Below are 41253 nucleotides of genomic sequence, written 5' to 3' on the forward strand. Positions count from 1 at the left end.
ATGATGCTTTCCGGCGTCTTCAGACGGGATTTCGTATGTTCGATTGGATTATAGTCGTGAAGAAAATGGAATTCTTCCTTGAGAATCTCGATTTTCGTCTCCAAGGAGTCAAGCGCGAATTTGTACATCATCATGAACCGGGTGATTTCATCCTTGAAACGTTTGAATTGCTCCATCGGCAGCGGTAGATTTGTCAGATTAACTCACCCTCTAGATTAGGCTGGATTATTTGCCCAGTAGTATGCGAGTGTACGGCGAATCGATCGGCATCATAATGACCGGATCGTTGTCCATTGTCGTCACGTAGCTTTGCAATGTCCGGTAGAATCGATAGAATTCGGGATCTTTCCCGTAAGCATCGTTATAGATTCTCGCGGCTTCCTGCTCGCCTTGCGCAACGATCTTCTTGGCGTCGGCTTCCGCCTGGGCGATCAGCTCCGTAGCCGTACGGTCGGCCTTGGACGTAACCTTACGGGATTCTTCGTCGCCCTCGGACAAGTAACGGGCAGCGATCGACTCCCGGTCCGAGATCATCCGGTTGTATACGCTCTGCTTGTTCCCTTCCGGAAGGTCGGTCCTCTTGATCCGGACGTCGACGATCTCGATGCCGTAGTTGTCGCGCACGAACGCGGACGCCACATCGTTCGTAATGTCGTCGTTAATGTTGCCGCGCGCCGTATTCTCACTAATAATATTATCATAATTGACTTCGGAAAGCTTGCGCCGGACGGAATTGAATACGGCCTCGTCGATCCGCTGGATGCCGCCGGACACCGTCTGAACGGTTCTCAAGAATCTCTGCGGATTATCGATTCTCCATACGGTATAGTTATCGACGATGATCGGCTTCTTGTCCTTCGTCAAAATCTGCGTCGGATTGCTTTCGTAGGTCATCTGATATTTCGGAAGCGCGGAGACGCTCTCGATAAAAGGAATTTTGAAGTTCAAACCCGGACTTTCCACCACTCGGACCGCTTCGCCGAATTTCAGCACGACTTTGTACTCGCCTTCTTTCACGACGAATAGCGAACCGGAAACGAGTATCAAACCTACGACGATCGCCCCTAGCCATAAGCCTAACTTTTTGCTCATTGTCCAGCCCCTCCTTGAGATGTCCCTGCCGGAGACGATGCGGAACCCGTACTGCGCATCAACTCGTTAATCGGCAAATATTTCACTGTGTCTCCGCTCGAATCGGTAATGAAGATTTTTGCTTTCGGCAATATTTTCTCCAGCGTCTCCATAATGAGCCGGCTTTCCGTGACGCCTTTGTTCTTCGCGTATTCCGCGTAGATGGCGTTGAATTGCGCCACGTCCCCTTCGGCGTTCAGAATACGGGATTTCTTCGCGGCTTCCGCGTTCTCGATGAGCGCCTGGGCTTCCCCGCGCGCTTTCGGAATTTTGTCGTTCTCGTATTTGGCGGCGTTGTTGATTTTCGTGTTTTTCTCTTCCCGGGCGTTCGTCACTTTCTGGAACGCCTCTTCGACTTGCCCACTCGGAGGCTCGATGTCCTGGAACTTGATGTCGATGATCTGAATGCCGGTCTGGTATTTCGCTTGAAGATCGATCAACTGCTTCCGAACCTTTTCTTGGATTTCCGTTTTCCCATCCGTAATCGCGTAATCGAGCTTCTCCGAGCCGATGACGGAACGAATGGATGAGCTAGCGGCGTTGCGCAAAAATTGCTCCGGATTATCGATGTTATATAAGTACTCGTGGATATTGCTTATTTTCCACTGGACGACCGCGTCCGCGGACACGATATTCTCGTCGCCCGTAATCATCATCGATTCTTCTTCGACCGGCGTAACGATATCACCGTTTTGGCGGTAACCGATATGTATCCGTTGGGTCAGTTCCGCCGGCACGATGATGACCTGCTGGATCGGATACGGCCATTTGAAATGCAAGCCCGCCGTCGAATCGCCCGAATATTTGCCGAAGGTCAGAATAGCTGCTCTTTCCTGTTCCTGCACCGTATAGAAGGAAGAGTACGCGATCAGAGCCGCGAATAAGACGGCGACGCCGATGCCGATTTTCTTCAGTAAACCCGGCGGCAAATCGAGCTGACTTTTGTGTTGGTTCGATGTGTTCATTGGTTCCATTTCGTTTAGAGCCTCCCTTGAATTCATGTCTCTATTAATACTCTTACGTTACGGACTTGAAAATCGTTTCATAATAAATGGAAAGCAGGTATCCTCTCGCAAAAAGGAGCCATCCCGCTGTCCGCGAAATCGCTCCTTATGACCTATCCATATCAACTTAAAATGCTCCCGGAATATGCGCGATCTCCGCTCCGGCGACCACGCCTCCGAAAGTAACCGCGATCACGTCGAACCGAACGGGACATTGCGGTTCCGAAACCTGTTTCAAATATACGGAGGCAACTGCGCGTACTTGACGGCACTTGCGCGGTGTAACGGCTTCAATGGCCGAACCGAAACGGGTCGGATTGGTGCGGGAACGCACCTCGACGAAAACGAGCGTCGAGCCGTCCCGAGCGATCAAATCGATCTCACCGAGACGGCAGCGCCAATTGCGCTCCGCCACGACATAACCCGCTTTTCGCAAATATTCGACCGCAGCGTCCTCTCCCGCTCGGCCCGTGGCGATCTTGCCGTTTCCGGCACCTGGCGCCCCTTTTTCCGGAAGTTTATCACGTTCATCCATTGGCGTAGACCACCTTATAACGGTGATTTGGAATTGGATTTGGCATGCAGCCCCGCGCGCCGGTCCGAACGGTACACGAAGCTCAGCACTTCCGCGACGAGCTTGTAAAGCTCCGGCGGGATTTCCTGGTTCAAATCGAGCTTGGAGAGCACTTCCACCAAAGACGAGTCTTCCTGCAGCGGCACGCCATTCTCCTGCGCGCGCCGCATTATCTCATCCGCGATAACGCCTTGCCCTTTGGCGACAACGATCGGCGCCGAGCCTTGCTCGGAGTCGTATTTCAGCGCAACCGCTTTTTTCGGCACGTTTTTCTTGTCCGGTCCCGCTTGATTCATGCTCTGTAGTCGACTCCCTTGTACGGTTTGGCGGCATAGGCGCTGGCCATAGCCGCTCTATTCGCACCTTCGGCCGAAAGAGCCGAAGCAGCCGATCCGTTCTTCCAATCGGGAAGCGGAGCTGCAGAGAGCGATAACAGCTGAAACCCGGAAGACGACATCCCCTCGACCAATTCCTCGCGAGCGTTATCGAGCAGTTCGGTCATGCCGGGAAAATCGCTAAGCAACTTCAAGGAAACAATGCGGTCCACTACTTGCACGTCCACGATCGTATCGCCGAGATGACGCATCCGCAAATCAAACAGCAGATGGCAGTTGTTAACGTCCCATTCGCCCTTGCGGCCGCGCCTTGTCTGTACATGGACGGTAGCCGTCGTATCGCCGTCCGCGCCTTTCATCGGCACGAACAGCGTCATATGGCTGAATGGAGCCGCCATGCCGCGATCCGAAGACAGCAGCAGTTGCTGACCCGTCACTTGACCCGCGAGCGTCTGCGCGGCTTCGCGCAGCGCGGGCGGCACGTCGTCGCGCGACGCAAGGGCGAGCAGCGCACCCTTGAGCGTCTCCGCGGATGGCCGCGCCTCCTGCCCGGAGGCTTCCGCCCCTCCAGGCGTATGGGCAGCGCCCGCGCCCGGACCGGCGTCACCGCCGCCGGGCAAACGCGCCTCGGCGGCGTGCAGGAGCTGACGCTCATGCCCGACGCCGAGCCATTGGAGGAAGCGGCCGATCCACGCCGCTTCCGGTTTTGGCGCCGACGCCGGCGAAGCCGTCGCGTCGGCACGGCCTTCGGAGCGGCGGCCGTCCGCGGCCGCGCCATCCGCAGCAGCGGGGCGATTCGCCGCCGCTGCCCGCTCTTCGGCCACCGGAGCCGGGGCGGCCGGCACTGAAGCAGCCGGTCGCGAAGCTTCCGGCTGCGCCGCATTTGCCGGCGTCGCGGACGTTTGCGCCGGCGTCTGGGCCGCTTGCCCCGCCAGCGACTGCGCTTGCGGGACCGCGGCTCTTGCCGCACCGCTCTCGCCACCGGCCTGCGGCGACGCGTTCGCGGCTGTTCTCGCCGCTTCGCCACCCGTCTGCGGCGGCGCCGTCGTGCCTGCCTGAGGCGTAATGGCCGCCTCGGGCTTTGCCGTGCTCGCGCGCGGATCTCCCGTCAGCATCGCCTCTCCTTCAGAGAGAATGGACGCGCCTTGCGCGAGCAAAGCTTGTAATCGTTGCCCCAGCGCCGCCGTCTCTGGAGAAGGCGGCTTGGCGCCGCCTAACCAGCTGTCGAGCGCCGACCGCAAGTTCGCCAATTCCTCGTGAACAGGCTGTCCGTACAAGGCCTGCCGCAGCGAGGACAGCGTCGTCTCGGTCGGCTTCAGCCCTCTTCGGAAAGCGACGTCCGCCGCGTTCAGCCACGATTCGGCTTCTACTCCGGGCGGCTTCATTGCCATAGCGGTGTTAAAGTGCGCGGCCGTTTCTTTTCCGATCGGATAGCCGTCCCGCTTCAGGCCTCGCAACAATTCCATTGCCCACTTCTGCTCCGGCATCCCGAACGTCTTCAGAACGTCCTTCAGCCCTTCCTCCGGCATGCCCTCCAGCAAATCCGCCAGCGGTTTTAATGCAATCAATCCGCCCGCGCCGCCTGGTTGGACTTGCAGAAGCGTGCTTCTTCCGAGAGGCATGTCCGCCGCAAGCTTTGCCCGCACGTGTACCCCGTTAATATTGACGAGCGCCTCCTGATTGTCCATCAGTTCTAGAAGCACGCCCCTAACGATTTGACCGATGCGCAGTTCCAGCGACTTCGCATCCGCCGGCTGCGCGTCGCCCATCATGGCCCTGATCATTGGGCCGATATTCATGCTCATCCGGCATCCTCCTTGCGAAACCTATATCCCTTATATCGGTCGTTTAACCGCTCGGATTGAATGTTTTTCTCACCATTCCGCCGTTAAAACAGCATCTGTTGCTCGACGTTCATACCTTTCAGGAAGCTGCGGCGATGAAGCGGAGTGGGACCGAGCTCCTGCAATGCCTCGCGATGAACTTTCGTGGCATAACCTTTATGTACCGCAATCCCGTAACCGGGATAAAGCGCATCCCACACATCCGCGCACAGCCGGTCTCTCGTGACCTTGGCGATAATCGAGGCAGCGGCGATCGATTGGCTTAAGCTGTCGCCCTTGATGATTGCCGTCTGACTGATGTCCAGATCCACGTTTTCCGCGTCGACGAGAAGATGCTCTGGCGCTAGGCCAAGCCCCTGTATCGCTTGTTTCATCGCTAGCCTGGACGCTTGCCGGATATTGATCGCGTCAATCACGGACGGCTCGACTCTCCCTACCGACCACGCAACGGCTTCTTCTATGATTTTTTCATATAGTTTGTCTCGTTTTTTCTCGCTAAGCTGCTTCGAGTCGTTCACTTCCTCAAGCACGAGCCCGACCGGCAAAATGACCGCGGCCGCCACGACATCGCCGAACAAGCATCCCCGCCCGACCTCGTCGACGCCGGCGATCGCCGTCAAACCTTGCGCCCACAGCCCGCTTTCGTACTGCAATCGATTGATTTCTTCCATATCCGATAAGCCTCCTGCATCTGTTCCTCCTCCATTGTCCAATATCGCCGCCGTAATGCCAAGTATTATTTTGGGCTCATTCCCTTCGTTCTTCCCGCAGCGGTTTTACGTCGAGAGGCAGTGTCGCCACATCCCGCCGCTCGAAGCGCGCTTGAAACCGCCCATTGTAGCGGAAAACAGGGCCAAGAAGCGGATTCGTAACGTTAACGGAAATTTTGAACGTTTCTTCCTCGTCGTCGTACCATTCGCACACATCGGCGATTCCCGTCAGCCGTTTTGGAAACCGGAATCCGACGGGGCCTTCGTAGAAGCGCTGCTCTCCCGATCGGATTTGAATGCCGCCGTTGGCCTTCGCCTTCATTTGCAGATCCACCGCCAGATGCTGTTTCGTTCCGAGGTAATCGACGATTCCCTGCCTCCGATCGCTGTAGATCATGGTCGCGTCGAAGCTTCGGACCGCATTCCGGAACTTGAATTTGCGGCACCAAGTAACTGTCTCCCTGCCAAATGAATCCACATAAGCATAGTTGCCGATCGTAAAAGGGACATCCACGCCGCCTTGCGGGAACATAATATGGCGCAGCGTCCCGGCATATAGCGGAATCGCCGCCCACTTCGAATACCAGATCCGCTCCATCACACCGTGTCCGACCGATGAGATGCCGTCCTTGCTGCTGAAGCCGAAACGTTCTTGAATTCGCGGATGCAGCTTGCGAAAATCGTTGCCTAATGCTTGTTCATATATCGATGTCATGATTTCCCTTTTCCTCTCTTCACGTCGTTGGATTGGCCGACGGGTTTGCGACGGCAACGCGCGGCGTTCGGCAGTTCATCCGCCGTTCGGGCGGCTGCGGCTCCAAGACCCGCCATCGCGAGGCCAAGCGTGAGCGGATTAAACGGGTCCTTCAACATATTCGGCATTCCCGTCAGTGCCGCGACCCCGAGCGCGAGCAACGCTACAGCCTGAAGCTTGTACGCCCACTTTTTCCGGTGGTTCGCGACAAGCACGAAAGCCAGGCCGATTTCTCCGATGCCGACCAGCGGCAGCACGATTTCCTCCAAGCCGGAAAACCACCCCGTCTGCCTAAGGAGCGCCAGCTCTCCGCTTTCCGGGTACAGCAGCTTGGGCACGATTCCTTGGTACAACCATAAAAAAGCAAGCAATAATAGCGAAGAATAATGCACGATCGCCTTTTCCGCGCTGACAGCAGGATAGATTCCTTTTTCCAGCCAAAGCCTCAGCCTGTCGAAGCTCCAAGCTGTCGCGTACCCGAACAGCGGCCGAAACAGCAAGCGATCCAGCCATTTCCCCCCGATTCCAAACCGGGTATCGTAATCGTATCTCGTCTTAAAAACTATCCCTTTACCGGTCTCTCCAGGTTCGTATTTCCAGTAACCCCCGCCTTTGCGGATCAACGAAATGCGTTGCTTGGACCCGAAACTGAGCGTAGAAAGGCGGCTTCCTATCCCAACGTCGATCGTCGCCTTTGTCTCCCCCGTCCCGGCGATATCCAATCCGAACCCGATTCGCGTGCGATACAGGAACGCCTGCCGTTCCTCATCATCCGGCTTGGGTAAGTAAGTAATGTCGGAAAACCGCAGATCCCACTGCCGATGTAGCTCGGGCTCCTGCGTATGCTTCCACAGCGTCTCCATATCTGCATCTACGTCGATTTCGACATAAATCGGTTTAGATTTCATCCCGCCATTCCTCCGTTCCATCTTCCACAAACCGCCCGCGCACATCCGGCGTCGGAACGAGGCAGCGATCATGACGGCCGAACCAACCGTAACGCCGTGCGGCAATCCAATCGTAGACCTTGTCCCTCAGCGCGCGAGGGACCGCCATGCCCGCATAAGTCAACGCCCACGGCATCCCTAGGCGGCGGCACGTTCGCAGAGCGGCCGTAGACTTCGTATAGAAACTTCCGTCCTCGATCATGACGAACGTATCCAGATCGTCCGCTCGCAATCCGCCTTCGCTCAGCAGCCGCTGCCCCAGACTCGACTGAAGAGACGCGAACCGGAATACCGCTTTGTGATCCCTCCGGATCACGAATCGCGCGATTCCGTGGCACAGATTGCACTGCCCGTCGATCAGCAATAGAATCGGCTTGCCCGTCGCTTTACTGCGTCCGTTCATTGTTCGACCTCCTTCACTGTCACCATTGTACCTGCAAAACCCTGTATCGCTTAAGTTCCAACTTTTCAGGTACAAAAGCCGATGGGGTACTACAAAACGTAGTCAGCAAGATAGACCGGTTTCCCGCATATCTCCTCCGTAGCGGAACGAATGGATATTATGCTCTCTGTATCGCCACAAAAAAGGACATCCGTAGCCGGACGTCCTTCTTCTCTATTGCCTGACTGTTACAGCCCTTTCCGGCGCACTTTCTCTACCGCTTCCTTGCTGCTCCTGGCCCCTAGTTTTTTGAGCATCTTGTTGATCTGGTTTTTGAGCGTGCTTTCGGCCTTGAACAGCTTCCGTTCGATCTGCGGCTGCGTATATCCTTCCTCCAAGAGTTCGAACACTTCCCGCTCCGCGGAAGTGAGCTCTTTCAGCTGCTCCTCCCGCTTGAGCCGGGTGAATTCCTTAAGCAAAGCCTCCATCGCCGCGGGGTGATGATAAGCGCTGCGAATCGCTTGCGGAATTTCTCGGAATCGGGTTTTCTCGATATAGTTGATCGCTCCGGCTGTAAATGCTTGGGTCATTGCGCTTTCGTCCTCGACCGAAGTGAGCATGATCATCTTCGCGGAAGTTCTCTCATGAATCTCCGCCGCAATTTGGATGCCTTCCATGCCGCCGTCGGTCAGTTGGATATCGAGAAGAGCCACGTCGAACGCCATCGTCCCAGACAGCCGAACCGCTTCCTCGTAACTCATCGCGGCGCCAACGACAAGCATGTCCGCCTCATCGTTAAGGAACGCCGTCATCGCTTTAATCCAATCCGGATCGTCCTCTACCAGCAGCACCTTGATTTGTTCGCCTGTTGCCATCTCTTCCCTCCGCTCAGAGCTAAACCGTACTCGCTTTTTTTTCAGCTATTCGACTTCATATCCCTTAATTTCTGATTGATATCGTCCAACGATCTTTGAATGGACTCCATCCTTCTCAGACCGGAATACTGATTGCCGATCATTCCGGCAAAACCGATGATGATTACGATAATTAGAAATAATAGCAAAATAATCTTCCTTTCCACGCATGATGATCTACCTGATTATACCATTGCGGAAAACCAACTCGAACCGCGTTCCTTCGCCGAGTCGGCTCGATACGCTGACAGATCCGCCGCTCTTGCGCATGACGTTGTAAACGTAGGATAAGCCTAACCCGAAATTCCGGCTGCTTTTTTTCGTGCTGTAGAAAGGCTCGAACAGATGCGGAAGCGCGTCTTTGGATATACCCGTTCCGTTATCCTCGACCGATAGGACGATTCGTTTGGCCAAATACGCTAGCACGATACGCACGGTTCCTCCGTCCTTCATCGCTTCGGCTGCATTTGCTAACAAGTTGCCGATCGCTTCCTTTACGTGCGTCGGATCGCACGATAGCGTCGGCCTCGTCTGGAAATCCATTAGGACGACGATTCCCAAGCGATCGAACAGCGGCCGGTTCCGCTCCACGCATAGTTCAACGAGCTCGTCCAATCTACATGATTCGGCAACGAGGACGATATCCTTCGTGCGGCTATGAATTTTCTCGACCATCGCAAGCATGTGATCGGCGGAATCCGCGATGATCCGTAAGCTTTGCCGTGACCTTTCGTCGTCCGGAGACAGCGCCCTGCTTAAGTTTTCCGAACTGAGCGAGATTTTGCCGATTTCATTCTTGAGCGTATGATTCAGCATTCGCGTCCCCGAACTGACCGCTTTCATCGCATCATCGAGCGGATCGCGTTCGATCTTCAAGCGGAATCCGAGAACGCCATACACGAATACACATAGCAGCCCGACAACGAAAGAGTAAATCAGGAAATAGGACACGTATTCGAAAAATTCGAAATCCGGATACACCGCTTTGGCGATATAAATAAAAGTCAGAACGCTCAGCAAAGTCGGAACAAAAATAATCGTTGTGATCAGCCTGTTCCTGCGGTTTCTAGGGTCCGGCTCGCGAAAAAGCGAAACGACCAACAATACGCATCCTCCGATGTAGTAGGGAGCAGCCCAAGCGAGCAACCAGCCGTAATCGATTCGCATCTCGGGAACGTACGACGTCAAGAGAGCAGTCATTCCGACCGGGATCAGCAGCGCACCTTTGAGCAGGGCGATCTTCCGGCGATCGGTGATCAGCTTCGAATAGACTAGGCAAAATATAGCGACCGCGTAGGGCGTAACCGTCAGATTAAGCACCTGGATCGCATTCGCCGAGATACTGTATCCGTATGTCCTCGCCTCGTCGGTTAATCCTCCGATCGCCGCGAATACGAGGAAAATCGAAGCCCATCTGTTCACTTCGCTCTTAGGATGGCTAAACAATAGAATGACGGATGCCGCCAGCAGCGCCGTGAAGTAATAGAGCATTAAGTTTTCCCCTCTCGCCTACGCCGTCGTTCGCATTTCCGTTCGCGTTTCTTGACTTGAATTTGATCATATACTAACATTAAAACAGTATGAATACTATGGCGGCTATTCTATCCGCTGCCTGAGGTTCATCAGCTGACCTATAAATCGGTCCAAAGGAGGTGCTTAAGTGACCAATACCAAACATCTTAGTTTCGGCAGCCGTTGTTTTCGTTATCTTGTCTTCATGTTCTTGCTAGTCGGTTTTTCATCGTTTTCCCCGTATCAGATCGAAGCGCGATCCGTCACGACGGAAACGTCCCAAACCGAACTGGAAGTTCAGACAAAACCTTTCGTTAAACCCCGTCCCGCGGCATCGTCTTCCAGAATCAATTGGACTTCCGATTTGGCCGCGTTCGTTATTTTTATGCTGCTGCATATGGCAGTCCCAAAGCTTACTCCCACGATTTATAAACGATTCTCCGCGATTTCACTACGCATGAGACGTTTATTCCTCATGCCAATTAAGCTCACCTCCACCTCAAGTTTTGCCTGATCGAACACTCTCATCTTTTAATCGCCCATTTTAAAATCGCAGCGCAACCGCGTTTGTTTCGTCATGCACTTTTTTTACCGAGGGATCCATTCCTTCTGTTTGCTGTCCCTAATTTACCTGTTGAGTCGACCTGATGGGCGAAGTCTACCCTTTTTAACGGTCTGCGAGACCGTTACAGACACCAATTGGCCGATCTATGCCGGTCCAACGGTCTGCGAGACCGTTACAGACACCAATTGAGCGAAATTTGCCCGTTTAACGGTCTGCGGGACCGTTACAGACACCAACTGAGCGAAATTTTCCCGTTTAACGGTCTGCGGGACCGTTACAGCTCTACAATTTTGCGCACGCCAAAAATCATTATACGATCGCGGAGGTTATCCAATTGAATATTAGAGAATCGGATTTGCCCGGAATCGGCCGAAAGTATTTGCTTGAAGCCCGCAGCGGAGACAAGATCGTTGTCATTATTCATGACGACGGGCGCAGGGAAGTATACCACTTCCATCACAGCGATCCGGAAGAAAGCTTGTCCATGGTCACACTTGAAGACGATGAATCCAGGCAGGTCGCGGCCATAATCGGCGGCATGAATTATACCCCTCGCGCGCTGGAATCAATAGACGTTGCTTTGGACGATCTGACGATCGAATGGCTTAGAGTGCAAGCCGGCGCCTCCTATATCGGGCGAAATATCGGGGAATTGAACATCCGCCAGAAGACTGGCGCCACCATCATTGCCGTCGTGGAGAACAACCATAACAAACAAATGAATCCCGGACCGGATTACATCCTTCGGGAAGGTTCAACGCTGGTCGTGGCAGGGGAAAGAGCTCAGCTCAGAATGTTCAAGCATTTTCTAAGTGGAACGTTATCGAACTAAAACATAATTTAGGGGGTTACCAATGGTAGATACGCTCGTTTTCGAAGTCGGTTTGGCCATCGCGCTGCTCGCGGTCGTCGGAGTTATCGCCAGTAAATTGCGCTTTTCCGTCATTCCGTTCTATATTCTGATCGGAATGGCCGTCGGGCCTCATGCGCCCCATTTCGGTATGATTGATCTCCGTTTCATCGAAAGCTCGGTGTTCATCGATTTTCTTGGTCGGCTGGGCATCTTGTTCTTGCTCTTTTATCTGGGTTTGGAGTTTTCCGTTACCCGGCTCGTCAAGTCCGGCAGATCAATTGTCGTTGGCGGACTCGTCTATATTGTGATCAATTTCGTCTCCGGCCTGCTTCTGGGCTGGTTCCTGGAGCTTCCGATCAAGGAAACGCTCGTCGTCTGCGGCGTCATGACCAGTTCGTCGACCGCGATCGTCGCCAAAGTGCTCGTCGATCTGAAGCGGTCGGCGAATCCTGAGACGGAAATCATCATGGGCATGATCATGTTCGACGATTTGTTTATCGCGATCCATATGTCAATCTTGTCCGGATTGCTGTTAAGCGGCGCGGCCTCGCTCTCCGGAATTCTAATAACGACGTTCTCAGCCCTTATCTTCATCCTTCTCTTTATCATTTTCGGAAGAAGAATCATCAAGTACGTGGACAAAAAAATCAACTTTCAGTCCTCGGAATTGTTCCTGTTGGTCATTCTGGCCGCTTTGTTCCTGACGGCTGGCTTCTCGGAAACGCTGCACGTGGCGGAAGCGATCGGAGCGCTCTTGATCGGGCTTGTCTTTGCGGATTCTGCGCATGTCAAACGGATCGAGCATTTGGTTTTGCCGTTCCGCGACATCTTCGGCGCGATCTTCTTCTTCAGCTTCGGGCTGACGATCGATCCCCTATCGCTCGGCGGCGCGGTGTGGATGGCGGTGATCGCCGTCGTTCTGACGCTCTTGGGGAACGTAGCCTCCGGAATGGTCGCGGGAAAAATGGCCGGCATATCTGCTCGATCATCGCTGAATATTGGATTTACACTCGTATCAAGGGGAGAATTCTCGATCATTATGGCCAGCATCGGCAAAGCCGCCGGATTGCTTCCCGCCATACAATCCTTTGCCGTCCTATACGTCCTCATTCTTTCTGTTCTAGGACCCCTTTTAACGAAGGAATCCAAGAAAATCTACAACTTTTTTCATAAGATTGCAGGCCTTACAGGAAGTAAAAAGCAAACGGGGTAAGCGCGAGCGTTATTTTCTTGCGCCTGATCATTCCATTATCAATTGAGAAGGAGTTGACTGGGATGCCACGCATGACGATAAACGGAACTTCATTGTATTACGTCGTACACGGAGAAGGAATTCCTATCATTTTCGTTCATCCTCTTGGTTTGTCGCATCAAACGTTCTTCCCTCAGCTTCGGTATTTCCGCGACTTTTGCAAGGTCGTGCTCGTGGATCTGAGAGGAAATGGGAAGTCCGGAAAGCTGGATGTGGCCGTTGACGATGTCTTGCAGACGCAATCCGAAGACCTCAAGAGGCTGCTGGACGAACTGGATATTCCGAAGGCGGTATTTGTCGGAGTTTCCGACGGGGGAGTGTTGGTTCAGAAATTCTCGTTCTTATATCCGGAAAGGGTCATCGCGATGATTCTGTCCGATAGCTACTGCAACAATACGACGAAAGGCTTGTCCGGCAAGCTTCGCTTTGCCGTCCAAGCCGCTTCTTGGCTCACTTACTATTTACCTGGAGAGTTGTTCCTGCGATCTTTAAAGCTCACGTATTACAGGTGGAATATCGCATATAACGTTCTAAGATACGAAACGCTGAAAAAGAGACCTACGGATTGGATCAAGCAAAGATTAGCGGTCGAAAATATCGATTATCGGTTAAAGATCCGAAAGATCGAAGCGCCGGTCTTGTGTTTGACCGGGGATTTTGCGGCTTCAAGCGTTCGGCGCATGCAAGAAGTCGCCGGGCTGATTCCGGGCGCGATCTTCACCGTCATTCCGGATTCCCATGATCCGAGTAATTTGTGCCAACCTCAGCAATTCAACGAAAAGATTGAACGTTTCATTGAATCGTTACCGGAAAGCCTACTCCGTTAGATCCGGGCCTTCCAGCGTCATCCGTCCGAGCTTGCCGGAACGAAGATCCCGCAGGAGTAAAGTCGCCGCCTTCTCGTAATCGACGTGTCCGCCGCTGACGATACATCCTCTGCGTCTGCCGATTTTCTCGAGCACGTCGACGGCCGCCTGCATGTCAGGCAGCTCCTGCGGCAGATCTTCAAGTCCGTATCGTTCGCCTAGAGCTGAACCGTACTGCTCAACCAGCACCTTTAGAACAAAACAGGCGACTTCGTCGATATGGATCACATCTTCCTTGATCGCTCCCGTTGCGGCCAGTCGGAATCCGGCGACCGGATCGTCGAACTTCGGCCACAAAATTCCCGGCGTATCCAGCAGTTCCAACTCTCCTCCGAACCGGATCCACTGCTGGCCCTTGGTTACGCCCGGGCGGTCGCCCGTAAGCGCGATGTTTCGTCCCGCGAGTCGATTGATCAAAGTGGATTTACCGACGTTCGGAATGCCGACGATTAATGCGCGAATCGGCCGGGGTTTCATGCCTTTATTGATCTGACGCTCGATTTTCTCTTTGAGCAGCTCTTTCGCTTTGCCCGCGATCTCTTTCACTCCGGTGCCCGCGTTCGCGTCGAGTGCATGCGTCGCCAGACCTTTCGAGCGAAAATACCGACTCCATTCCGCAGTCGCGTCGGGATCGGCCAAATCCGCTTTATTCAGCAGCACAAGCCGGGGTTTCGTACCCGTGATCTCATCCACCATCGGATTACGGCTCGATTGCGGAATTCTTGCGTCAAGCAACTCGAATACGACGTCGATCAGCTTCAGCTTCTCTTCGATCTGCCTTCTTGCCCGGGTCATGTGGCCGGGAAACCATTGAATCGACATTATGTTCACCTCTATTACCTATGAAAACGCGAGGGGATTCTCCCCTCGCTTTTTTATTATTTTACCAATTTGAATTCCTTGATCGGCCAGAAGATCAAATCCGCGCGCCCGACGATCCGGTCTACTGGGATGTAACCGATCATCCGGCTGTCTTCGCTGTTCGAACGATTGTCGCCCATGACGAACACGGTGCCTTCCGGAACGACTCCGTCCGGGAACGAGCCGTTCGGGAAGTTGGAACGATCCTCGTTGTAGCGATTATATAGGACGCCTTGGGAGTGGGCTTTCTCGTAAGCCCCCTTCAAGTAAGTCTCGTCTAACGGTTGCCCGTTTATGTACACTTGGTCGCCATCTACTTTAACCGTCTCGCCCGGCAAAGCGATCACCCTCTTGATGAAATCCCGGCCTTCTTCCGGAACGTGGAAGACGATGACTTCTCCGCGCTTCGGCTTGCGGATATCGTAGATGATTTTGTTGACGATAATGCGTTCGCGGTTCCAGAAATTCGGCTCCATCGACGGGCCGTCGACGATGAACGGGCTGACCAGGAACCACCGGATGACAAGCACGAGAATTCCGGCAATCGCCAGCGCCTTGATCCATTCCGTCAATTCGTTTTTCGAACCTGACCGATTACGCTTGTTCGACCTGCTGGCTACGGATTCGTATTCGTTTACTTCAGCCGACGCCGGGTTCTGTTCGCTAACCGAATGTTGATCTAGTTCGGCTGATTCGTTTGGTTTGGAATTGTGGTTTTGGTCCATTCGCAATCGCCTCTAGCTTTCTATTGGAAAATGCAAAAAGGAGGACTTGAACGTTGCCAAGCCCTCCTCTGTCGTCCATTATCGAATTTCTTTGATACGGGCTGCTTTACCCCGCAGGTTGCGAAGGTAGTACAGTTTCGCGCGGCGAACTTTACCGCGGCGTGCCACTTCGATTTTCTCGATGCGTGGGGAATGTACCGGGAAGGCACGTTCTACGCCGACGCCGTACGAGATTTTACGAACCGTGAAAGTTTCGCTGATTCCGCCGCCGCGACGTTTGATAACAACGCCTTCGAACAGCTGAACGCGCTCACGGGATCCCTCGACGACTTTCACGTAAACTTTCAGCGTATCGCCAGGACGGAAACTAGGAACATCCTTGCGCAATAGCTCTTGCGTGATCGCTTGAATAAGATTGCTCATTTGCGTGTTCACTCCTTCCATAACAGACGTTCGTACCCCGCTCCCCGAATGTTCGCACCCGGATCATGACGTGTAGAGGACCGTCCTACTCTTGCCGTTCTTTGTGACGTTCCGTCGCCGGAACACAAAGACAGAACAACATTTGAAATTTTAACATATCCGCGCCTAAATTACAACAGTTATGATGGTGGATTTTCCGGATTTTCCCGTTCGGCTTTCACACGCTCCAGCCACTTCCGTTCTTCCGGCGCCAAACTCGCGTTCTCAAGCAGCTCCGGCCGCCGCGTCAGCGTTCGTTCCAGCGACTGCCTCCTCCGCCATTTATCAATCTCCGCATGGTGTCCTGACAACAGTTCGTCGGGTACTTTCCAGCCTCGGAACTCCGCGGGGCGCGTATAATGCGGGTATTCCAACAGACCGTCGCTGAAGGAGTCCGTTACCGCTGACTGCTCGTTGCCAAGCACGCCGGGAAGCAACCGGACGACCGCATCCACGACAACCATCGCGGGAAGTTCTCCGCCCGTCAGCACGTAATCGCCGACGGACAGTTCATCCGTTACCAGGTATTCCCGTATGCGTTCGTCGTACCCTTCGTAATGCCCGCAAATAAAGATGAGGTGCGATTCCTCGGACAGCTCCCGGGCGATCTCCTGCGAGAACGGTTTGCCTTGGGGACACATCAGAATGATTCGTGGCTTCTTCGCTTCGCCAAGGCCCGCTTGTTCCCTCTGCTCCATTAGATGCTCGACCGCCCCGAAGATCGGCTCGGCCTTGAGCACCATGCCTCCTCCGCCGCCGTACGGCGTGTCGTCGACTGTATTGTGCTTATTATTCGCAAAATCGCGGAAATTAACGGTATTCAGCGATACGATGCCTTTTTCCCCTGCTTTGCCCAATATGCTCGAACCGAACACGCCGGTGAACATTTCCGGGAACAAAGTGAGTACGTCAACGCGCATGTTACAGCAATCCTTCCATCAGATGCACTTTGATTTTGCGGGCGGCAACATCGACATCGAGAACGACTTCGTCGATGACCGGCAACAGCAGCTCTTTGCCCTTGGGCATTCTCACGACCCAAACGTCGTTCGCCCCTGGAGACAAAATGTCGGTCACCTCGCCGAGCGGCTCGCCTTCCTCCGTTACGACCGCGCAGCCAATAATATCGCGGTAATAAAATTCCCCTTCGGATAACGGCACGCGATCTTCTTCGGTGACTTTAAGCTCCCAGCCTTTATATTTTTCCACTTGGTTAATGTTGTCGAAGCCTTTGAGCCGTACGACGAACATCTTTTTCTGTTCCCGCGCCCCGGTGATTTCCACGGTGATCGGCTCGCCAGCATCCGGAGGAACCATAATCAGCTTGTTGCCCGGTTTGAACCGCACTTCGGGAAAATCCGTCTGTGGCCATATTTTAAGCTCGCCTCGGATACCGTGCGTGTTGACGACTTTGCCGATATTGAGCAAGCGCTCGTCCGACATGGAATGAACTCCCTTCGATTCTTATGTAAGAGACATCTTGTTATGCAATGTTGCGCCTTACGTCAGTACCTATCATATAGCACCGGGGGCAACAAGCGCAAATATGGCGCAAAGGGCCGTACCATGTAGATTACACGGTACGGCCCCTACGCCTATTATTCCGAAACAATATCCACGATGACGCGCTTCCGCTCCTTAACCGCAGCGGAAGAGACAACCGTACGTAACGCTTTCGCGATACGTCCCTGCTTGCCGATTACTTTGCCGACATCGTCGGGATGAACGGAAAGCTCGTACACCAGGCCTCTCGCGTCTTCCTTGACCTGAATCTGCACGTCTTCCGGATGATCCACGAGCGCTCGGGCAATGACCTGAATCAATTGTTCCATGGCTCAGCCCTCCGGTCAGTGGCGATTACTTCTGGAGTTTGGATTCGTGGAATTTTTTCAAAACGCCGGCTTTGCTAAGAAGATTGCGAACGGTATCGGAAGCTTGCGCGCCGTTTTGCAGCCACTTCAAAGCTTTCTCCTCGTCGATTTGTACTTGAGCCGGTTGAGCAACCGGATTGTACACGCCGATTTCTTCAATAAAACGGCCATCGCGCGGGGAACGGGAATCCGAAACAACTACACGATAGAACGGAGCTTTGTGAGCACCGATCCGTTTCAAACGAATACGTACTGCCATTAACTTTCACCTCCTTGCAAAGAGTCGGGAACTCGTTTTCCTTCTAGAAAGGAAACTTCATATTTTTGCCGCCCTTGCCTCCGAACATGCCTTTCAGAGCTTTCATTCCGCCCTTCGGCCCTTTCGGACCCATCATGCCGGAGAACTGCTTCATCATCTTCTTCATATCCTCGAACTGCCTCAGCAGCCGATTTACGTCGGCCAGTGTCGTGCCGCTGCCCGCGGCAATTCTTTTGCGACGGCTGTAGTTGATAATGTCGGGCTTTTTCTTCTCCGCCTTCGTCATCGACTTGGCGATCGCTTCGGTACGGGCGATCTGCTTCTCGTCGATCTTGAAGTTCGGATTATTCTTGACTTTGTTCATGCCAGGCAGCATGTCGAGCAGTTGATCGAGCGGCCCCATTCGGCGAACTTGCTCCATCTGTTCGAGGAAGTCGTCGAAGGTGAAGTCCGCGTTGCGCATTTTGCGCTCCATCTCAGCCGCTTTCTCCGCGTCCATATTGGTTTGCGCCTTCTCGATCAGCGAGAGCATATCGCCCATCCCGAGAATCCGCGATGCCATCCGGTCCGGATGGAACGGTTCAAGCTGGTCGATCTTCTCGCCCGTTGACGCGAACTTGATTGGACAGCCGGTCACGGCTTTGACCGACAACGCCGCGCCGCCGCGCGTATCGCCGTCGAGCTTCGTCAGCACGACACCGGTCAGCGCTAGCTGCTCGTGGAAGCTCTTCGCGACGTTTACGGCTTCTTGCCCCGTCATCGCGTCGACGACAAGCAGCACTTCGTCGGGCTTAACCGCGGCATGAATGTCCTTGATTTCCTGCATGAGCTCTTCGTCGATCTGCAGGCGGCCCGCCGTATCGATCAGAACGTAATCATTGCCTTGATCTTTCGCCAATTGGACGCCTTGCTTCGCGATCTCGACGGGACTGATCTTATCGCCAAGCGTGAACACTTGAGCACCGATCTGTTCGCCGAGCACTTGCAATTGCTTGATCGCGGCGGGGCGATAAATATCGCCCGCGACGAGTAGCGGCTTATGATTCTGGGATTGAAGCAGCTTGGCCAACTTGCCGGTCAAGGTCGTCTTACCGGCCCCTTGCAGACCGGCCATCAGAATGACGGTCGGCGGTTTGTTCGCCTTGGCAAGCTTCTCCTGCGTTCCGCCCATCAACTCGGTTAATTCCTTGTTGACGATGTCGATAATCACCATCGCGGGCGTAAAGCTCTTCTGCACTTCGATGCCGGTGGCTTGTTCTTTCACCTTCGCGATAAAATCTTTGACGACTTTGAAGTTGACGTCCGCTTCCAGCAGAGCCAGTCGAACTTCCCGCATCGCTTCGTTAACGTCGTCCTCCGAAACTTTGCCTCGGCCCTTCAGCTTTCCAAACACGTTCTGCAGCCGGGTCGTTAATCCTTCGAATGCCATATTCCCATCCCCCCTTCGGAACGGTTACTTCATATTCATAATGGTTACCGATGCGGCCTCGATCCGTCATTCCGCGTTTCGCAGCAGGGCGGCCGTATCCGCCAGCGGCTTGCGCCATTGTTCCGGCAAGCCGGCGATCTGCGCTTCCAGCAATTCGATGCCCGCGTTCAGCCGATTGTGCCGATCCGCAAGACGGAGCTTGGACTCGTAATCTTCCAGCACCTGCTCCGCCCGCTTCAAATGCTCGTATACCGCTTGTCTGCTAATCTGGAAGTCGGCGGCGATTTCGCCCAATGTATAGTCATCGTGAAAATAACATTTCAAGAACGTCTGCTGCTTGTCGGTTAACAATGGTCCGTAAAAGTCAAACAGCACATTGATTCGGTTCGTCTTCTCGAGCGCGTTCTCCCCGTGCACAATGGCTGCTCCTTTCCTAACGTGTCAAGGATGATCCCTTTACAACCAATCATATTGCCTATCATACCGAAAAGAAAATAAGATGTCAAGGCAAATACCTTAACATCTTAAAGTCACGATCAAGTATTTTCCGGCTCATCCGCCTGTTCCTCGGTTCCGGCCATGCCCGCGAACAACGCGTGGACGAACTGATCGGCATCGAACTGCTGCAAATCGTCCATTTGCTCTCCCAAGCCGACGAACTTCACGGGCAAACTCAGCTCATTGCGGATCGCGATGACGATTCCGCCTTTGGCCGTGCCGTCCAGCTTCGTCAGGACAAGACCCGTCACGCCGCTTTTCTCGCCGAACAGCTTCGCTTGCTGAAGCGCGTTCTGACCCGTTGTCGCATCGAGGACAAGCAGCGTCTCATGCGGAGCGCTCGGAATTTCGCGTTGAATGACGCGATGGATTTTGGCGAGCTCCTCCATCAGATTGTGCTTGTTCTGCAGACGACCGGCGGTGTCGCAGATCAGCACGTCGACGTTGCGTCTCTTGGCTTCCTGAACGGCGTCAAACATAACCGCAGCCGGATCCGATCCGGACTCCTGCTTGATCACGTCGACTCCGACGCGCTGCCCCCATACTTCAAGCTGCTCGATCGCACCAGCCCGGAACGTATCTCCCGCCGCGAGCAGTACGTTCTTCCCTTGCTGCTTATAACGCCAAGCCAGCTTGCCAATTGTCGTTGTCTTTCCGACGCCGTTGACGCCGACGAACAGAATGACGGTAATCCCGTTCGGATTTTCCTTCATGCCGACTTCGTCGTCCGATCCGCGCAGCATCTCGACGAGCTTCTCCGACAAGATCGGCTGGAGCTCCGCAGGCTCTTCGATTTTCCGCTTTTTCACTTCTGCGCGCAGTTCGTCGATCAGCTCCATGACCGTATTTACGCCCACGTCCGCGCCGATCAGAATTTCTTCGAGTTCTTCGAAAAATTCCTCGTCGATCTTCTTACGCCGGCTGAACAGCTCTCCCACTTTGCCGACCAGCGCGTCGCGCGTCTTCGTCAAGCCTTCGCGGAATTTGCTTGTCACCGCCTCCGTCTTGGAAGCGATGCTTTCCTTTAATCTCTTGAAAAAACTCATATTCGTTCCTCCAACTTCTCTTTATGCCGTCGCCGTCATCTCTTCCGTTTCCTCCAGACGGACGGAGACGAGCTTCGAGACGCCGCCTTCTTCCATCGTTACCCCATACAGCACGTCGGCTTCCTCCATCGTGCCTTTACGGTGCGTGACGACGATGAATTGGGTGGAATCCGAGAACTCGCGCATGTACTGGGCATACCGGGCCACGTTCGCCTCGTCGAGCGCCGCTTCGACCTCGTCAAGGACGCAGAACGGAACGGGCTTGACGTGCAAAATCGCGAACAGCAGCGCGATCGCGGTCAATGCCCGCTCGCCGCCCGATAACAATTGCAGATTCGTCAGCTTTTTGCCTGGAGGCTGAGCGACGATATCGATGCCGGTATCAAGCGGTTTGTCCGGTTCGACGAGAACCAGATCCGCTCGTCCTCCGCCGAACATCCGGGAGAACACGACGACGAAATGCTTGCGAATCTCTTCGAACGTCGTGCGGAAACGTTTGGACATCTCCTCGTCCATCTCACGGATGATGCCGTGCAGTTTCGTCTTCGCTTCGATCAGATCGTTTTCTTGCGCCGACAGGAAATCGAATCTTTCCGATACCCGTTTATATTCCTCGATCGCGCCTAAGTTGACGTCGCCGAGAGAAGAAATTTTGCGTTTCATATCGCGAACTTCGTTCTGCGTGCCGACGATATCCTCCGGCATCGGGTAACGTTCCTTCGCAAGCTCGAACCCGATCTCGTATTCTTCGCTCAGCTTGCGCAGCAGGTTGTCCAATTCAACATCCATCCGGTTTACGGATATTTCCGCTTGCCGCATGTTTTCTTCGACGTTCCTGAGTTTACCGCGCTGATCCTTCGTCTCGCCTTCCTTGCGCTCCAACTCGCGCTGCTTCTCTGCGCGATCCGCTCTCTTGAACTCGATGTTCTCGGTAAACTGCTTCTTTTGAATCCGCAGTTCGTTCAGACGCTCCTTGTGCTCGACGGATTCCTGCAGCGTGCGCGCAGACTCAGCTTCGTTATGCTCGAGCGACTCTCGGTACTGCTTGCGATCGGCGGTCAAGCGAACCAGATCCGACCGATAACGGGCCAGTTGTTCGTTTAACGCGGCGCGATCCTGCTCCATCCGCGCGATCGACACCTTCAGTTCGGTCAACGCTGCTTGCAGCTCTTCTTTCGCCGAAGCGCTCTTGCGGCGAAGCTCCTCCGCTTCCCGGATTCGCTCCTGAATGCGTTGTTCCTCTTCCGTAAGATGGGCCAGCCGAGCTTCGGCCTCTTCCTTGCTGGAATTCAGGCCGCCGGCTTCCGCCTCGAAAGCCGCTTTCTCCGCTTGCATCGCGGCGCTTTGCTCTTCAAGCAGCTTCTCTTCTTGCTCGAACTGCGCGCTCTCGCCGGACACTTGCTGCTCTCTCAGGCGCTCCTGCTCCCCCTGGTTCCGCAATTGCTCGATATTCTGATGGACCTGCGCAAGCTCCTTTTTCAGATCTTCGACTTCGGACCGAGTGGCTTCTCTCATCTTCTCCGCGTCTGCGATCTCGCGCTCTAGCTCTTCAAGCTGTCTTTGGCGTCCGAGCAGATTGGACGATTTCTTCTGCAAGCTTCCGCCCGTCATCGAACCGCCCGCGTTTACGATATCCCCATCGCGCGTCACGACGCGGAACCGGTATTGCAGCCTGGACGCGATCCGGTTGGCAAGTTCAAGCGACTCCGCGATCAATACGTTGCCCAGCATACTGCTGACGATCGCCGCGTATTTCGGCTCGTAACCGACAAGCTCGGCGGCGATGCCGATAAATCCTTCCGCTTGTTCGAGCGAGCGGCGATCGCTATCCGAAATGTTCCGAGGACGGATGACGTCCAGCGGCAAGAAAGTTGCCCGCCCGGATTGACGCTGCTTCAAGTACGCGATCGCGTTGCGCGAGCATTTCTCGTCCTCCATGACGATATGCTGCAGCGCGGCTCCAAGCGCGGTTTCGACCGCCACTTCCAAGTGGCCCGGAACGCTGACCAATTCGGCCACCGCTCCGTGCACACCATGGAGGGATCCGCGTTTTGAAGCTTTGAGCACTTCCCGTACGCCATGCTGGAACCCGTCGTAATCGTTTTGCAGTTCTTTAATCGTATCCCGGCGTGACACTAACGCTTCTTTTTTCTGTTCGATTCTGCGTACGTTCGCTTGAGTTTCCTCCAGCTTCCGTTGCAGCTCGGATGAACGCGCGCCTTCCGAGACATACCGGTCGCGCACTTCGTTCAGCGTTTTTGTGACTTCAGAGATTTTCTCTTCCAGAAGCTCGCGCTTCGTCCGCAGCGTTGCGACCTGTTCACGCCATTTCGTTTCCTCTTCAGCGATCCGCGCCATGCGCCTCTCGAGCACTTCTCGCTGCCCTTCGCCATAACGAATGTCATTGCGTGCCTGGGCCATCGCGTTAAGCGTATCGAACAGCTCTGCCTTCAAGCGTTCTTCCACTTCGGTGCTGCCGTCCGCCAGAGCGAGTTTTTCTTCCTCGTCGGCGAGTCTCGCCGTCATCGACGCCAGCTCCGACTCCAACTGCTCTCTCTTGACCTGCAGCGCTTGTTCTTCTTCCGTCGCCTGGGCGAACCGCTCCTCGGCAGAAGCCAAAGATTGCTTCAATCCGTCTCGCGTCCGCTCCAAGTGCCCGCTCCGCTCGTTCAGCAGTTCGACGTAACCTTCCGACTTCTCCGTCTCTTCGCTGCAGCGAAGCAGCTCGTCCTGAAGCTTCTCCAGCAGTTCTTCCAAATGGACAAGCGCCTGGCGCTCTTCCTCGAGAAGCGCATCGTGCTTGCTGACGAAAGTGGACAGACCGAGCTGATCTTCTTTCAGCGCCGCCAGCTTCTCGTTCGTCTGCGTCCACGACGTATGTACGCCTTCGATCTGATGAACATACAAGGCGATCTCTTTGTTCTTCAGCTCTTCCTTCAACGTTTTATAGGCTTCGGCTTTCTCCGATTGTTCCCTCAGCGGATCGATTTGCCCTTGAAGCTCACTGACGAGATCGTGGATCCGCAACAAATTGTTTTCCGTGTCTTCGAGTTTTCTCTGCGCTTCTCTCTTCCGGCTTTTGTATTTGACGATGCCTGAAGCTTCTTCGAAAATACCCCGGCGATCTTCCGAGCGCGTACTCAATATCTCCTCGATGCGGCCTTGCCCGATAATCGAATAAGCCTCTCTGCCGATGCCCGTATCCATGAACAATTCGGTAATGTCTTTAAGCCGGCACGGCTGCTTATTGATTAAATATTCGCTGTCCCCGTTTCGATGAACCCTGCGCGTAACCGTGACTTCGCTGAAATCAAGCGGAAGTGCCTTGTCCATATTGTCCAGCGTAAGCGACACTTCTCCGAAGTTCACCGCTTTGCGGGAATCGCTTCCCGCGAAAATAATGTCCTGCATGTTGCCGCCCCGCAGCGACTTCGCGCTCTGCTCGCCCAGCACCCAACGAATGCCATCGGAAATGTTGCTCTTTCCGCTCCCGTTCGGCCCAACAACGGCGGTGATGCCGCGAACGAATTCGAGTTCGGTCCGGTCCGCGAACGACTTAAACCCAGTCAGCTCGATTCTTTTCAAAAACATAAAGGATGGTATCTCCTCTCGAGTCGGTAGGTTTTCACCCGATTATTGCTTCGCAAACGCATTCAGCGCCTCGGACGCGGCTTGTTGTTCGGCTTCTTTCTTTGAGCGCCCTACGCCTTTGCCGAGCTGCTGCTTCCCGATGCCGACGACGGCGACGAATTCCCTGTCATGCGCCGGTCCTTTCTCCTCCACGATCCGGTAATCGAGCGCCCCCATGGACAACTGTTGGACCTTCTCCTGCAATTCCGTCTTGTAATCCTTCAGCGGCGCTTGTCCGTCTCGCGGCAGCGCCGGGAACATATGACGTTCGAGGAACGAGCGGACGACGTCCAGCCCCTGATCCAGGTACAGCGCCCCAAGGAACGCTTCGAACGCGTCCGCGAGCAAGGAAGGACGGGATCGTCCTCCCGTCTGCTCCTCCCCTTTGCCGAGCAGCACGACCTTCCCGAATTCGAGCGCCTCGGCAAAACGGACAAGCGATGGTTCGCAGACGATACTCGCCCGCAAACGGGTTAACTCTCCTTCCGGAGAATCGGGATAAAGACGGAATAAATATTCCGATACGGTCAGTTGCAGCACCGCATCCCCAAGAAATTCCAGCCTCTCGTTATCTGCTATGCGTGCGCCCCGTTGCTCGTTCACATAGGAGGCATGCGTGAATGCTTGTTTTAGCAGCGCTGAGTTGCGGAAGGTCAGATTAAGGCGTTCTTGCAACTGCTGAAAACCGTCTTTCATGATCTCTCACCTCGATCGCGCTCCATACACAACCGACGCAGACAGCTTATGCCGCCTGCGTCGACGTTCACGCGCTTATTAGGTTTCGTATAATTGGCTGAACGTACATCAGCCCTCGAATTTACGCATAATAATCGTTGCGTTATGGCCTCCGAAGCCGAAAGAGTTGGACAGCGCCACTTGAACGTCTGCCTTGCGAGGCTTGTTCGGCACGTAATCCAAATCACATTCCGGATCAGGATTATCCAAGTTAATCGTTGGTGGAATCGTTCCATTCTGCAGCGTCAAGCCGAGAATAACCGCCTCCACGCCGCCTGCGGCTCCGAGCAGGTGACCCGTCATCGACTTCGTCGAGCTGACCGCAACCTTGTAGGCATGATCGCCGAAAGTTTTCTTAATCGCGGTCGTTTCGGACTTGTCTCCGGCGCCTGTCGAAGTACCGTGAGCGTTAATGTATTGAATCGTCGCCGGCTCGATTCCAGCGTCATTGATCGCTTTCTTCATGCAGCGAGCCGCGCCGTCCGGATCAGGATCCGTCATGTGGTACGCGTCTCCGCTCATGCCGTAACCGATCACTTCCGCGTAGATGCGCGCTCCCCGCGCTTGCGCATGCTCGAGAGATTCAAGAATCAGAACGCCGGCGCCTTCGCCCATGACGAAACCGTCGCGGTCCACGTCGAAAGGACGGCTGGCCTTCTCCGGTTCGTCGTTGCGCGTGCTCATCGCCCGCATTGCGCAGAATCCTGCCATGCCGATTGGACGAATCGTCGCTTCCGCGCCGCCGCAGATCATGACATCGGCGTCTCCGCGCTGGATCATCTTAAAGCTGTCTCCGATGGAGTGCGTTCCGGTTGCGCATGCCGATACGGCTGCGGTGTTCGGACCTTTCGCTCCCGTGATCATAGAGATTTGGCCGCTGGCCATATTCGCGATCATCATCGGGATAAAGAACGGGCTCACTCTGCGAGGGCCTTTCTCCATCAAAGTCGTATGCTGATCTTCCCACGTGCCTAGACCGCCGATACCGGAGCCTACGATGACGCCTACGCGCTCGGGATCGGCATTGGCTCCGATCTCAAGTTTCGCGTCTTCGATAGCGAGCTGGCTGGCCGCTACTCCGAATTGCACGAAGCGGTCCATTTTGCGGGATTCTTTCTTGTCAATGTTATATAAGCTAGGATCGAAACCCTTGATTTCTGCTGCAATCTTCGTTGTATAGTCAGTCGTATCGAACGCTTCGATCTGACTGACTCCGGATTTGCCTTCAAGCAAATTGTTCCAAAACGTAGGCAAGTCGGATCCAAGGGCCGTGACAACCCCCATACCTGTAACGACAACACGCTGTGTCAAAACCCATTCACCTCTTCGGGCTATTTCGTCGCTTCCGGGTAAGAAGCGGCGCTAGATATGCAGAAGTCCCGTCGCAATAACGGGACCCTTTCGATCATTACGCATGAGATTGTATGTATTTAACGACTTCTCCCACCGTTGTGATCTTCTCTGCATCCTCGTCGGAAATCTCCAAATCGAATTCGTCTTCGAGTTCCATTACGAGTTCTACTACATCCAGAGAGTCAGCGCCCAAGTCGTCTTTGAAAGATGCTTCGGGTGTTACCTCTGCCTCTTCTACACCCAGGCGTTCGATAACGATGCGTTTTACGCGATCTAATACATCGGACATCCGGTTCACCTCCCTTAACGTATTATACGTGAAACATGGATAAAAAGCCATAGAGGGCTTGCATGAGACCGAGCATTCCCGGCGCCCGAACGGCGGCGGTTCCTTGCGGAACGCTGGATTCCGCTCGTCGGAATCCGAAAAGCTACATGTACATTCCGCCGTCGACGTGAATGGTCTGGCCGGTCATGTACGAAGACGCCTCCGAAGCCAAATACACGACCGCAGAAGCGATATCTTCCGGTCGTCCCATACGGCCCATCGGAATCTCTCCGAGCAGCTTGTCGCGGTATTCCTGCGGAAGCTTATCGGTCATATCCGACTCGATAAAGCCGGGCGCGACGGCGTTCACCGTAATGCCTCTGGACGCCAGCTCCTTGGCCGCGGATTTCGTCAGGCCGATGACGCCCGCTTTCGCGGCGACGTAATTGGCCTGTCCGGCGTTGCCTAACACGCCGACCACGGATGAGATGTTGATGATGCGGCCGAACCGTTGCTTCATCATCGGACGCGTAACGGCTTTGATGCCGTTGAACACACCTTTCAGATTCGTCTCGATGACTTCGTCGAACTCGGCTTCTTTCATTCTCATGATTAGATTATCACGGGTGATACCGGCATTATTCACGAGAATGTCCAATTTGCCGAAAGTTTCGAGCGCATGGGTTACCATTTCGTCGAATTCGGCCGATTTGCCGACATTCGCCCGGATGACGACCGCTTTGCGGCCGAGCGCTTCGATCGCTTTCGCGGTCTCCAGCGCCGCGGCTTCGCTTCCGGAGTAGTTCACCGCGACGTCCGCGCCGGCTTCCCCGAGCGCTATTGCGATCGCGCGTCCGATTCCTCTGGAAGCGCCGGTCACAAGCGCGCTTTTGCCGTTCAAATCCCACATCGCCATTTTACTGTTCACCTCTCGTCCATTGTCGCTTTTTCGGCTTCATTGCGCAACTGCCTCTGCAGCCGACGCACTGTTGACGGAAATCACTTGCACGGATTTATCGATTTTTTTGATCAAACCGGCAAGAACCGTACCGGAACCGATCTCCACGAAAGTGTCGACGCCTTCGCCGATCAAATACCCGATCGTATCTTCCCATTGCACGGGGGATACGACTTGCTTTACGAGCAGTTCCCTCAACTCGTCTCCCGACGTAACGGATTTGGCGTGCACATTCGCTACGACAGGAACCTCCGCGTCGCGGAACTCTGCTTTCGCGAGCTCTTGCGCCAAGTTGTCCGCCGCAGGCTGCATCAGCGATGAATGGAACGGACCGCTGACTTCGAGCGGAATGACACGCTTCGCTCCGGCTTCCTTCCCGCGCTCGCCAACGGCTGCGACGCCTTCCGCCGAACCGGACACGACGATCTGGCCCGGACAATTGACGTTCGCCAGCTCCACGACAGCGCCGCCGGCGGTAATGTCCGCGCACAGCGCCTGCAGCGCCGCGCGTTCCGCTCCAAGTACGGCTGCCATAGCGCCCTGTCCTCCCGGCACAGCCTGCTCCATGAATAAGCCGCGCGCCCGGACGAGCTTGATCGCGTCGTCGAACTTTAACACACCTGCGGCCACGAGCGCGCTGTATTCACCTAAGGAATGTCCCGCTACGTAATCCGGCTTCAGACCGTGTTTCTTGTAAACTTCCAGCAGCGCGATGCTCGTCGCGAGCAGCGCGGGCTGCGTGTTCGCCGTTTGGCGAAGTTCATCTTCCGGCCCTTCGAAAGACAGCTTCGAGATCGGGAAGCCGAGCGCTTCGTCCGCTTGGTTGTAGATCGACTGCGCGGCTTCGCTGCTCTCGTATGCATCTTTGCCCATGCCTACCGCTTGCGCGCCTTGACCGGGAAATACAAACGCGATTTTACCCAACGTGATTCCTCCTAACTTCCTGTTTGCGAAGGCAAAATTACCATTTCAGGACGGTAGCTCCCCAAGTGAGGCCTCCGCCGAACCCGACAAGGACGAGACAATCGCCCTCTTTGACTCTGCCTTCCTCGACCGCTTCCGCCAAAGCGAGCGGGATTGAAGCCGCCGAGACGTTGCCGTATCGATCGAGATTGATCATCGCTTTATCTTCGGATAAGTCCAATCTTTCCAATGCGGATTGAATAATACGGATATTCGCTTGATGAGGGATCAGCAAATCGATATCCGCTTTGGAATAACCCGCGCTCTCCAGCGCTTCTTCAGCCGCGCTGCCCATGACCCTTACGGCGAACTTGAATACGTCGCGACCGTTCATCTCGATAAAATGATGACGATTGTTTATCGTTTCCTCGCTGGAAGGATAACGCGATCCGCCGCCGCGAATTCTCAGCAGTTCTCCGCCGGACCCGTCGGCGCCGAGCTTAAACGACTTGAATCCGCGTCCTTCCGGCACTTGCCCCAATACGACCGCGCCAGCCCCGTCGCCGAATAAAATGCATGTATTGCGGTCCTCATAGTCTGTGATCCGCGACAGGCACTCCGCCCCGACGACCAGCACGTGCCGGTACATTCCCGTTTTGATGAATCCGACGGCGTTGGCCAATCCGTATATGAATCCGGAGCAAGCGGCCGACAGATCGAAGGCCGCCGCTTTCTTGGCCCCCAGTTTCTCTTGAAGCAAACATGCCGTCGAAGGGAAAAACATGTCCGGCGTAATCGTGGCCACGATAATCAAGTCAATATCGTCCGCTGTAATGCCCGCCGCATCAAGCGCCTTAACAGAAGCTTCGTACGCCAGATCCGAAGTCGCTTGCTCGGGTGCGGCGATACGGCGTTCGCGGATCCCCGTGCGGGTGACGATCCATTCATCGTTCGTTTCGACCTTTTGCTCCAATTCCTGATTCGTTAACCGGCGTTCCGGAACATACTTGCCCGTTCCCAGAATGCCAACGGAGATCTCGTTCAATGTATTCCTCTCACTTTCCGCTGAATTCGTCGGCTAAAGACGCGATTAATCGATTGCTGATCGCCGTGCGAGTCTGACGAATCGCGGTTTTCATCGCTTTCGCGTCCGACGACCCGTGCCCCTTGACGACTAATCCATTGATGCCAAGAAGCGGCGCGCCATTGTACTCATTGTAGTCCATACGATCGCGAATCCGACGAAAATTCGGTTTCATCGCGGCCGCGGCCACCTTCGACATCAAGGACGAAGTCAATTCTTCGCGCAGAAGCTTGAAGATCGATGAAGCCGCGCCTTCGATGGCCTTCAACAATATGTTGCCCGAGAACCCATCGCAAATCATGACGTCGCATACGCCCTCGAGCACGTCCCGAGCTTCGATGTTGCCGACAAAATGAATCGGAGCGTTCTCCAGCAGCCCGTATGTGATCTTCGTCAATTCGTTGCCTTTGGCCGCCTCCGTGCCGACATTCAGAAGCCCCACACGAGGTTTGGATATCCCATGAACTTTGCTGCGGTATAAGCTCCCCATGAGCGCATACTGCAACAAGTGCTCCGGCTTGGCGTCCATGTTGGCCCCCATGTCTAGCGCCAGAAGTCCCTTGTTGTCAAGCGTAGGGAACATGGCCGCCAGAGCCGGACGTTCGATTCCCGTCAGCCTTCCGACAACGAGCAAACCGGTCGCCATCAGCGCGCCGGTATTGCCCGACGAGATCATCGCGTCCGCAAGGCCCTCTTTGACCATTCGTCCCGCGACGACCATAGAAGAATTCGTTTTGCGGCGGACGGCGCGCACCGGTTCGTCTTCGTTCTCGATGACTTCCGATGCGGCCTCGATGGAAATGTTGCCTGGAGCGTTGTCGCCAAGCAAGGGCCGGAGCACGTCCGGATCGCCCACCAGTATCAATTGCGTATCGGGCCATTCGGCGGCCGCAGATAACACGCTCTCGACATGGGCGTTCGGCGCATGGTCGCCCCCCATCGCATCAATTGCAATCCGCATGAGCTACACTCCTTCTTGAGGTTGTTCGCGATTTATGTTTTCGTTTCGCTGGCGGATCTATAAATGATAAAGTCCCCTTGAAACACCATTTCTTCGCCTACATATGTAATCACTTCAACTTTGGCCTTCTGCCCTCTGCTCGATCTGACATAGGCCTTCGCGATGCATTTTTCCCCTAACCTAGCCGGTCTAACGAACCGGATATCCGCGGAAGCCGTCAAAGCGATCTCGTCGTTGATGACCGCCACCGCGAGAGAATTCGCCTGCGCGAATACGTGGTGCCCGCGCGCGATTCCGGAGCGGGAGAACACATGCTCTTCGCTGATCTCGAATAAAGAAATGCCGCTTTTATCGAGATGTAGATCGAGAACGTCGCCGATGACTTCGTCCAGAGGCAATGAACGGATGGAGTCGTACGAGCGCTCCGCCATCTGCTTCAGCCTCTCCCTAAGCTCGGGAATGGCAAGCTCAAGACGATCCAGGCGAATCGTCTGGATGCTGACCTTCAGCAGACGGGTCAATTCCCTGTCGGTGAGAAACGGATTTTCGTCCAGAAGCTTGCTAAGCTGTTGGTGACGCTGTCGTTTAGGAAGCCGTTCCATTCTCATCACCGCTTTCTCGTTGAAGTCGTTCGACGCCCTTCATTGTCAATAACTTTTAATACCTGGTGCCAATAAGAGTATAAAGAAAAACGCGCCGGCATGCAACGACCGCCAAGTCGCGCCGCCTTCGACCGCATCGCGGTCGGAAGCGCGCTTCCCCGTCGTGATTCCAGACGCGTCTAAGCTTATTGCTTGATGATTTCACGGGACTTGTACGTACCGCAAACTTTACATACGCGGTGCGAAACTTTCAATTCTCCGCATTGTTCGCATTTCACCATACCCGGAACTACCAACTTAAAGTGCGTCCGGCGCTTGTGTTTGCGAGCTTTCGATGTCTTCGCGAAAGGGACTGCCATTGCTGCCACCTCCTTATCAGTCCGATTAAGCCACGAATTGAACCGCACTTAATCATTCTGAGATTTAAACCAATCCTGAAGCGCAGCCATACGGGGATCAATCTTCTCCGTATTGCAACCGCACGATTGTTCATTCAGGTTTGTCCCGCACTCGGAGCACAATCCTTTGCAGTCATCGCTGCACAAGGGTGCGAAAGGTAATTGGACCACGAATTCTTCCGCGATATACGGAGAAAGGTCGATCCGCTCTTCCTTAACCGGTACGGCTTCATCGTCATCATCGTCCGATTCGTCTTCATCGTCTCCGACAACCCGAAATTGCTCCTCGAAAGGAACATCGATCGTCCCCTCTATCGGATCCAAGCAACGCGAGCATTGCATGCGCACGTCGCAGGAAAGGCGACCCGTTACGATAATCCGATCTTCGGACGCTTCCGCCGTCAGATCGTATTTTATCGGAGCAAGCAGACGATATTCCGAATTGTCTCGGAATAAATCCGACAAATCAAGAGCTCCTTGTATGTGTTCCGGCTGCTGCCGGGATACAAGCTCCTGCACTTTTAGCAACAATTAGATCACTCCAAACAAACAAAATTTATTATATCGAGATTTCCGTTCTCTTGTCAACATATTCGGTGAGTTTTCGGGCAAGCTTCTCTTCGTTCGCGTTCCCATGTTATATTGTGGCAAACAAGCCTAAAAGATTCTAAGGAGACGATCATGTCGACGGTCGGTGTAATCGTAGAATATAACCCGTTGCATAACGGGCATCTATTTCATTTGCAGCAATCCAAGAAAGAAACGGGAGCGGACTCTGTCGTCGCCGTCATGAGCGGCCATTTTCTGCAACGTGGAGAGCCGGCCATGGCCGACAAATGGGCGCGAGCGGAAATGGCGCTTAGAGCGGGATGCGATCTCGTTCTCGAGCTCCCGGTCGCCTATAGCGCTCAACCTGCGCAATGGTTCGCTTACGGCGCCGTATCCGTATTGGACGCTGCCGGAGTCGTCGATTCTCTCTGTTTCGGAAGCGAGAGCGGCGATTTGGACTCACTGCGGCATATGGCCGCCCTGCTCGCGGATGAGCCTCGCGGGTTCGCTTCCCTTCTGTCTGAACGCCTTAAACAAGGACTGCCTTATCCTTCCGCATTCACTTCGGCTGCCGAAGCGTACTTGCGGATCGAGGGCTTGGACGAGCACGCCTTCTCGCTCTCCCAACCTAATCATACGCTAGGTTTGCATTATTTAATAGCTTTACGCAAACTGAACAGCAAGATGGTTCCTTATACGATCAGGCGGGAGAAATCCGAATACGGGCAAACCGATATTTCAGACGCCAAGATTGCCAGCGCCACCGCGCTGCGCAAGCTGCTGTTCGGCGAATCAGGAAGATTGGAACAGCTTGCCGCTTTCGTGCCGCAATCGACATTGGATATTTTGCGCCGCGAGATAGACGCTGGCCGGGCTCCGATCCAATGGGAGCGCTTCGCACGGCCGCTTTTTCACGAGCTCTGCCGCATGGATGCTCCATCTATCGCATCGTTCGCCGAAGTGACCGAAGGACTTGAACACCGGATTCGCGGCGTCTTGCCGGAGCTTCCCGAGTTGACCGTCTCCGCTCTGCTGACGGCTCTTAAGACAAAGAGATACACGCATACGAAGCTGCAGCGCACGCTGCTGCGCATTCTTCTTGGTCACAACAAGGAATTGCTCAGCGCGGAGCGCCTTGCGGCCGGGGTCGATTATATTCGCGTACTTGGCTTTAGCGAACGCGGAAGGCAATTGCTGCGAGACATGCGCGATAAAGCGAAGGTACCCGTTCTCCAATCGGCGTCTCAGGGCGATTCTCCTTATTTGGAGTTGGATGCTCGCGCGACCGCCGTATACTCCCTTGCTTTTCACGATGCCGCCTCATCAAGTTTGGCGCGAGACTATACCATCCCTCCCATTCGCCTATAAGCCTGTCTGCTTTTCCTCGGGAATAGGACAAGAAGGTCTATCCCTTTCGCTAAGGGCGTACAATATATTGTACGTCGTTCGGGAGGCGATGAGCTTTGGGTCAACAAACAAAACGGAAGCGCTCGGCCTTCCTGTCTTTGCTGCTGGGGATTTCCTCTATATCTATCGTAGCCGGAATCGTCTATTCACCGGGCGAGGCCTTCCGCGCCTCTTTGGCCGGTTTGCAGGTCTGGTGGCAGAATGTTTTCCCCGGACTGCTTCCGCCTTTAATGCTCGCAGAGCTGTTAGCGGCTTCCGGAATGCTGCGGGGTATCGCGACTTTAGCCGAGCCGTTCACTCGCGGCCTGTTCCGCTTACCCGGCGCTTCCGGTTGGGCGATTGCATTCGGCTGGGCTGCCGGCGTCCCCGCGGGGGCCAAGGAAACCGCTCGTCTGAGAGAGAACGGCATGATTTCGGACGAAGACGTGGACACGGTTCTCCTCGTCTCGCACGTTCCCAATCCTTTTCTCATCGTGCTCGTCATCGGTTTCGGATTTCTGCAATCACCCGCTTTAGGCTGGGCAATCGCGATCGGTCTGTGGCTTTCTGCGATTCTCGCAGGTTGTGTATGGGCACGAATCACTAAGCCCCGTAAACCTAAAGTGCCGCAAATCCCTCTCAATCAGCCTCGCGCGATTATTATTCGGGCGATTAGAGCCTCCGTCGAAGCTCGCCGGGAAGACGGCCGACCGCTCGGCAAGCTGCTCGCGGATTCCGTAACGAATACCGTAGGCACCTTGATGACGATCGGCGGGCTCATGATGATGAGCGCCGTCGTCGTCCGTCTGCTCCAGCTCTTCCTTCCCGGCAACGATCTTTGGCTCTCGATTCCCGGTATTTACGAACTTCACCTAGGCGCTTACGAAAGTAGCAAATCCGCTCTATTCGATACGGCTCCCGCTCAAGCCGCCGCCCTGCTCGCCGCCACGCTCGCCTGGAGCGGTTGGAGCGGCTTGCTTCAAGCCAGGGCGGCATTCGGCCGCGAGTTGCCCTTCCCTTGGCTAAAAATCATCTCCAGCCGTCTTCTCCATAGCGCCTTCGCGATGGCGATCGTCTACTTGCTGGCGTTGGCTGCGTTGTCCATGCCAGCGAACGGTTTGCTCGCGAGCATCGCTTCTGTTCCGCTGGCTCACACGGAAGCCTGGTCTGCCAACGGACCTCTTCCGAGCGGATGGTGGCATCTATCGGAGAATATGACGATCGCAATCTTCAGCTTCGGCGTGTTTCTACTCCTTGCCTTGTTAGCTGCCTTGATCCGGCCGAAAACGCCTCCCGCCCGGGAAGATGCGGACAAGAAAAAATAAAGCCGGGCGATCGACGCCCGGCTTTCCCTGCAATCTCTATTCATGTTCCCCAAAGGGAGACGCGTATTTGCCCTGCAGCGCCGTTTCTACGACCGGCGGCACCAGATCGTGCACGGGTCCGTTAAACTTCGCGATTTCTTTAACGATGCTGGAGCTCAAATACGAAAATTTCGGGTTCGTCATCATAAATACCGTTTCGATATTCTCGTCCAGTTGGCGGTTCGTGGAAGCCATCTGCAGCTCATACTCGAAATCCGTAACCGAGCGAATGCCACGAATAATGACCTTCGCGTGCCGGGATCGCATGTATCTCACCAGCAGATCGCGGAAGCTATCGATTTCCACGTTCGGCAAATCGCGGGTCACTTCCGCAAGCAGCTCTTTTCTTTCCTGGACGCTGAACAAAGGAGTTTTCGTCGTATTGTTGAGCACCGCCACGATCAATCGATCGAATTGCTTGGCGGCTCGCCGAATAATATCCAGATGGCCTAACGTAACGGGATCGAAGCTTCCGGGATATACCGCAATGCGGTATTCATTCTCCGTGCCGGATGGTTGCAGATTCATGTTCGTTCTCCTCCTCCGTTTCCGAGGATGGAGTTTGCTCCGCCTCGTCTAAAGGGTTATAGCCGTATATCGATAAAGCAATTTCGCCGTAAGTCGCGTACCTGGACCGTTCGAAGCTTCCGAAAGCTTCGGGATACACCACATCCGGATGATGCTCGATGACCGCGATCGCGCCATGTGCGGCCAAACCTTTATCGGCGAGATCCAGTAGCAGTGCATCGCAATCTTTAACAACGTAAGGCGGATCCATAAAAATCAAATCAAACGGCTTCCCGGCGCGCTGGAGCAGCTTCAACGCCCTGCGGGCGTCGTTGCGATACACTTCGGCGCGTTCCGCAAGTCGAGTCGAACTCAAATTCCGGCGAACGACATCGACGCTCTGCGGACTAGAGTCGATAAAAACGGCGCTTTCGGCCCCTCTGCTCAGCGCCTCGATCCCGAGTCCGCCGGTTCCCGCGAACAGATCGAGAACGCGTTCCCCGTTGTTGAAATACGGACCGATCATGCTGAATAAGGCTTCCTTTACTTTATCCGTCGTCGGACGGGTATTGCTGCCCGGCACCGCTTTCAGCGGATGTCCTTTAGCTTGTCCAGAAATGACACGCAATTCCTTCAACCCCTGCTAATCGCACAAAAATATGCTTTCGAATCTTAACGGTGTAATGTTACCACATTCTCCCGCGATGCAAAAGCTTTGCACGCTCTCGATTAGTGTCAGAGAATTTTGGCTGCAGTCTGTGAGTTGTTCGATTTTTTCGAGACGTCCTTCCGTCACTGTCGTCTCTGCTGAGGCCCCAGTCACGAGAGGCTCCCACTTGTTCTCCAGTTATTTTTTCCACTGTACGTATATTTTTCATGTTCGAGGCCACAATGATATTACCGGCGCTGAGAGGCGTCGGGGACAACCGCGGAGAAGACTTACGTTTCCCCATAAGTTCTTCGTCCGGTTTCTCCTCTCCCATGAAGGCCCTCGCAGCGATGCGGGGGTCGATTTTTTTGTGTTACATCACTAAAAAGCCTTGATATTATAGTATTTATGATCGAGAATAACTACAATGTTGTACTGGAAAGGAAGGTCTCATGTATTAATCCGGGAACCGGTTCTTTAATACCACGGTTGTGACTTGTGGTCGCTACCGATCACGTAACGCAAGGGGATTCTTCGCTAGCCGGAGTTTGTTGAATTCGTAGTTTGACCAACCCAGATATCGCCAATCTAGGTCATATGCTGTAGAATGGTGTCAACCAGACGACCTCAGCAAATACCTTAACCGATAGGGATAATCAGAACAGAGGTAGGTTATGAAGAAAAAACTATTACTAACTACACTTGCAATTGTAGTTTTATTATCATCGTTTAGTCTTGGTGCATATGCTGCCGTTAAGTATTCATTAAGTGTTAACGGAAAAGCGACCAAGGTTGATATTAAAATTATTAATGGAAAACCGTATTTACCTCTTGAATCCCTTGATGGATTAAAAGGTATTAAAGTCTCTCATGACTCCAAAAAAGGCACTATAAAAATTGATGATGTAACACAAAACCAGCAAAACCAACAAAACAAACAACAATCTACACAGAAGTCCGTAAGTTATAAAAACTTGATCGGTGAACCATCAAGATTTAACTACAGCATTAACTCTGCCAATGGAGTCAAATTAACATGGATGGCTGAATACTTATCTGATAAAACGATTAACTACTACACTGTCAGGATTAGCACTTATAATGCAGTTGGTGACCCTTCTTTCGACGAGATTTCGGGAAAAAGCAATTTTGAAATTAAGTATGTTGGTCCTGTAAATAAGGGCGATACTTTGATAGCATATAGTTTATTCACATATCAGGGGGCATTAAACACTATTGTGATCGACGAGATTTATTTTGAATATAAAGACGGAACGAAAGAGACTGTGAAATACGGACTTAAGACAAAAGACGATTCTGGACTTAAGTAAAGCAAAACCCCGCCCAGCCACATGGTCAAGCGGGGTTTTGCTTTACTTTTCCTTACTGTTGCCTAACCCTTGCTGCCGAAGTGATACTGCCAGAGTTCGCTATTCTCTTTCGGCATATTTTGGATTAGACATTATCGCCAGTACACTCGGCTCCCCTTCTACAATATAGGGAGCATTTCATTAAATCTTTACGAGAACTATTCGGCGAATGTCAGTACAAAACCGTTATTGTCCACGATGGCGAATTCTTTCGTACCGTAGAATGTTTTATTGATCGATTTGATCACTTGAGCTTTATCTTTGACTTGCGCGAACAATCCTTCAAGGTCATTCACTTTGATGAACAGAGTTAAACAGCCGGCACCGCTATCACTCTTTAATACCGGGTATTCCTCTTCAAGATTTGCCTTCTCTTGAAGCATTAACTGCGCGCCACCATTCTTAACCAAGCCCCAATTCAAAACGGGCTGTTCATATTCTGGTACGGTGTCGATCACTTCAAACCCCAGAACATCCTTGTAAAACGCCAATGTTTCTTTCACGTTGTTCACTTTTAGATTCGCGATTATGCTTTGCATTGGGCATGCCCTCCTTCTTGTTTGTTCCTATCATACAAGAGACAACGGAGACTGTATTGGAAAAATAGGACATGCGCCGGCAATAAGGCTCCCAGGCGTAATCCCATACCGCTTTTTGAATTCGTTAATGAAATGCGACTGGTCATAATAACCCGAATGAACAGAAAGATCTGACCAATTTATAGAACTGTTCATCTGTTTCAGTTGCCGCAGCACATTTTGGAACCGAATGATGTTCGTATACTCTTTGGCCGTGATGCCCGCTAAAGCTTTGAACGTTCTCGAAATGTGCCGCTCAGAAATCGTATAGTATTCCGCTAGTTCCGCTATCGTAATCTTCCCGTTCTTCTCGGTTATTAAATTCAACATGCCGCACCATTTCGGATCCGGATCATAATGTTTAAATCGCGAGATTAATTCTTTTTCGATGACTTTTATTCTTTGAGCTACCGATAACTCGGGCATCAACACTTTATCTGCGAATGCCGCTTGACTCCCCCATACTTCCCCCAGCCTCAACATGCTATTTGCAAGAAAACTAGACTCTCCATTTAACAAAAAGGGGATGCTGTGCAGGTAAAACCGGATTCCCATGGAGTGAACGTCGCCGATCAGCGGAATGACATCCGCCTCGCTCATCACTCCAACGAAGCGGACCTCGCCTGCCGTAATGTCGAACAAAATATCCACGCATCCGTCCGGTAAAACTCTGTGAGGAACTTCCTCCAGCAGGGGGGAACTCGATTCCAAGTACCAATAACAAGCTACAAAAGGTCTTAAGGAAGCGCACGCCGGAATCTCCCTATAGGTTAACTGATGATGGAGATGCCTATTATCGATAAACTGGATTGGTGTGTACATCATTTTCGTCTCCTATGCGAGATAAGAAAAAGGAACCAAACGGCGCGCCCGGCGCAAACGTTAAAGGCTCCTTGTACGGGAAGGTCGGCTAGCCCCGGCCTCCTCTCCCCAATCTTAACATATTGTAAATCAAAAAAATACGGAGGGATCGCGATGGAATCAGCGACATGGATCGGATCCTTCATCCATAATCACATATATACATTTATTTCTATAAATATCCGACAATGTTAGCGCAGAAGCCGCCTTTACGGCGAAAATGGAATGAAGGAGTCCGATGGCCAGTGGAATTGCGAATACGAACAGCTCATTGTACGGGATCGCTGAGAGAGAGTCGTTTGATTGGAATGACAATCCGACGATCGAAGGTTACATTCTTGTCATGTTCACACGCTGTCGCGTTCCTCTACGCCTTTCTCCTTTTGAAAATGCATAGAATTTGGTGCGTCATTCCCTCTGATAAGTTTGTGGTAAATGTATTTATTAATTCCCAACCGTCGTCTCCCATTAAGTTAATTGCATCATCAAATTTATCCAGTTTTAGTCCATTAGACATTAAAAATCCTCTTCCCTCCATCATAAATTCTAAGGTTTTGTATTCCCACTTTTCCATAATATTTCAACCTCTATTTATAGATTAGGCAGATTCACTGCCATTCAGGTATTTCAACAAATAGAAAGGAATTCCCTCTTTATTTGTCGAACCTTGCTTCAAGGGAGAGATCGTAAAATCCCAATAGCGACGATCAGACCGCGATCCATCGTTGCGATCTTCTAGCACTATACCGAATCCAATATGACAACAGAGCTTCCAAATGGACATTCGATAAAAAACAAAAAAGAAATTAATCTCGAAAAATAATCAGACATTAATCGCTTATCCTACGCCGATCAAGAAACACGACGATAGACTGGCTGCACGGCCAAAATTCGTTCGGTCTCGAATCTTCTCGGTTGATTTTTGGCAATGTCGATTGCGAATACCGAACCCGTTTCGATTCTGAGCACCCGGATTTCTCTTTTGCTGATCTTTTGTTGTTTGTCCATATATACGATAACCACTACGCGACCTACGTACTTATCTATGGACATAATAGTTCTCCTCCGAATAAGAACGTTTGTTCCTAATTATAATAAGAACAAACGTTCTTATCAATATCAAATAAAAAAGCCCGGCGTAATGCCAAGCTTTTGCGACCTATAATTTAGGGCTGAGCGATCTTCGGATCGATCGTCTTGAATCCCTTAGTATCGTTCCACATCGCTTCGAATTCGGTGGCGAACGATTTGGCGACGTCTTCATCACGAATGACCATGATCACTTCATCGTTCGTTGTGCTGGCCGCCTTGGAATAGTTAAACGAACCCGTCGTGGCAACTTTCCGATCCGCTACAACCATCTTTAAGTGCATCAAACCGCTATGTTTGTTGATCTTCATCGGCACGCCGGCGCTGCCAAGAATTTTGAGCGCTTCCGTCTGCGATTTGCCGCCGGATTGCTGCTTGTCGGTGATCAAGCGGACTTTGACGCCTCGCTTCTTGGCCTTCTTGATCGAATCGACGATATCCGGATAGGTTAGGCTGTAGATCGCCACGTCTAGCGTGCTCTGGGCGGAATCGATAACGTCGATCAGCAGCTTCTCTGGATGCTGCCCTGATCTCGTAAAAGCCCACTTCAGATCGCCGTCGCCAATATTGGCGTTCTGGGTCGATGTAAAATAAAAATATTCGCCGATTAGAGCCAGAATAAGCACAGGAACGATAAATGATTTCTTCAACCGCATGTTTTCCTCCATGGATGACTTTTCAATATGATGTGGTTAATTATAGCATATCCCCAGACAAAAGGGGTACAATTGTTCCCATTTCGAAGAAAAATGGCGCCCCTCCGAAAAATACGATGTTATTCATCGTACTTGCTCCCGACACACGCCACATGAGACGGAAGTACGATGTTTTTCATCGTTAATCACCCCCAGGAACAAACAAAAGTGACACCACTGCGCAAATAACGATGTTATTCATCGTACTTGCTCCCGACACACGCCAAACGAAACGGAAGTACGATGTTTTTCATCGTTAATCACCCCCAGGTGCAAGCAGTAGTGACACCACTGTGCAAATAACGATGTTATTCATCGTACTTGCCCCCGTCACACGCCACACGAGACGGAAGCACGATGTTTTCATCGTTAATCACCCCCGGGAACAAACAAAAGAGTAGAGTCCATATAATTGTGTAAAATGGCTGTTGGTAAACATTAAATAAAGCCATGTTGAAAGTTCTCTCTTAGAATGAGGTTGTCGAGACAACATTCATCGGAGGAATATCAACATGACTC

Annotated in this window: 48 protein-coding genes (1 of these 48 only partly in view); 7 read left to right on the forward strand and 41 right to left on the reverse strand. The window is 53.2% G+C overall.

Annotated features, from left to right (window positions below; genetic code table 11):
- From FPZ45_RS18085 to FPZ45_RS18140, 13 genes are all read right to left on the reverse strand, one after another.
- On the reverse strand, positions 1–134 hold the start of the coding sequence (locus FPZ45_RS18085; protein ID WP_246120489.1) for a GTP pyrophosphokinase. 559 nt of this gene lie to the left of the window's left edge; the window shows 134 of its 693 coding nt (coding positions 1–134); it begins with the start codon at positions 132–134; the stop codon falls past the left edge of the window.
- A 91-nt stretch (positions 135–225) separates the two neighbouring features.
- Entirely contained in the window at positions 226–1092 is an 867-nt protein-coding gene (hflC, locus tag FPZ45_RS18090; protein WP_144705040.1) for a protease modulator HflC, read from the reverse strand.
- A complete protein-coding gene (hflK, locus tag FPZ45_RS18095; protein ID WP_342780075.1) occupies positions 1089–2105 on the reverse strand; it encodes an FtsH protease activity modulator HflK in 1017 nt (338 codons plus the stop codon). Before hflK ends, hflC begins: the two co-directional genes overlap by 4 nt.
- 157 nt (positions 2106–2262) lie before the next feature.
- A complete protein-coding gene (locus FPZ45_RS18100) occupies positions 2263–2670 on the reverse strand; it encodes a YraN family protein (RefSeq protein WP_144705043.1) in 408 nt (135 codons plus the stop codon).
- Positions 2671–2684: 14 nt separating this feature from the next.
- A complete protein-coding gene (locus tag FPZ45_RS18105; RefSeq protein ID WP_144705046.1) occupies positions 2685–3005 on the reverse strand; it encodes an EscU/YscU/HrcU family type III secretion system export apparatus switch protein in 321 nt (106 codons plus the stop codon).
- The gene (locus FPZ45_RS18110; RefSeq protein WP_144705049.1) at positions 3002–4849 is read right to left on the reverse strand and encodes a hypothetical protein; all 1848 of its coding nucleotides are present in this window, start codon (positions 4847–4849) and stop codon (positions 3002–3004) included. The genes FPZ45_RS18105 and FPZ45_RS18110 overlap by 4 nt, the downstream gene beginning before the upstream one ends.
- Positions 4850–4932: 83 nt before the next feature.
- A complete protein-coding gene (locus FPZ45_RS18115) occupies positions 4933–5559 on the reverse strand; it encodes a ribonuclease HII (RefSeq protein ID WP_144705051.1) in 627 nt (208 codons plus the stop codon).
- A gap of 76 nt (positions 5560–5635) precedes the next feature.
- Positions 5636–6313: a DUF4166 domain-containing protein gene (locus FPZ45_RS18120; protein WP_144705053.1), complete on the reverse strand. Its 678-nt coding sequence runs from the start codon at positions 6311–6313 to the stop codon at positions 5636–5638.
- Positions 6310–7260, reverse strand: coding sequence for a DoxX-like family protein (locus tag FPZ45_RS18125; protein WP_144705055.1), 951 nt, complete (start codon positions 7258–7260; stop codon positions 6310–6312). Before FPZ45_RS18125 ends, FPZ45_RS18120 begins: the two co-directional genes overlap by 4 nt.
- A complete protein-coding gene (locus FPZ45_RS18130) occupies positions 7250–7702 on the reverse strand; it encodes a thiol-disulfide oxidoreductase DCC family protein (protein WP_144705057.1) in 453 nt (150 codons plus the stop codon). The genes FPZ45_RS18125 and FPZ45_RS18130 overlap by 11 nt, the downstream gene beginning before the upstream one ends.
- Before the next feature lie 227 nt (positions 7703–7929).
- Positions 7930–8556 carry a response regulator transcription factor gene (locus FPZ45_RS18135; protein WP_144705059.1) on the reverse strand — a complete coding sequence of 209 codons (627 nt, stop codon included), beginning with the start codon at positions 8554–8556 and terminating at the stop codon, positions 7930–7932.
- A gap of 41 nt (positions 8557–8597) precedes the next feature.
- On the reverse strand, positions 8598–8744 hold the full coding sequence (locus FPZ45_RS25405) for a hypothetical protein (RefSeq protein ID WP_186438453.1): 147 nt from the start codon (positions 8742–8744) through the stop codon (positions 8598–8600).
- A 28-nt stretch (positions 8745–8772) separates the two neighbouring features.
- Positions 8773–10086, reverse strand: a complete 1314-nt coding sequence (locus FPZ45_RS18140) for a sensor histidine kinase (RefSeq protein ID WP_144705060.1) — start codon at positions 10084–10086, stop codon at positions 8773–8775.
- Positions 10087–10255: 169 nt separating this feature from the next.
- Here FPZ45_RS18140 and FPZ45_RS18145 point away from each other — a divergent pair, with 169 nt between their 5' ends.
- The 4 genes from FPZ45_RS18145 to FPZ45_RS18160 all read left to right on the forward strand — a co-directional run bounded on the left by FPZ45_RS18145 (position 10256) and on the right by FPZ45_RS18160 (position 13604).
- Positions 10256–10621, forward strand: a complete 366-nt coding sequence (locus FPZ45_RS18145; protein WP_144705062.1) for a hypothetical protein — start codon at positions 10256–10258, stop codon at positions 10619–10621.
- Positions 10622–11006: 385 nt separating this feature from the next.
- The gene (locus tag FPZ45_RS18150) at positions 11007–11504 is read left to right on the forward strand and encodes a cation:proton antiporter regulatory subunit (RefSeq protein ID WP_144705064.1); all 498 of its coding nucleotides are present in this window, start codon (positions 11007–11009) and stop codon (positions 11502–11504) included.
- 22 nt (positions 11505–11526) lie between these two features.
- Positions 11527–12738, forward strand: a complete 1212-nt coding sequence (locus tag FPZ45_RS18155; protein WP_144705066.1) for a cation:proton antiporter — start codon at positions 11527–11529, stop codon at positions 12736–12738.
- A 62-nt stretch (positions 12739–12800) separates the two neighbouring features.
- Positions 12801–13604, forward strand: a complete 804-nt coding sequence (locus FPZ45_RS18160) for an alpha/beta fold hydrolase (RefSeq protein WP_144705068.1) — start codon at positions 12801–12803, stop codon at positions 13602–13604.
- Here FPZ45_RS18160 and ylqF read toward each other — a convergent pair.
- From ylqF to FPZ45_RS18265, 21 genes are all read right to left on the reverse strand, one after another.
- On the reverse strand, positions 13593–14465 hold the full coding sequence (gene ylqF / locus FPZ45_RS18165; protein WP_144705069.1) for a ribosome biogenesis GTPase YlqF: 873 nt from the start codon (positions 14463–14465) through the stop codon (positions 13593–13595). The two genes, FPZ45_RS18160 and ylqF, sit on opposite strands and share 12 nt — an antisense overlap.
- A gap of 56 nt (positions 14466–14521) precedes the next feature.
- The gene (lepB, locus tag FPZ45_RS18170; RefSeq protein WP_144705071.1) at positions 14522–15229 is read right to left on the reverse strand and encodes a signal peptidase I; all 708 of its coding nucleotides are present in this window, start codon (positions 15227–15229) and stop codon (positions 14522–14524) included.
- Positions 15230–15307: 78 nt separating this feature from the next.
- Positions 15308–15652 carry a 50S ribosomal protein L19 gene (rplS, locus tag FPZ45_RS18175; RefSeq protein WP_144705073.1) on the reverse strand — a complete coding sequence of 115 codons (345 nt, stop codon included), beginning with the start codon at positions 15650–15652 and terminating at the stop codon, positions 15308–15310.
- A gap of 179 nt (positions 15653–15831) precedes the next feature.
- Positions 15832–16611 carry a tRNA (guanosine(37)-N1)-methyltransferase TrmD gene (trmD, locus tag FPZ45_RS18180; RefSeq protein WP_144705075.1) on the reverse strand — a complete coding sequence of 260 codons (780 nt, stop codon included), beginning with the start codon at positions 16609–16611 and terminating at the stop codon, positions 15832–15834.
- Position 16612: 1 nt separating this feature from the next.
- Positions 16613–17134: a ribosome maturation factor RimM gene (rimM, locus tag FPZ45_RS18185; protein WP_144705077.1), complete on the reverse strand. Its 522-nt coding sequence runs from the start codon at positions 17132–17134 to the stop codon at positions 16613–16615.
- Positions 17135–17289: 155 nt separating this feature from the next.
- Complete coding sequence (locus FPZ45_RS18190) at positions 17290–17523, reverse strand: KH domain-containing protein (protein WP_144705079.1); 234 nt, start codon at positions 17521–17523, stop codon at positions 17290–17292.
- 25 nt (positions 17524–17548) lie between these two features.
- A complete protein-coding gene (gene rpsP / locus FPZ45_RS18195) occupies positions 17549–17821 on the reverse strand; it encodes a 30S ribosomal protein S16 (protein ID WP_094050759.1) in 273 nt (90 codons plus the stop codon).
- Between the two features lie 43 nt (positions 17822–17864).
- Positions 17865–19250 carry a signal recognition particle protein gene (gene ffh / locus FPZ45_RS18200; RefSeq protein WP_144705082.1) on the reverse strand — a complete coding sequence of 462 codons (1386 nt, stop codon included), beginning with the start codon at positions 19248–19250 and terminating at the stop codon, positions 17865–17867.
- 66 nt (positions 19251–19316) lie between these two features.
- Positions 19317–19667, reverse strand: a complete 351-nt coding sequence (gene ylxM / locus FPZ45_RS18205) for a YlxM family DNA-binding protein (protein ID WP_144705085.1) — start codon at positions 19665–19667, stop codon at positions 19317–19319.
- Positions 19668–19786: 119 nt separating this feature from the next.
- Positions 19787–20794, reverse strand: coding sequence for a signal recognition particle-docking protein FtsY (ftsY, locus tag FPZ45_RS18210; RefSeq protein ID WP_144705088.1), 1008 nt, complete (start codon positions 20792–20794; stop codon positions 19787–19789).
- Positions 20795–20815: 21 nt separating this feature from the next.
- On the reverse strand, positions 20816–24385 hold the full coding sequence (gene smc / locus FPZ45_RS18215; protein WP_144705091.1) for a chromosome segregation protein SMC: 3570 nt from the start codon (positions 24383–24385) through the stop codon (positions 20816–20818).
- A 42-nt stretch (positions 24386–24427) separates the two neighbouring features.
- The gene (gene rnc, locus FPZ45_RS18220; protein ID WP_144705094.1) at positions 24428–25120 is read right to left on the reverse strand and encodes a ribonuclease III; all 693 of its coding nucleotides are present in this window, start codon (positions 25118–25120) and stop codon (positions 24428–24430) included.
- 108 nt (positions 25121–25228) lie between these two features.
- Entirely contained in the window at positions 25229–26470 is a 1242-nt protein-coding gene (gene fabF / locus FPZ45_RS18225; protein ID WP_144705097.1) for a beta-ketoacyl-ACP synthase II, read from the reverse strand.
- Between the two features lie 97 nt (positions 26471–26567).
- A complete protein-coding gene (locus tag FPZ45_RS18230) occupies positions 26568–26801 on the reverse strand; it encodes an acyl carrier protein (protein ID WP_094050752.1) in 234 nt (77 codons plus the stop codon).
- A 142-nt stretch (positions 26802–26943) separates the two neighbouring features.
- A complete protein-coding gene (gene fabG, locus FPZ45_RS18235; protein WP_144705151.1) occupies positions 26944–27690 on the reverse strand; it encodes a 3-oxoacyl-[acyl-carrier-protein] reductase in 747 nt (248 codons plus the stop codon).
- A 45-nt stretch (positions 27691–27735) separates the two neighbouring features.
- On the reverse strand, positions 27736–28662 hold the full coding sequence (gene fabD / locus FPZ45_RS18240) for an ACP S-malonyltransferase (protein WP_144705100.1): 927 nt from the start codon (positions 28660–28662) through the stop codon (positions 27736–27738).
- A 37-nt stretch (positions 28663–28699) separates the two neighbouring features.
- Complete coding sequence (locus tag FPZ45_RS18245; RefSeq protein WP_144705103.1) at positions 28700–29686, reverse strand: beta-ketoacyl-ACP synthase III; 987 nt, start codon at positions 29684–29686, stop codon at positions 28700–28702.
- Between the two features lie 10 nt (positions 29687–29696).
- Positions 29697–30686 (reverse strand): phosphate acyltransferase PlsX, encoded by a 990-nt coding sequence (plsX, locus tag FPZ45_RS18250; protein ID WP_144705106.1) that lies wholly within the window; start codon positions 30684–30686, stop codon positions 29697–29699.
- Positions 30687–30718: 32 nt separating this feature from the next.
- The gene (gene fapR / locus FPZ45_RS18255) at positions 30719–31288 is read right to left on the reverse strand and encodes a transcription factor FapR (RefSeq protein WP_144705152.1); all 570 of its coding nucleotides are present in this window, start codon (positions 31286–31288) and stop codon (positions 30719–30721) included.
- Positions 31289–31473: 185 nt separating this feature from the next.
- On the reverse strand, positions 31474–31647 hold the full coding sequence (gene rpmF, locus FPZ45_RS18260; RefSeq protein ID WP_144705109.1) for a 50S ribosomal protein L32: 174 nt from the start codon (positions 31645–31647) through the stop codon (positions 31474–31476).
- A 48-nt stretch (positions 31648–31695) separates the two neighbouring features.
- Positions 31696–32217 carry a YceD family protein gene (locus tag FPZ45_RS18265; protein WP_144705111.1) on the reverse strand — a complete coding sequence of 174 codons (522 nt, stop codon included), beginning with the start codon at positions 32215–32217 and terminating at the stop codon, positions 31696–31698.
- Positions 32218–32367: 150 nt separating this feature from the next.
- Here FPZ45_RS18265 and FPZ45_RS18270 point away from each other — a divergent pair, with 150 nt between their 5' ends.
- Positions 32368–33603, forward strand: coding sequence for a nucleotidyltransferase (locus tag FPZ45_RS18270; RefSeq protein ID WP_144705113.1), 1236 nt, complete (start codon positions 32368–32370; stop codon positions 33601–33603).
- Between the two features lie 95 nt (positions 33604–33698).
- Complete coding sequence (locus FPZ45_RS18275; RefSeq protein WP_144705115.1) at positions 33699–34946, forward strand: nucleoside recognition domain-containing protein; 1248 nt, start codon at positions 33699–33701, stop codon at positions 34944–34946.
- Between the two features lie 36 nt (positions 34947–34982).
- Here FPZ45_RS18275 and coaD read toward each other — a convergent pair whose 3' ends face one another.
- The gene (gene coaD / locus FPZ45_RS18280; protein WP_144705117.1) at positions 34983–35513 is read right to left on the reverse strand and encodes a pantetheine-phosphate adenylyltransferase; all 531 of its coding nucleotides are present in this window, start codon (positions 35511–35513) and stop codon (positions 34983–34985) included.
- Positions 35482–36120 (reverse strand): 16S rRNA (guanine(966)-N(2))-methyltransferase RsmD, encoded by a 639-nt coding sequence (gene rsmD / locus FPZ45_RS18285; RefSeq protein WP_144705118.1) that lies wholly within the window; start codon positions 36118–36120, stop codon positions 35482–35484. The genes coaD and rsmD overlap by 32 nt, the downstream gene beginning before the upstream one ends.
- A gap of 695 nt (positions 36121–36815) precedes the next feature.
- On the opposite strand from rsmD, the gene FPZ45_RS18295 reads away from it, so the two are divergent.
- Positions 36816–37472 (forward strand): hypothetical protein, encoded by a 657-nt coding sequence (locus tag FPZ45_RS18295; RefSeq protein ID WP_144705122.1) that lies wholly within the window; start codon positions 36816–36818, stop codon positions 37470–37472.
- A gap of 197 nt (positions 37473–37669) precedes the next feature.
- On the opposite strand, the gene FPZ45_RS18300 is transcribed toward FPZ45_RS18295, so the two are convergent.
- The 5 genes from FPZ45_RS18300 to FPZ45_RS18325 all read right to left on the reverse strand — a co-directional run bounded on the left by FPZ45_RS18300 (position 37670) and on the right by FPZ45_RS18325 (position 40689).
- Complete coding sequence (locus FPZ45_RS18300) at positions 37670–38050, reverse strand: VOC family protein (protein ID WP_144705124.1); 381 nt, start codon at positions 38048–38050, stop codon at positions 37670–37672.
- Between the two features lie 30 nt (positions 38051–38080).
- Positions 38081–38914 (reverse strand): helix-turn-helix transcriptional regulator, encoded by an 834-nt coding sequence (locus FPZ45_RS18305; protein WP_144705126.1) that lies wholly within the window; start codon positions 38912–38914, stop codon positions 38081–38083.
- A gap of 403 nt (positions 38915–39317) precedes the next feature.
- Positions 39318–39524 (reverse strand): DUF4177 domain-containing protein, encoded by a 207-nt coding sequence (locus FPZ45_RS18315; RefSeq protein WP_144705130.1) that lies wholly within the window; start codon positions 39522–39524, stop codon positions 39318–39320.
- Between the two features lie 278 nt (positions 39525–39802).
- A complete protein-coding gene (locus FPZ45_RS18320; RefSeq protein ID WP_144705132.1) occupies positions 39803–40003 on the reverse strand; it encodes a hypothetical protein in 201 nt (66 codons plus the stop codon).
- 113 nt (positions 40004–40116) lie between these two features.
- The gene (locus tag FPZ45_RS18325) at positions 40117–40689 is read right to left on the reverse strand and encodes a phospholipase D family nuclease (RefSeq protein ID WP_246120490.1); all 573 of its coding nucleotides are present in this window, start codon (positions 40687–40689) and stop codon (positions 40117–40119) included.
- Positions 40690–41253 lie beyond the last annotated feature (564 nt).

It is taken from the genome of Cohnella terricola (assembly GCF_007786475.1).
Classification (GTDB): domain Bacteria; phylum Bacillota; class Bacilli; order Paenibacillales; family Paenibacillaceae; genus Cohnella; species Cohnella terricola.

Bases quoted from the DNA above. Each gene is read 5' to 3' on its own strand.
- rpsP (WP_094050759.1), bottom strand. From the start codon at position 17,821: ATGGCAGTACGTATTCGTTTGAAACGGATCGGTGCTCACAAAGCTCCG.
- FPZ45_RS18110 (WP_144705049.1), bottom strand. From the start codon at position 4,849: ATGAGCATGAATATCGGCCCAATGATCAGGGCCATGATGGGCGACGCG.
- FPZ45_RS18155 (WP_144705066.1), top strand. From the start codon at position 11,527: ATGGTAGATACGCTCGTTTTCGAAGTCGGTTTGGCCATCGCGCTGCTC.
- lepB (WP_144705071.1), bottom strand. From the start codon at position 15,229: ATGGACCAAAACCACAATTCCAAACCAAACGAATCAGCCGAACTAGAT.
- hflC (WP_144705040.1), bottom strand. From the start codon at position 1,092: ATGAGCAAAAAGTTAGGCTTATGGCTAGGGGCGATCGTCGTAGGTTTG.
- FPZ45_RS18115 (WP_144705051.1), bottom strand. From the start codon at position 5,559: ATGGAAGAAATCAATCGATTGCAGTACGAAAGCGGGCTGTGGGCGCAA.
- FPZ45_RS18305 (WP_144705126.1), bottom strand. From the start codon at position 38,914: ATGATGTACACACCAATCCAGTTTATCGATAATAGGCATCTCCATCAT.
- fabG (WP_144705151.1), bottom strand. From the start codon at position 27,690: ATGTGGGATTTGAACGGCAAAAGCGCGCTTGTGACCGGCGCTTCCAGA.
- rpmF (WP_144705109.1), bottom strand. From the start codon at position 31,647: ATGGCAGTCCCTTTCGCGAAGACATCGAAAGCTCGCAAACACAAGCGC.
- FPZ45_RS18270 (WP_144705113.1), top strand. From the start codon at position 32,368: ATGTCGACGGTCGGTGTAATCGTAGAATATAACCCGTTGCATAACGGG.
- FPZ45_RS18230 (WP_094050752.1), bottom strand. From the start codon at position 26,801: ATGTCCGATGTATTAGATCGCGTAAAACGCATCGTTATCGAACGCCTG.
- FPZ45_RS18190 (WP_144705079.1), bottom strand. From the start codon at position 17,523: ATGGAACAATTGATTCAGGTCATTGCCCGAGCGCTCGTGGATCATCCG.
- FPZ45_RS18130 (WP_144705057.1), bottom strand. From the start codon at position 7,702: ATGAACGGACGCAGTAAAGCGACGGGCAAGCCGATTCTATTGCTGATC.
- ylqF (WP_144705069.1), bottom strand. From the start codon at position 14,465: ATGTCGATTCAATGGTTTCCCGGCCACATGACCCGGGCAAGAAGGCAG.
- FPZ45_RS18295 (WP_144705122.1), top strand. From the start codon at position 36,816: ATGAAGAAAAAACTATTACTAACTACACTTGCAATTGTAGTTTTATTA.
- FPZ45_RS18315 (WP_144705130.1), bottom strand. From the start codon at position 39,524: ATGGAAAAGTGGGAATACAAAACCTTAGAATTTATGATGGAGGGAAGA.
- plsX (WP_144705106.1), bottom strand. From the start codon at position 30,686: ATGCGGATTGCAATTGATGCGATGGGGGGCGACCATGCGCCGAACGCC.
- FPZ45_RS18160 (WP_144705068.1), top strand. From the start codon at position 12,801: ATGCCACGCATGACGATAAACGGAACTTCATTGTATTACGTCGTACAC.
- FPZ45_RS18120 (WP_144705053.1), bottom strand. From the start codon at position 6,313: ATGACATCGATATATGAACAAGCATTAGGCAACGATTTTCGCAAGCTG.
- fapR (WP_144705152.1), bottom strand. From the start codon at position 31,288: ATGGAACGGCTTCCTAAACGACAGCGTCACCAACAGCTTAGCAAGCTT.
- FPZ45_RS18105 (WP_144705046.1), bottom strand. From the start codon at position 3,005: ATGAATCAAGCGGGACCGGACAAGAAAAACGTGCCGAAAAAAGCGGTT.
- trmD (WP_144705075.1), bottom strand. From the start codon at position 16,611: ATGCGCGTTGACGTACTCACTTTGTTCCCGGAAATGTTCACCGGCGTG.
- coaD (WP_144705117.1), bottom strand. From the start codon at position 35,513: ATGAATCTGCAACCATCCGGCACGGAGAATGAATACCGCATTGCGGTA.
- FPZ45_RS18320 (WP_144705132.1), bottom strand. From the start codon at position 40,003: ATGTCCATAGATAAGTACGTAGGTCGCGTAGTGGTTATCGTATATATG.
- ftsY (WP_144705088.1), bottom strand. From the start codon at position 20,794: ATGAGTTTTTTCAAGAGATTAAAGGAAAGCATCGCTTCCAAGACGGAG.
- hflK (WP_342780075.1), bottom strand. From the start codon at position 2,105: ATGGAACCAATGAACACATCGAACCAACACAAAAGTCAGCTCGATTTG.
- FPZ45_RS18125 (WP_144705055.1), bottom strand. From the start codon at position 7,260: ATGAAATCTAAACCGATTTATGTCGAAATCGACGTAGATGCAGATATG.
- rimM (WP_144705077.1), bottom strand. From the start codon at position 17,134: ATGTCGGACGAGCGCTTGCTCAATATCGGCAAAGTCGTCAACACGCAC.
- ffh (WP_144705082.1), bottom strand. From the start codon at position 19,250: ATGGCATTCGAAGGATTAACGACCCGGCTGCAGAACGTGTTTGGAAAG.
- FPZ45_RS18100 (WP_144705043.1), bottom strand. From the start codon at position 2,670: ATGGATGAACGTGATAAACTTCCGGAAAAAGGGGCGCCAGGTGCCGGA.
- rnc (WP_144705094.1), bottom strand. From the start codon at position 25,120: ATGAAAGACGGTTTTCAGCAGTTGCAAGAACGCCTTAATCTGACCTTC.
- FPZ45_RS18300 (WP_144705124.1), bottom strand. From the start codon at position 38,050: ATGCAAAGCATAATCGCGAATCTAAAAGTGAACAACGTGAAAGAAACA.
- FPZ45_RS18140 (WP_144705060.1), bottom strand. From the start codon at position 10,086: ATGCTCTATTACTTCACGGCGCTGCTGGCGGCATCCGTCATTCTATTG.
- rplS (WP_144705073.1), bottom strand. From the start codon at position 15,652: ATGAGCAATCTTATTCAAGCGATCACGCAAGAGCTATTGCGCAAGGAT.
- FPZ45_RS18135 (WP_144705059.1), bottom strand. From the start codon at position 8,556: ATGGCAACAGGCGAACAAATCAAGGTGCTGCTGGTAGAGGACGATCCG.
- smc (WP_144705091.1), bottom strand. From the start codon at position 24,385: ATGTTTTTGAAAAGAATCGAGCTGACTGGGTTTAAGTCGTTCGCGGAC.